Source organism: Kordiimonas lacus, assembly GCF_001550055.1.
In the GTDB taxonomy this organism is placed as follows: domain Bacteria; phylum Pseudomonadota; class Alphaproteobacteria; order Sphingomonadales; family Kordiimonadaceae; genus Kordiimonas; species Kordiimonas lacus.
In genome coordinates, this window is the sequence record NZ_LRUA01000002.1 from 1 (window position 1) to 54,343 (window position 54,343).

The following is a 54,343-nucleotide window of genomic DNA, read 5'->3' on the forward strand; positions in this document are numbered from 1 at the left end:
CTGAGCTGGTCCCCAAAGCTTGGACAGTTTCAGGGCTAAATTAAGCTACAGTTTCGGTCTCTGATCATTGTTTTCCATTGTTGGTTCAGGCTGCCTTGTCTGCCGCTTGGAGGACCGGGCCGAGGCCCGGGCCGGAGAGCGGCAGACAGCCGTGATAGATTTCCTTCGGCGTACAGCCCGAATGGGCGCTATGAGGCCTGAGGCGGTTATAGAAGTCAACCCAGGCCCGGATGCCTGCCCGGACCTCCCGGCCACCCTCGAAGGCGTGCAGATAGACGCACTCATACTTGAGGCTGCGCCACAGCCGCTCGATGAAGATATTGTCCATGCACCGGCCCTTGCCATCCATCGAGATGCGAACCCCGGCCCCGCGAAGCCGCTGTGTCCAGGCCCATGAGGTGAACTGGCTGCCCTGGTCGGTGTTGAAGATCTCGGGGCTGCCATACCGATCGAGCGCTTCATCGAGGGCATCGAGGCAGAACTGGACATCCATGGTATTCGACAGCCGCCAGGCCAGCACCTTGCGGCTATGCCAATCCATGACCGCCACCAGATACAGGAAGCCCCGCGCCACAGGAATGTACGTGATATCGGCACACCAGACCTGATTGGGTCGGTCGATCCGCAAGCCCTTCAATAGATAAGGATAGCGCTTGTGCCGGGGATGCGGTGCGCTGGTGTTGGGCTTCTGATAGATCGGCATCAGGCCCATGAGCCGCATCAGCCGACGCACCCGCTTGACATTGATCTGATGGCCCTTGCGTCTCAGATGCCAGGTCATCTGGCGGACACCGTAAAAGGGCGTATCCAGGAACTGCTGGTCGATCTCGCGCATCAGGTCCAGGTTCTCGGGGCTCTCGCCCTTTGGCTGATGATAGAAGCTCGATCGGCTCAGCGACAGCAGTTGACACTGGCGGGTGACGGACAGCTTGGGTCGGCGCTCAATCATGGTCCGCCTCACTTCTCGGTCCATGGCTTGAGCGCGTTCACTAAAAAATCATTCTCGATCGTCAACTGCCCGATCTTGGCGTGAAGGTCTTTGATCTTGCCCGGATCGACCTCCGCTTCCTTCTTGGCGGCCCCACGCTCGAAGATGCCGGCGGCATTCTCCAACAAGGCCTTCTTCCACTGGTGGATCATCGTCGGGTGAACCCCGAACCGGCTCGACAGTTCCGCAACCGTCTGTTCGCCTTTCAGCGCCTCAAGCGCCACCCTGGCCTTGAAGTCGGGCTTATACTGTTTCCTCTTGGACATATTTGGTCTCCGTAACTGAGACCAGAAAACACGTTTCCATAGCTTACGTCACTGTCCGATTTCCGGGGACCAGCTCAATCTGCTCGCCCAATCCCAGTACTAACTTCCTTATGGCGAGTTTTGATTGGCAGGTTCTTTGGAAAGTCCGTCTATGTCGGTATTATGTACCAGATCAAAAAACAGCGTATGAGCGATCGCTAACTTTGCTTCGTCACTGATGTCAGAATTATTTACCAAATCAATGCCGATTTTTATTACAGCATAAACACCCAGCATCCCATGGTTTGGGTCCTTCGAAATAAACTCATAGACCTGTTCGCACACCTTATTCCTAAGCTCGACAGCCTCTGCGGATCGTTCAACCAAGCTTGTCATTATCTCACGAACCTCACCTCTGCATTGCCCGTCATCACCTCCTGGCAGAGCTGCCGAGCAGATTTCTGTATAGATTTTAATTCGTTGACCACAATCCGCTCATTCAGTTTTTGCAGGCCAAATGCAATCAGGAAAAATGGCAATGTAAAAATGAGGCCATATAGCGATAGCCCCATGAGGATGATGCCTAAACCTAGCAAGAGCAGGAAGCCAAACGCCCCGAACCCGATGAAACTGCCAAAAATAAAACGGAAAACACCTAGGATACTTCTGAACACCCAAATGATAGAATGTGAGACGACATTCAAAATCCGAAGTATCCCTGAGGGACGGTAGCACGACAGAAGCAGGCTATAGATGGCTTCAAGGTCACCATCCAAAATCTCTTCAGCTTGCAGGTAGTGTAGTATTCTTGGATAAGAAGTTCCATCCTCAAGAATGATGCTTAGGTTGATACCATCCTGTGTTGGAACAGCACGCATCACGGCACCAGTTTCAAAGATTTTTATCTGCTGATCTTTCATCGAACCTTGCTGTCGTCATTGGGAGCGCCGGTGACTTTACGTCTACATCAATAAATTGAACAAAAATCGCATTATGCTATGACTAACAGCCAATAGTCGTAGTCTAGTTTCTGTCAAATGTCCACAGCCCATAGGATTCTACGGGTATGGACATGTTCAAGAAAAATATCGGTTTGCGTATCAAGGCGTTAAGAATGTCACTTGGCTTCAGTCAGGAAGACTTGGCCGCTCAAATTGAACGATCAGTCCATTCCATTTCCCAGATTGAGCGTGGGGTGAATGCGCCGAGCTTAGAAACTGCGGTGAAAATTGCCGAAGCGCTAAATTGTAGCCTTGACGACTTGGTACATGCAGACATTAGCCGCAGCGCTAAGTCGGGTGTAAGAAGCAACGCTGAAGTGCAAATTTGGGCTACACTTCAAGGCTTGACTGACAGGGAGCTTGAGGCTGCCGGTGCTGCTATCAAAGCTTTCGCGTCCGTCAGGGACGGCTAGTCTATTGGCCTAGGAAACTCAAATCAGGTCGGTCTCAAGAGATTGCCCTTGATACAAAGATGCGATGGGAGATTCGTATGGCATACCAGGGCATTGTCATCCTCACCGGCGCTGGTATTTCCGCGGAAAGTGGCTTGCGGACTTTCCGTGATAACGGGGGCCTGTGGGAGGATCATAGCATCGAAGAGGTTGCTACTCCCCAGGGCTTCGATGCAAACCCAAGCCTAGTACATAAGTTCTATAATCAGCGTCGAGCACAACTCCAGCATGCTTTGCCAAATGCCGCTCACAACGCTTTGGCACGCTTGGAGGCGGAGCACCAAGGAGACGTCACCACGATTACGCAGAACGTTGATAATCTCCATGAGCAAGCGGGATCCAAGCGAATACTGCATATGCACGGCGAACTGCAGCAAGTCCGTTGTACCTTCTGCGATACGACCCATACATGGACCCAGGACTGTGACGACACTTCGTTATGTCCTTCATGTGGTGCGGCTTCCAGCCTCCGCCCTAACATTGTTTGGTTCGGTGAAATGCCTTTTCATCTGGATCAAATTGATCGTGCATTGGCATCCTGTGATCTGTTTATCAGCATTGGAACAAGCGGAAATGTTTACCCCGCGGCGGGCTTCGTTAGCGCTGTGCGCCGCATGAATCGCGCTTATACAGTAGAAATCAATCTTGAGCCGAGTGTGGGCGTGAGTTTGTTTCATGAAGCTAGACATGGCCCCGCTGGAACTCTTGTACCGGAATTTGTGGATGCCCTTCTCAATAAGGGGGATTGAAAGTCGTCTGACTACGGATGGCTCTGCCGTGTCATCGCAAATCCTCCTTGATTTGTTCCTGACCCAGCTTCAATCGCTTATAGAAATCTTTCTGTATTTATGGGACGTTTTGAATGCCCCGCGAGGGTGACCCAAGAATTGTCGTAAAGTGAGCCTTCGGCTTGCACTTTCCGCCAGTTCTTGGGTTCCAAAAATGTGTTCATGAACACATTAATTGAATTTCTGCACTTTTATTTTTAATATCATGCGGTTAGATCGGGTGAACAAAAATCCAATCCATATAAACGTCAATAACCTGCATGAGCGCGGCGGGGCAGAGGGTGTTATCCATATGCACGGCGAGCTGGGCCGGGTGCGCTGTGTGCACTGTGGCATGCGCCACGACTGGACGACCGACTGCACGCAGGCAACGGCTTGCCCAAGCTGCAATGCTGCGCCAGGGCTGCGGCCCGACATCGTATGGTTTGGCGAAATGCCCTATCATATGGACCTGATATACACGCGGCTTCGCGCGTGTGACCTGTTCATATCCGTCGGCACCAGCGGTAACGTCTATCCGGCCGCCGGGTTCGTGGCCGAGGTGCGGCGCGTTGGGCATGCCCACACCATTGAAGTCAATCTGGAGCCCAGCGCGGGCGTGAGCTATTTTGAAGAATGCCGCCACGGCAAGGCTGGCGACCTGATGCCGGCCCTGGTGGACGAACTATTAGGAAAAGGGACAGTGACATGAGTGACAGACCATCGAGAATGACAGACACTGAGCGGGATGCCGCCCTGGGCACCGTCTCCGGCTGGGCCTATGACGCAGAAGAGAAGGCCATCAGGAAAACCTTCCAGTTCGCCGATTTTTCCGAAGCCTGGGGCTTCATGAACCGGGCTGCACTTCTGGCGGAAAAGCTGGATCACCACCCTGAATGGTTCAACGTCTATAACCGGGTTGAGGTGAAAATGACCACCCATGACGCGGACGGGGTGACGACCCTCGATTTCCAAATGGCGACGGCGATGGACAGTTTCGCCGCATAAGGAGACAACCATGAAAACCACGATCGTGGCCTTCGCGGCCAGCATGCTATGTGCCACTGCTGCCCTCGCGGGCGCTGAAGTGAAGCTGAAGGGTGCAGAGGATGTTCTGGGGAACGCTATCAGCTACCCTGAAGGACAGGCTGAGATCACGGGTCTTGATGTCGTGCAGAAGCCGGGCGAATGCAACGGGTGGCACAGTCACCCTGTGCCCACGTTCGGGCTGGTGAAATCAGGCGAACTGACCGTGACCTACGCCACGGGTGAAGTGAAGAAGTTCAGCGCGGGCGATATGCTGATCGAAGCGCAACATGTGGCGCACGAGGGCTGCAACACGGGCAATGCCGATCTTGAGGTTCTGGTGTTTTACGCTGGTTCAAAGGACGTGCCCAACACGCACAAGCGCGAAGACGAACGTCCGCAATAAGCCCCGAGCCGGGGTCTAGTGAAGGGGTTGCAGCCCCACGTGGATGACCGCTGTTCGGCTGGCATAGTGCGGCACGATCATGATCTTGTCGGTATGGTTATGGTCGCTGGCGAGCGGCAGGTAAAGCGTGTAAACGATTTCTGGCCCTTCCTTCGGTCCGACATACGGCACCTCAAAATAGTGCGGTTGGCCGTCCTCATAGGTTTGTCGCATGAATGACCACAGCCTGCTTTCAGGCCCCTTGCCGGGGATCATGGAAAGGCGCACACCGGTATAGTCCTTGTGCAGATGGTCCACCACCGTCGTGCCGATCAGCCGGTATTCAAAATCCAGCGGATTGGGCTTTACATCCAGGATGGCTATGTGTGTTACATGCCTCCCTAACGCGCGGAGGGAAAACTCTTTTCGTGAAGGCAGGCCACCTTGTTGAAGGTGAAACTCAGACCAATGCTTTAGTAACGCCTGCTGCGATTCTGACATTTGCATCGACGCCTCCTCTGCCGTTCTGGCAACGTCTGTCTCTATCGACCCCTGAGGCACCCTTAACAGAATGTTTACCCTATCACGTTCACCCAGAGGCGGCGAGTCAATTAGGACAGTTTCGAGACTAAATATTGCACCCAGGCTTCCAATAGCCCGGTGTCATCTGTTTTGGGGCAGGTCAGGAAACCTTGGAGATGAAATTGCTCACTAGCAGGATCTTGTTTGGGGTTTGATGGTCGTCGGCAAGCGGTAGAAACAACAAGGTCGAGCGCAGGAAGGCCTGTTGTGGGCCCACGTAAGGGACTTCCTGAAACAGCGGTTGTTTGCTGGCGCTCACCTGATCCAGAAAGCTCCAGATTTTACTGCCAGGGCCTTTGCCTTTCATTTGGCTTAGCTTCTTGCCTGTATAGTCGCCGTGCGTATGGGCGCGCACTTCGGTGCCCACCAGGCGGTAGCAAAAGTCGTGCGGGTCGTTAAGGATGTCGAAGATCACCACATGGGGCAGATATTTTCCCAGCTCTCTGACATTCAGATCCTTGCGCGCGGGCATGCCGCCAGCTTTCTCAAGCCAACCGTTCCAGTAATCCAGGAAGATTTTTTGTGTGTGCGAGAGGTCCATTCGCGAGGTCCTGGTGGTTTGTATTGGGCTGGTAATTGACTGCGACAAAGTTACTCGTCCATCCAGTTTTTCACAAGATTATGTGCAATGGCGAACGGCGGCGGCACCAAGCGGTAGGGGCTTTCGCCTTTCATGCTGGCGCGCACATCATCTTTGGTGATCCACAGGGCCTCGGCGATTTCGGCCTCCTGCAGCGTGATCTCGCCGTCTTCCACCCAGGCTTCAACACCGATCATCAGCGTTGATGGCCACGGCCATGGCTGGCTGGCGACATAGCGGACATGGGTGGTCTTCAGGCCGACTTCCTCGAACACCTCCCGCGCCACGGCTTCTTCCATGCTTTCGCCCGGCTCCATGTAACCGGCCAGGGCGGAGAAATTACCTTCGGGCCAGCCTTTGCCGCGGCCCACAAGGGCCTTGTCACCACACCGCACCAGCATGATCACCACCGGGTCTGTGCGCGGAAAATGATGGGCTTTGCAGGCAGGGCATTCGCGCTCATAGCCCGCCTTGATCATCTCGCTTTCCTCGCCGCATTTGGCGCAGAAGCGGTGGCTGTCGTGCCACATCAGCATGCTTTTGGCCTGGGCGATGATGCCGAGCGATGGGTGGGGCGACGACGGTGGATTGGTGAGCTTGTGTGCGATGTTGCGGCCATCGCGGAACTTCTGGCCCTGTGGTTCGAAAAACTCGGCGAAGTCTGTCGTGGTGCCGCCAAGCTTGACAGCAAAGCGTGGTGCCCCGTTTTCATCAAGGCCCAGGAAAATCGTATTGTCCTTGGGTAGCAGACGGATAGCGGACGGCTTCTGCCAGGCAATATCGCCCGGCTCGTCTGTCAGGACCCAATAGTCATTTGGTGGCAGGAAGCTGCTGTTGCCCTCATCCCGTTCGCCTTCAATGGCAAAAAGGACGACTCGGGCGTCCTCGCGCTCCATATAGGCGCCGAATATCTCGGGATCTTCCCGCAGATGGTCTGCACGGTTGAGCGGATTGCCGGAAAAAGCGGTCGGTACGGACGAAAGTGCCATGAAAAACTCCCCAAATGGACACTCCATTACCTAGGGCGGACACATTACTCTTGCAAGTCACTTCAAGAATCGCCATATACACTCCCGGGAGAGCCGGCGGACATTCCGCTCGCCAACCCGGTCAGGTCCGAAAGGAAGCAGCCGTAACGAGTTTGGCATGGGTCGCATTGGCCCTCCCACCCACCTTCCAGTTTAAATTCCTGATCTTCCTTTAGCTTTGGCAGGTCATTATGAAGTCGGTTGTCGTCAGGAATTCCGTCACGCTTGAATATGAAATGTTCGGACAGTCCGGTAACAACGGCACTGTTCTGCTTGTATCTGGTGCTGGTGCGCCCGCAACATTCTGGCCACTCCCCTTTTGCAAGCGACTGGCTGACGCCGGGCTGCGTGTAATCCGGTATAATCACAGAGACACAGGTGGTTCGACGCATTTTGATCAGCCCTATTCCCTCGAGGAGCTGGTGCAAGATATGATGGCGCTTCTGGACGCGCTGTCTGTCGCGGAAGTCCATTTGATTGGGCACTCCATGGGGGGATATATGGCGCAATTGGCGATGGTCCTCTATCCCGAAAAGATACGATCCATCGTATCCATGTCAGCTGGGTCGGTTATCGATGAAGATATGAAGCTGGCACTGGGGCTTTCGTCTCCGAATACGGAGACATGGGCACAGCTGATGAAAAATGTCCCTGTAGGCGACCTTGATCAGGATTTGCCGGGGTGGCTTGAAAGCATGTGCTTCCTGAATGGCGGGCTGGCCTTTGACCGCTTGATGGCCCGGGACTATGTCGCCAACCTCTATAGCGGGGACCCACGAAACGCGATGGTTGCCGACAATCATATTCATGCGATGACAACCGTGCCAAGTACCCTGGCCAAGGGGGTAGGCGAGGCAAGCCAGCCAATGCTGGTTCTTCATGGCCAGCAAGATCTTCTGGTGCCAATTGATAACGGCAAACATACCTGTGATTTGGCCGGAAGAGCACGAGGCAACTTCATAAAGCTGGAGGAGGCTGGCCACATGTTTTTCAATCAGGAAATCTGGCAGGAGATTGGCGACTCCATTGTCGATTTCATCACTGGACAAGAGTAACCTTTTACCTTTCCTGAAACAGTTTGTCCTGCTAGTCATAGTCCCTCAGTGACAGAGGGACGAGGCGATATGAACGAAAGCGCGAAAAAGACAGAATATCAGGTTCTGGCCCGTAAATACCGGCCGTCGGATTTCGACAGCCTGATCGGCCAGGAAGCCATGGTGCGCACGCTTTCGAATGCCATCGATACCGGCCGTCTGGCGCACGCCTTCGTGCTGACGGGTGTTCGCGGGGTGGGTAAAACCACCACGGCGCGGATCATTGCCAAGGCGCTCAATTGTACGGCCCACGACGGCCCTTCCATCAGCCCCTGCGGTGAATGCGAAAACTGCAAATCCATTGCCGAATCGCGCCATGTTGACGTGCTTGAAATGGACGCCGCGTCCCGCACCGGCGTGGACGACATTCGCGAAATTATTGAAAGCGTGCGCTATGCGCCTGTGTCAGCGCGCTACAAGATTTATATCATCGACGAAGTGCACATGCTGTCGAAGAATGCCTTCAACGCGCTTCTGAAAACGCTTGAAGAGCCGCCGGAGCATGTGAAGTTCATCTTCGCTACCACGGAAATCCGCAAGCTGCCGGTCACGGTGCTTTCCCGCTGTCAGCGCTTTGACCTGAAGCGCGTGGAAGCCGAAACGCTGATCGGGCATCTGGCGACGCTGGTTGAGAAGGAAGGCGCCAAGGCGGACGAGGGCTCGCTGAAGCTGATTGCCCGCGCAGCTGAAGGCTCGGTCAGGGACAGCCTGTCGCTGCTGGACCAGGCCATCGCCCACGGCGGTGGTGAGGTTTCGGAACAACAAGTGCGCGATATGCTCGGCCTTGCCGACCGCGCCCAGGTGCTGGACCTGTTCGAGCAGGTGATGAAAGGCGAGATCAAGAAAGCCCTGACCACCCTGCGCGCCCAGTATGATTCTGGCGCTGATCCGGCCGTGGTTTTGAATGACCTTCTGGAGGTCACCCACTGGCTGACGCGCCTGAAGGTTACGCCAGATAGCGGCACAGACACACTTGTTTCGGAAGCGGAACGAACACAGGGCGGGGCCATGGCCGAAACCCTTGGCATGCCGCACCTGACCCGCGCGTGGCAGATGCTGCTGAAGGGTGTCGGTGAAGTGAAAGTGGCGCCAAGCCCGATCGCGGCGGCTGAGATGGTGTTGATCCGCCTCGCCTATGCCGCCAACCTGCCGGCGCCGGCCGATCTGGTGAAACAGTTGCAGTCCGGCGGCGGTGCGCCAGCAGCCGGTGGTGCGGCCCCTGCGGGTGGCGGCGGGAATGTGACTGCCATTGGTGCCCAGCAGACGCAGGCGACTGCCCAAGGCGGCACGACCGCTTCCATGCCAAGCGCGCAGGTTGTGGCGCTGAGGCAGGATGATCACGGCGATCACCCGATGCACCCGATGCCGGTCGATTTCGAGAAACTTGTGGCCCTTTTCGAAGCCGAGCGTGAGCCGACGCTGGCGGTGGTCCTGAAGGATCATGTGCGGCTGGTGGACTATAAGCCCGGTCGGGTCAGCTTCAACACCACGCGCCAGACGCCGCCTGATTTCATCATGCGCACCAAACAGTGCCTGAAGGCCTGGACCGGCGTGGACTGGCAGATCACCATCACCAAGGAAGCCGAAGGCGACGACACGATCCGCACCAAGGAAATCCGGCGTGACAAGAAGCGCCGCGATGAAGCCATGGCGGAGCCGATCGTGAAGGCGCTGTTGTCCACTTTTCCGGACGCTGAGCTGCTGGCCGTGCGCGACAGCCGCACCGAAGAGGAGCTTGAAGCCGACTTGGTGGACGAGGCGCTTGAAGGCATCAGCTTCGATGACGACGCCAGCGAATTCGATTTCTAGTTTTGGAGTGATCCCATGAAGAATTTATCTGACATGCTGAAAAAGGCCCAGGAAATGCAGGCCAAGATGGGCGACATGCAGGCCGAGCTTGACCATGTTGAGGTTGAGGGCACGGCGGGCGCCGGCATGGTGAAAGTGGTCTTGTCAGGCAAGGGCGACATGAAATCCGTGTCGCTCGACCCGTCGATCTTCTCAAGCGAAGACAAGGAAGTGGTCGAGGACCTGATCGTCGCCGCGCACAATCAGGCGAAAGCCAAAGTGGCCGACGCGGCCGCAGAGAAGATGAAAGACCTCACCGGTGGCCTTGACCTGCCGCCCGGCTTCAAAATGCCGTTCTAGGGCGTGGCACGACCCAAAATTTATTGCCTTGAAAATGCCGGCTTTTTCCTCCTACCGTTAGCGACAGGGTGATTGTCTATGATGGGGGAATGACATGGCAACCAATCAAAGTCTTCTGCAGTTTGTCGAAAAGGCACTTGGGAAGGGCCAAAGCCGCGAGGATATAGCGACTGCTCTTGAAGCTGCAGGCTGGGATAAAAGCGAGATCAAGAAGGCCTTGGCCGCTTTCGCCCCGATGGATTTCCCCGTTCCCGTACCAAGTAAGCATTATTCACTGGCTGCACGCGACACGGTTTTCTACCTGTTCCATTTCTGCGCCTTGTATCTGTCTAGCTGGGGCGTCATCTTCCTGGGTTTCAATATCCTTGATTTCACCATCCCTGATGCGTCCAGTTCAATGAATGCCGATTATATCGAAGGCAATATTCGCTACTGGGTCGCATGGTCGATTGTTTTCGTGCTAGCCTATCTCGTCGCCGCATGGAAAGCAGAGCAGCGCACAAAATTGGATCCCAATTGCCCCATGTCCAGCGGCCGACAGTGGCTGACCTATCTGACCTTGTTTCTAGCCGGGATGACGGCGCTTGGTGATCTGGTAGCCCTGATTTACCACTTTCTGGACGGCGCAGCGACGATGCGGTTCCTGTTGAAGGTGGCTGTGGTGGCCGGTGTGTCCGGCGGTGTCCTTCTGTATTATTTCCGGTCAATCAAGACGGTTGAAGATGCGGAGGCCGGTGATGCAGCCTAGTTATTCCGCGAAACTGTTCCTGGGCATTGCAGCAGCATTGACCCTTGCGTTGGTCATTGTTGGCACCATGCTGGTGCGCTCCCCTGCAGAAATGAAACTTGTGAAAATGGATCAGAGGCGCGCGCAGCATTTGCAACAGCTTGCCCAGTCGGTGCGCGTTTTTTATCGGGCGGAAAAGGCACTCCCACAAGACTTACTTGCCCTCAAGGAACGAGATGATCGCTTGAAGTTGTCTGTCGATCCGGTTACGGGGAGAAGCTATCAATATAATTTGATAGGCGAGACTTCGTTTGAGCTTTGCGCCACATTTTCGCTGTCCACCCTTGAGGGTGATCGGCCGATGTATGGCTTGATATATGACGTGGATTGGCGTCATCCAGCCGGCGACTATTGCTATAAAATTGATATCGATAGCCAGAATGACCTGCGCGGATTTTGAGTATCCCTGTTTCACCTACATCCTTGGCAGCGTGAAGGACGGCAAGGCCCGCACCTATGTGGGCTGGACAACGGACGTGGAAGCCCGGCTTCAGGCCCACAACGCGGGCACCGGCGCCAAATCCACCCGCGGGCGCACCTGGGTGATCCTGCACACAGAAGAATTTAAAACGCGCGGCGAGGCCATGAGCCGGGAATGGCACTTGAAACGCGACCGGAAATTCCGCAAAAAGCTGATGGAAGAGTTTTTGAAAGGCTAATAGATGCCCCGTTCTCACGGCAGTGAAATCGATACGCTGATCCAGCTTTTGGCAAAACTGCCAGGCCTTGGGCCGCGGTCTGCGCGCCGGTCCACGCTGCAGCTTCTGAAGAAGAAAGACAGCGTAATGAAGCCGCTGGCGGACGCGCTCAATATGGTGGCGGACAAGATCGTCATCTGTGACACCTGCGGCAACATTGATACCCACAACCCCTGCCATGTGTGCGAGGACACGCGGCGTGACCGCAGCCTTGTGTGTGTGGTTGAGGATGTGGCCGACCTGTGGGCGCTCGACCGGTCAGAGACCTTCAAGGGGCTCTATCATGTGCTGGGCGGTACGCTTTCGGCGCTGGACGGTGTCGGCCCGGATGAACTGAACATCAGCCCGCTGATCGACCGTGTCGAGACGGGCGATGTGCAGGAAGTGATCCTGGCGCTGAATGCCACAGTGGACGGCCAAACCACCAGCCACTATCTGGCTGAACGCCTGGCAAGCAGCGGCGTCAAGGTAACGGCGCTCGCGCACGGCGTGCCCGTGGGCGGCGAACTGGATTATCTGGATGACGGCACCCTGGCAGCGGCGCTTAGGGCCCGTGGGAGTGTAAGTTGATGACAGGTCATGTAACCCACAAAGGCGGCTGCCACTGCGGCGCCGTGACGTTCGAGCTGGATGCCCCGGCAACGCTCAAGGGCAAGCGGTGCAACTGCAGCATCTGCAACATGACCGGCTTCATTCATGTGTTCGCCACAAAGGACGAATTCCGCATCACATCGGGCGCAGACAATCTGACGGACTACCGCTTCAACACGGGCACGGCCCAGCATCTTTTCTGCAAGACGTGCGGAATCAAAAGCTTCTATGTACCGCGCAGCCACCCGGATGGCTGGTCGGTCAACCTGAACTGTATCGATAAGGCAACTGTGGAAGCCACGGACGTGGCCGATTTCGACGGCGCTAATTGGGAAGCTAACATCGCGGGCCTGCGCGCTGACGACGCCTGACTATCCTGATCCAGAAAAGGGGTCGGGGTCTGCCGGTATGAACAGACCCCGAGGGGAGCCCAGGGGTTTGGCCTGAGGCTCGGGAGGTGTACTTAGGGCGGTCGGCGCGCGCCCCTGCTATCTCGCATACTGAACGGCCAAAGCCTGAATGCCGTCCATCGTCACTCGGGAACAGTTCGGGAATATCCTCACCCGCTTGCCCAAGAGAATAGGCTTCTCCAGCGTGTGCGAAAACTAGAAAGAATTTAGGTAAAATATCAGCCAAGAAGGCGGCTGATCACGTCCTCATAGATGTCCGTGAGGGCCTCGATGTCGGCCACAGCCACATGCTCGTCAATCTTGTGCATGGTAGCGCCCACAAGGCCGAATTCCACCACGGGGCACATGTCCTTGATGAAGCGTGCGTCAGACGTGCCGCCAGTGGTTGACAGCTCAGGCGTTACACCCAGGCGTGCGTGCGCGGCTTGTTGCACGGCATCGGAAAGCGGTCCTGCAGGCGTCAGGAAACTGTCGCCACTGAGCCACCAGTCAATCTCATAGTCCACCCCGGCGCTGTCCATCCGGCGGGTCAGTTCCGCACGCAGGGCTTCGGGTGTGAACTCGTTGTTGAAGCGCACATTGAAGCGTGACTTGGCCTCTGCCGGGATCACATTGTGGCTTTCGTTGCCCACATGGACGTTGACGATTTCCAGGTTCGACGGCTGGAAACGGTCATTGCCGTCATCAAGCGGACCATCGAGTGTTGCCAGCACCTTGACCAGATCGGGGATTGGGTTCTTGGCTACATGCGGGTAGGCCACGTGGCCCTGCATGCCCTTGACGGTGACGATGCCGTGCAGGCTGCCGCGGCGGCCGATCTTGATCATCTGGCCCATCTCTGTGGGGTTGGTGGGTTCGCCCACCAGGCACATGTCGATTGTCTCACCACGCTCGCGCATCCAGTCCAGCACCTTTTTGGTGCCGTTGACCGCATCGCCTTCCTCGTCCCCCGTGATCAGGAGCGAGATGGAGCCCTTCGGCGCGCCCTTGGCGAGCGCGCGTTCGACGGCCACCACAAAGGCAGCGATGGCGGATTTCATGTCAGAGGCGCCGCGACCATACAGCTGGCCGTCACGTACTTCGGCGGTGAAGGGGTCAACCGTCCAATGGTCTTTGGCACCCACGGGCACAACGTCTGTGTGGCCGGCGAAACAGAAATTTGGGGCTTCTGTCCCCAGTCGGGCATAGAGGTTCGGGACAGGGGCATAGCCCTCTTCCTCGAACACCAGTTTTTCGCACTTGAAGCCCATGTCCCCAAGGTAACCCGCCAGCAGGTCCAGCGCATCGCCCGTGTCCGGCGTTACGCTTTCAAGGCGGATCAGCTCCTGGCTCAGGGTAATGGGGTCAAGGCCTGCCATGGATTAGTCCCTCAACAGTTCGTTGACGGAGGTTTTGGAGCGCGTGCGCTCATCCACCCGCTTCACGATCACAGCGCAGGCCAGGTTCGGGCCTGGTGTGCCGTCCGGCAGTGGCTTGCCCGGCAGCGTGCCCGGTACCACAACGCTATAGGCAGGCACGCGGCCCATGAATATTTCGCCGGTGTTGCGGTCAATAATCTTGGTGGAGGCGCCAATGAACACGCCCATGGAAATCACGGCGCCTTCTTCAACGATCACGCCTTCAGCCACTTCTGACCGGGCGCCCAGGAAACAGTTGTCTTCAATGATCACCGGGCCAGCCTGCAATGGCTCCAGCACGCCACCAATGCCGGTGCCGCCGGAGATATGCACATTCTTGCCGATCTGGGCGCAGCTGCCCACGGTGGCCCAGGTGTCCACCATGGTGCCCTCATCCACATAGGCGCCGAGGTTGACGAAAGACGGCATCAGGACTGCGCCTTTGCCAATGAAGGCGGAGCGGCGCACGATGGCGCCCGGTACGGCGCGAAAGCCTGCGTCGCGGAAACGGTTTTCGCCCCAGCCTTCAAACTTGGATGGCACCTTGTCCCACCAGTTGGAGTTTTGGCCCGGGCCGCCTGCAATGGCTTCCATGTCATTGAGGCGGAAGGACAGCAGCACGGCCTTTTTCAGCCACTGGTTCACCACCCATTCGCCGCTTTCCTTGCTGGCCACGCGGGCTTCGCCGCAATCCAGGAGGTTCAGCGCGGTTTCAACAGCATCGCGGACTTCCCCGGTTGTTGCGGCGGAGATTTCGTCGCGGTTGTCGAACGCGTCGTTGATGATGGTTTCCAGTTGGCTCATGGGCGCGGTTCCTCAGGCGTTAGGTCTTCACAAAAATCGCAAGAACAATAGCGCCCGCGCCCCCCAAGTCAATCGCAGGAACAGCGTGTACGCCCTAGAATTCCTTACCTACCGGTTTAAAAAAGCGTGCAGCCAGGTGGCCAGATTGTCGGTTTCCGCATGAACGGTTTCCGGATCGTGGTCGGCCTGGCCCCAGATGCTGCCTGTATTGATCCACACAGTTGCCATGCCCATGGCGTGGGCTGGTACCAGGTTCCGGGCCATGTCTTCGAACATCACGGCACGCTTCGGGTCGATGCCGTATTTGCCAACGAACTTGTCATAAACCTCAGGTTTCGGCTTGGGTTCAAGCGCGGCTTCATGGATGTCGAAGATGTCTTCGAACTGGTCATCGATGCCAAGGCGCTTCAATACCTGGGCGGCGTATTTCTCATCGGCGTTGGTGAACACGACCTTGCGGCCCTCAAGCCGTTCGATCGCGTTGCGCAGGTGATCATCACGCTCAATTGGCGCAAAGTCGATATCATGCACGCTGTCCAGATAATGGTAGGGGTCCACAGAATGGTGCGCCATCAGGCCCTTGAGCGTGGTGCCATGTTCCAGCAGATAATGCTTCTGCACTTTCCGGGCTTCTTCAGGGCTTAGGCCAAGCAACGTCTGCACATATTCACCGATCTTCTGGTCAATCTGGCTGAACAGGTTGCATTCGGCGGCATAGAGCGTGTTATCAAGATCGAAAACCCAGACATCGCGTGGGTCATCAAAGGTGGGGTGAAAGCTTTGCTTTTTAAAATCCAACATGGTTTCTATGATACTGCCATAAATGTCATTAAAGCTAGATTAACCGTGAGCGGGATAGTTTTTATGACAGGGGACCGGATTTCAGGCAATCTGGGTTGAAAGTGAGAGGGAAACAGTGGCCACACTGAAGAAAATGGCAGGTATTTCAGGCAGTTTGCACCGGTCGAAGTCTAGTGCCTTCCGCATCAATGCAGCGGGTGAAGTGTTGGACAAAAGCCCGTCGGCAGGGCCGCTGGTGGCCCTGTGGAACGATGACCAGGGCCCGTTGCACCATACGGTGCATGAGGCGCTGACGTCAGGCCTGCCAACCGATGCCCGTATCGAGGACGGCAAAGGTTCCACCTATTGGCTGGTCGCTGTGCCGCAGGGTGATGAGGTGGTCGTTGTCACGCGGGATACCACGCTGCCCGACAAGGTTACCGAAGCGCTCTTGAAAAGCCGGACCATGCTGAAGGAACTGCTTGACGGTTCTGTCGACCTGTCGTTCGAGCTTGATGAAAATCATACCTTCCGGTTTATCTCCCCCCACAAAGCTTTTGGTCAGGAGACCGAACAGTGGCTGGGCCGCAATGCCACCCGCATTTTCTGGCCGAATGGCGACGCACCAGTGCGCAACCCGTTCACGGCCCGGCGCGAGGCCCAGTTCGACAATGTGCCTGCCATGTTCGAAGGTGAGGGCCGGTGCTGGCTGCATTTCAATGTGCATCCGCTTTTGAATGAAAAGGGCGAGAAAACGGGCCTCAGGGGCACCTGCCGCGACATGACAGAACGCTATATGGCAGCCAGAAAAACCAAGCAGGACGGCCTCCGCTTCATGCTGCTGCAGCGCATCACCCGCATTCTGAACACGGCGGAAAGTGCGGACGATCTGTTCGATAGTGCCTCAGCGGCACTCCAGGAAGTCTTGCGCGCCGACATGGTGTGGGCGGCCATGCATTATGAAGAGGGGCTCGTGCCCAGTTCCATCATGGGCACCTACCAGGAAATTCTGGATATGGACTCGATCTGGGAGCAACTGAATGCAGCCGAAGATGCAGTCCTGCCATTTGAAAGCACCGGCGACCGCCAGCATCTGGCGCTTCGGATGCAGCGGGGCGACAAAGGCCTGGGGATGATGATTGTCAGCCGGGACACCAAGGTCAGCCCCTGGTCTGACCTGGAGGTCGAACTTTTGGGCGGTGTTGTTGAGGTGCTGACTGCAGCTTTCGGCAAGGCAGAGCTGATTGACACGCTTTACCGCCTGTCGAGCAAGGACGAATTGACGGGCCTGATGAACCGGCGCGCGCTTCGGGAAGCGGTGGAGCGGCGGCTGAAGCACCAGTGCCGCACGGGCCTTTCCGGGTGCCTGGTGTTCATTGATCTCGACCATTTCAAGGAAGTGAACGACACACTGGGGCACAGGGCCGGAGATCTGGCGCTCAAAAGCGTTGCCAGCCAAATGCAATCCATGATCCGCCCGTGTGATTTTGCTGGCCGCTATGGCGGCGACGAATTCATCCTGTGGCTGGAGGATATGGATAGTGACGTTGCGGCGCGGAAGGCCGAGGACCTGATCGCGGCCATGCCGGCTATCCGCGAGGATATTGGTGGCGCGGAGCTGCGGTTGAATGCTTCCATTGGGGTTTGCCCCTCTGTGGCAGGCAAGGACATGACGTTCGAGGAACTGGCCGACCGGGCGGACGCCGTGCTTTATGAGGTGAAGGAATCAGGGCGCGGGCATGTGGCCATCGCGCCAGTGAGCGAAGGCCCATCAGAGGCCGAAGCGGGGGAAGAGGAAGACTTAGATGCTGGGTAAACTGAAGGCACTCCTGGGGGGCAAGTCGGATAAAGACAAGGCGCTTCCCGAAACGCTGACCAAGGAAGACGAGCAGCGCATCCTGGAAACCGGGTCCGATCATCAGCGCCAGGCGCTGGCAACCCGTACGGACGCGCGACCGGAAGTGCTCTATTATCTGGCGGAGGATGCGTCCCCCGAAATCCGCCGGGCCATTGCCCAGAACCCCTCCACGCCGATCCATGCGGCCGAAAAGCTGACAAGCGATGAAGATGACGAGGTCCGGTCCGAGCTTGCGCGCAAGATCGGCCGTCTGGTCCCGGGCCTGCAGCCGGGCGAACAGACGGCACTTCGGGAAAAAGCCATCAAGGTGCTGGAAGCGTTGGCCGCGGACCAACTGCCCAAGGTGCGGGCCTATGTGGCCGAAGAGATCAAAAGCGCAGACAGCGTGCCGAAAGCGATTGTCGACAAGCTGGCGCGCGACGTTGAAGAGATTGTCTGCGGGCCGATCCTGCAATATTCCCCGCTCCTGAACGATGACGATCTGCGCGAGATTATCGCGGCTGGTGTTTCGGGTGGGGCACTCAAGTCCATTGCAAGCAGGGCCTTGGTCAGCGAAGCGGTCTCGCAGGATATCGCCGCCACCCTGGATGTACCGGCGATCGCGGCACTGCTCACCAACCCGAATGCCCAGATCCGCGAGGATACACTGGACCAGATTATCGATCATGCCAAAACGGTCGAAGACCTGCATGCGCCGGTGGCGCTCAGGCCGCAACTGTCAATCCGGGCGATGAAACGGATCGCGGGCTTTGTAGCCTCGGCATTGGTCCATGCCATGATGGAGCATGCGGAACTGCCCGAAGAACAGGCCGAAGAGCTGCTGGAGCGGGTGCGCGACCGGCTGCACAGCGAACGCCTGGGCGATGACGAAGAAGACAAGCTGGCCAAACAGGCCATGGAATATTTTGAGAAGGGCGTGCTTGATGACAAGTTCGTTCACGACCAGATTGAGGCAAACCGGCGCGAATTGTTGATGCAGTGCCTCGCCGTGATGGCGGATATTCCGGCCAAGACAGTGCGCCAGATCATCAATTCGAAAAGCGGGCGCGCGGTGACGGCACTGGCCTGGAAGGCGGGCCTTGTCATGCGCACAGCCTATGACCTGCAAACAAAATTCGCATTGGTGCCCAAGGCGCAGCTTCTGAATGCCAAGGAAGGCCGTGATTATCCAATCGACGACAATGAGCTTGAGTGGCACCTGAGCTATTTCGTGGAACAGGCAGAATAGGACAGGCAATGACAGACACCCGACAGGAAAGCGACAGTCTTGGCACAATTGAGGTGCCGACGGACCGCCTGTGGGGTGCGCAAACCCAGCGCTGCCTGATGAATTTCCCGATCGGGACCGACATGATGCCAGTGCCTTTCGTGCGGGCCCTTGGCTTGCAGAAAAAGGCGGCTGCCCTGGCGAACAAGGACCTTGGCCTGCTGGACGCCAAACTGGCCGACGCCATCGCGGTCGCAGCAGGGGAGGTGGCCGAGGGCAAGCATGATGCGGAATTTCCCTTGCCGGTGTGGCAGACCGGCAGTGGCACCCAAAGCAACATGAACGCCAATGAGGTGATCGCCAATCGGGCCAGCGAAATGCTGGGTGGCACGCGCGGCAGCAAAGAGCCCGTGCATCCCAACGATCATGTAAATATGGGCCAGTCATCGAACGACACCATCCCCACGGTGATGCTGGTCTCTGCGGTGCAGGAGCTTGAGGGCAAGTTGCTGCCTGCGCTTGACGGCATGATAAAATCGATCGCCCGGTTCCGGGAAAAATTCGGGGGTGTGATCAAGCTGGGGCGCACCCACTTCCAGGATGCGACGCCGATCACCCTTGGTCAGGCCTTCTCGGCCTATCAGGCGCAGGTGGATGCCGCCACGGGCGCCCTCAAACAGCAATTGCCGCGTCTGAGCCAGTTGCCGCAGGGCGGCACGGCGGTGGGCACGGGCCTGAATTGCCATCCTGATTTCGCATCTGGCTTCTGTGATCACCTGTCGTCCCTGACCGGGCTACCGTTCAGCCCTGCCGCCAACAAGTTTGTGGGCATCAGCGCCCATGATGAACTGGTGGCGCTGTCAGGCGTTCTGAACGGCGCGGCGGCTGCGCTGATGAAAATCGCGGGTGATATACGGCTGATGGGCTCTGGCCCACGGGGCGGGCTGGCAGAACTGATCCTGCCGAAGAATGAGCCCGGATCATCGATTATGGCAGGCAAGGTAAACCCCACCCAGGTGGAAGCGCTGACCATGGTGTGCGCGCAGATCATGGGTAACCACACGACTGTCACCATCGCCGGCAGCCAGGGGCAGCTGGAACTGAATGCCTACAAGCCCGTGATTATCTTTAACGTGCTGCAGTCTATTCGGTTGCTTGCCGACGCCACTGACAGTTTCACTGCGCGGTGCCTGGACGGCTTGAAGCCCGACCCCGACCGCATCGACACATTGTTGAAAAGTTCCCTCATGCTGGCCACCTCACTTGTGCCGCATATCGGGTATGACAAGACGGCGGAGATCGCTCGTCTGGCAAATGACGAAAAACTGCTGTTGAAGGAAGCCGCGCTCAAGCTCGGATATGTGACGGAAGAAGATTTCGACCGCTGGACTGATCCGTCCCAAATGACCCATCCGGCTGATAGCTAGCTGGCAGCTAAGCGAAAAGCACGGCGTACCGTGCTTTTCCTGTTTGCCATAGTACCGTATCGGAGCTTAAGGGGTAGCTCAGAAGTCGATCTGGGCTGCCGACAGATCAGCTGACGAGATACCGTCCAGAAAGACGCCCGTGCCTTCACCGGTTTCGATGTACACACCGATGACGAACGATGCGTCTACGGTGTCCATTTGGTCGGTTGCGTGTGCGAGCAAGCTTTCAAGGTCGGTAAAGTCGATTTCAGTGTCAGTGAAATCAAGCCGGTCTTCTGCAAGGTCGAAACCGATGATGGTATCGTCCCCATGTCCTTCAAGGAACACGAAGGTGTCGGCTTTGTCACTGGCGATGAAAACATCGTCAGCCTTTGTGCCTTCGCCGCCGCCATCGATGGTAACGCCCTCACCGGGCTCCAGTTCTGGCGGTGGTCCAGCACCGTCACCGATGCCGCCGTCGGGCTCGACCGGCAGGATGGTAACTTCACCGTCCGTGCTTTCGGCGTCGCCTTCCGCTTCCGGTGGCGGTCCGGCACCGTCACCGATGCCACCGTCCGGCTCAACCGGCATGATGGTGCCATCACCATCAGGGCCCTCTGTGCCGTCAGTGTCCTCGGTGTCACCTTCAGGTGGTGGTCCGGCGCCGTCGCCGATGCCGCCATCAGGCTCAACCGGCAATGGGTCACCTGTCGGGATGGGGCCAGCCCCATCGCCAATGCCGCCGTCCGGCTCCATTGGCAGGCTCGGGTTGCCGTCATCGGCGGACAGCCCAAACAGCCCCCTGTAGTAATCGCGCGCCCCGTCCGAGAACAGGTCGAGCTTTACCGTGGTTTCGGGCGCGGCAATGCCACTTGATACCCCAAAATTCCACGCCCCTGTCATTTCGATCAACATACCTCTCCTTAAATTGATCTTCATGTCCAAAAAACTGGCCAGGGTTGCGGCCAGCGGTTGTATTTTTGGTTTTTGGGGCTGAACCCAATATGAACGGAAAATTCAGAAAAGGGTTTTCCTGTTAAGGAATCGCGATATTCATCGTTTTGTCATGGAGGCCAGCTGTGGAATATGGTTCCTGGCCAGTGTAGGGGGTGGGGTGAGGTGCCAGCAGGGGTTGTGGCATTAAAAAGGGAGGCGGAAGCGCCTCCCCGGATGCTGGCTCAATCAGTGAGCGGATCAGTTTGAAGGCCGGATCAGCGTACCTGCACCGCGCTCGGTGAAGATCTCCAGCAGCATGGCGTGGGTCACGCGGCCGTCCAGAATGACGGCGCCCTTTACACCAGCTTCTACGGCCTTGATACAGGTTTCGACCTTAGGGATCATACCGCCTGTGATGGTGCCGTCCGCCCTGAGGCGCGCGATGTCATCCGGGTCCAGCTCTGTCAGCATTTCCTTATCCTTGCTGAGCACGCCCGGCACGTCGGTCAACAGGAAAAAGCGCCGGGCACCCAGGGCGCCAGCGATTGCGCCGGCCATTGTGTCGGCATTGATATTATAGGTATTGCCGTCGTCCCCCGCCGCGATCGGCGAAATCACGGGGATGATGCCATTGGCGATGGTCTGTTTCAGGATCGTCGGGTCCACATGGGTGGGCTCACCCACGAAGCCAAGGTCGATGACCTTCTCGATATTGCTGTCAGGGTCTGGCTGGGTCTTTTCCATCTTGGTGGCGGTGACCAGCTTTCCGTCCTTGCCGGACAGGCTGACCGCCCGGCCGCCCGCAGCATTGATGTCTGCAACGATGGATTTGCTGATCGACCCACACAGCACCATTTCGGCAATATCAACCGTGGCTTTGCAGGTAACGCGCAGGCCGTCGATAAATTCGGTCTGAATCGACAGCTTCTTGAGCATCTCACCAATTTGCGGGCCGCCGCCATGCACCACAACAGGGTTGATGCCGACTTGCTTGAGGAGCGTGATGTCCTGGGCGAACTGGCGGGCGAGCGTATCATCGCCCATGGCGTGACCGCCGTATTTGATAACAAACGTCTCGCCAGCGTATTTGCGCATATAGGGAAGCGCTTCCACGAGCGTCGCCGCCTTCTTCTGCAGTTTTTTCATATCACGGTCCACTGTAATCATGGCCTTATCCGTCCAAGGGGGTGAGTGTTGGGTTTAAGGCCAAGGCTGGCCCTAGTCAAATCGATAACCGCCAAAGTTTGTTGGTCGGTCGTCGGTCAACATGACACCCAGGGTCATCATCAGCTGTGCAGCATAATAGGACGCCCAGACGAAATAGCCGACATATTCGGGCACGGACATGAACTGGCGGGCGCCGAGCGCGGCGTCGGATGCCACAAACAGCACCGCCCCGATGCCGGTCAGGCGGAAGGGGAACTTGCTGAGGAGCGCTGAGGTTGCCATGGCAGTCAGGACTGCCGTGTAGGCATATACATACATGCGCATGTCGCCCAGGCTGTCATAGAGCATATAGCCGGAGATAAAGGCGAACAGCCACAGAAGAGATGACAGCCGCACTGGCAGCGTGCGCACGTCACCCATGGGTTGGCGGTTGGTCATATAGAGCACAATGAAGAAGACATGGGCAGCCATGAAACCCATCAGGCCCCGCAGGAAAGCCTGACCCGCCGGTTCGGTCGGGATCGCCAGCAGTACATCGCCGGCCACAGACGCCAGAAGCGCAAAAAACAGCAGCGCGTGTCCGAAGGTGCGGATATTGACGGCGACAAACAGTGCGAGGAATGTCACGGCACTGGCCTTTGTGAGCACCACCCAGAGGATACCGTCCGGGTACCAGCCACCGCCATAAAGGACAGCCCCAAGGAGTGACAAAACAATGAAGGTCTGTCCCAGCGCCTCAAGGACCGGGCGTTTGCGGCGGCTAAAGATGCGTGTCACGTGTTTGTCCTCCTCGCGCCACTATATGCAGGCTCCGGGGGTTGCCACAAGTCTTTGATTCAAATGTATCAATTTTGATTGCCGGAGGCCATAGCCGTGCAAGGGGCAGTTTTCAATTTGCCGCCTCAACGCGCGCTTTCAGGCGAGTCGCCTGATGCAACAACAGAAGGTTTGCCACGGCATAGAGGATCAGGATCTGGATCACCGTCAGTCCTGCGGCTATCAGCGCGGCGGCTATCAGCGTGCCGCCAGCCATGAAGGCGCTGTTGAACACATTGTTGGCGGCAATAGCGCGGGACCGGGCCTCGCGCGGGGTATATTCCTGCAGGATGGTATAAAGCGGCACGATCACCATGCCAGCCATCATGGCCACGCCAATCAGGGCCACCAGCATGGGCCAGTTTCCGACGGTCTTGACGAAGGCGCCGATACCCACAACCGTCTCGGCGGTATAGGCAACTTCCGGCGCATCAGGCAGGGCCAGCACGAACAACAGGCTGACAGCGCCAAGCCCCATCAGTGCTTTTGGCGCGAGCCGGGCGGAAATCTCGCCCTTGAGTATCCGGCTGCACAGCAGTGCACCAACGCCGATGCCGACGGAAAAACAGGCGATCACCAGCGTAATCACCGTCTTGTCGCCGCCCATGCGGGCAAAGACAATCTCGGGGATTTGCGCGATATAGATGGAGCCATAAAGCCAGATCCAGCTGATGCCGATGATGGCAGGCCGGGCGATATCATTTTGCCAGGCGCTTTTCAGAAGCGTGCCGGTTGAAGCGAAAATATTGGTCCTGATCGCAAGGTCAGGGGCGGCCTGGCCGGTTTTGGGAACCATGCGCCCGGTCAGCGTGCCAATGACGGCGAAGGCGATCATGAGGCCGGAGATGACAAAGTTCTCCCCGTCCTGGTTGATTACAAGGCCACCCACCAGAATGCCCAGAAGAATGGCGACAAAGGTGCCGGCTTCAATCAGGGCGTTGGCGCCCAGCAGCTCCTCCGTTTTCACCAGGTCGGGCAGGACACCATATTTGATCGGGCCGAAAAAGGTGCTCTGGAGCCCCAGGCCGGACAGCACGGCAACCATCATGTAGAAATTCTGGAAATAGACCGCGAAGGCGCCGGCCACCATCAGGCCGACTTCCCAGATCTTGATCCAGACAATCTGGTTGGTTTTCTCATACTTGTCGGCGAGCTGGCCAGCCAACGCAGAAAACAGGAAATAGGGCAGGATGAAAAGGCCGATCGCCAGGTTGGTCAGGATCGAGGGTTGGATGCCCATGTCCGCCGCCAGCTTGACGGTGATCAGGATCACCAGCGCCTGCCGGAACAGGTTATCGTTCAGGGCGCCCAGAAACTGAGTGATGAACAGGGGCAGGAAACGCCTTGTGCCGAACAGCTGCCACTGGGTGCGTGCCACGGGGTCGGCCTATTCTGCGGCTGCGGTGCGGTGGTGCGCCAGCTCATGGCTGGCCTGGCGGATAATCTGGAACGAGCCCGACAGGAAGATGGACGCCATGATGCCGGCCACGATCAGGTCAGGCCAGCCGGTGCCGGATACCCACACGCCGGACGCGGCCACCATCACCATCACATTGCCGATGGCGTCGTTGCGGCTGCACAGCCATACGGACCGCACGTTGGCGTCACCGTCCTTGAAGCGCATCAGCAGGAACACGCTGGCCAGATTGGCGGCAAGGGCTGCTGCCCCCACGCTACCCATGATGCCGGCGGCGGGCTGTTGCAGGTAGAAGACCGTATAGATGGTGGAGCCAAGCACCCACAGGCCCATGGCCGACAGGCTGAGGCCCTTGAACAGGGCGGCCTTGGCGCGCAGTGTACCCGCCTTGCCGATCACATAAAGCGACAGCGCGTAGGTGAAGGTGTCGCCCAGGAAATCAAGCGCATCAGCCTTCAGGGCCTGGCTTTGACCCACGAAGCCCATGGGCATCTCGATGAGGAACATGGCGGCGTTGATGATGATGACCAGAATGAGCGCGCGTTTGTAGCGCGGGTCCATCCCTTCGAACTTCACTTCATGACAACAACTTGCACCCATAACGGCCCCTCTGGTTTCACCTTATTTGGCCCGATAATATGTTGGTGTGCAAGGCAAAATTCTGGATGATATTCCATTACATATTTGCATTTGGGGCCTGTCTGTTGCGATGATAGGGCGCAAATGCAGGCAGACGGAGCAGCAACCCTATGACCCCATTTCTGAGATTGATTGCCAGCTTGATGATCGCCCTTGGGGCGGCGCAGGCAGCGCACGCCTGCATGACGGCGCCTGTTGAGGAAACAGGCGACCGGGTGGCGGGTGTGCCGGTGATCACGGGGCTGGATGCGGCACGTTTGCCGCAAGGCCGGCATGATTTCTATTTCCGCGCCGGGTGGCGCAATACCGGTGAGCCGATCCATGTGCCTGTGGTGGTGGTGCGCGGCGCGCAGCCGGGCAAGACGCTCTTGCTGACCGCCGCCGTGCACGGGGACGAATTGAACGGCATCGCGGTGTTGCACCGGCTGCTGGAGGGCCTGAACGCAGAGACCCTGTCCGGCACTGTCGTGGCTGTGCCGGGGCTCAATCAGCCGGGCATCAACGCCAACAACAGGCGCTTCCCCGTGTCGTCAGGCGGCGGGGCGCTGGTGGACCTGAACCGTAATTTTCCGGGCACGGATGAGGTGGGCGGCAGCACATCCGGCCGCTATATCGGCGCGCTTTGGGGTGGCCTGTTACGGCCCAATGCCGATTTCGCGGTGGACATCCACACCCAGACGAGGGGTGCGGCCTATCCGCTGTTTGTGTTTGCCGATTTCGGTAATGCGAAGGCGCGGGCGGCGGCGCACATGCTGGGCCCCGACATGATCAAGAACGACGCTGGCCAGCAGGGTACGCTGGAAACCAGCCTGATGAAGGAGGGCATCCCCGCCGTGACGCTGGAAGTGGGTGCACCCAAACAGTTCCAGCCCGAGCTGATCGACCGCGCGGTGTGGGGTATTATGAACCTGATGCGGCATGAGGGGCTGCTGGCGGGCGACGCAGAGGCGCCGCCTGTGAAAGCCATCGTGGGCTCCAATTACACCAATATCTATGCCGACAGGGGTGGCATTGCCGTGCTGCATGTGGGGCTCAAAGACGTAGTCACAAAGGGTCAGAAGGTGGCGACACTGTATGACGCCTTCGGGCATGTCATCCGCACCTACAAGGCGCCGCATAACGGCTGGGTACTGGCCATTTCCACAGACCCGGTCCGGGAGGCGGGCAGCATGCTGCTGCGTATTCTGCAATAGGCCATCACAGATATCTGATTTTTTCATGAGCCAAAGGCGCCCAAGTATCGTAGAGATGGCGCAACCGATTTGATGAAGCGGCAGTAGGATTTATGACGAGCAGGAAACCGACAGATCACCCAACCGTGGCCCATGGCAAGCTGGGCATCCTGATGCTCTCGCTTGGTACGCCCGACGCGCCAACCTACGGCGCCGTCAGGAAATATCTGGCGGAATTTCTGTCTGACCCACGCGTGATTGAAACGCCGCGTCTGATCTGGCTGCCCATCCTCCATGGCCCGATCCTGACGTTCCGGTCCGGCAAGTCAGCCAAGGCCTACGCCAAAATCTGGGATAATGAGCGGAATGAGAGCCCGCTCCGGACCTACGCCCGCAGCCAGGCAGAGAAACTGCAGGCCGCGTTCGGGGATGAGGCAGAGGTTGAATGGGCGTTCCGTTACGGCACACCCTCCACCAAGGACGGCCTCACGGCCCTCCGCGACAAGGGCTGTGACCGTATCCTCCTGTTCGCGCTCTACCCGCAATATAGCGCCACCACCACCGCGACAGCGTATGAGAAAGCCTTTGACGTGATGCGCGACATGCGCTGGATGCCTTCCGTGCGCACGGTGCCAGCTTACTGCGACACGCTTGAGTATCCGTCAGCACTTGCGGCGAGCGTGAAAGACAGCCTCGCCGGCCTGGATTGGGAGCCGGAAAAAATCCTGGCCTCTTACCATTCGATCCCACGGTCCTACTGGGACAAGGGCGACCCTTACCCCTGCCACTGTTTCAAGACCAGCCGGCTTCTGGGCGACGCGCTTGATTTGCCGGAAGGCAAGCTGGTGACCAGCTTCCAGTCGCGCGTGGGCCCCACCGAATGGGTGCAGCCCTACACGGACAAGACGGTCGAACAGATGGCCAAGGACGGCGTCAAAAAACTCGCCGTGCTCGCGCCTGCCTTTTCACAGGACTGCCTTGAGACTTTGGAAGAAATCAATATGGAGCTCAGGGAAACCTTCCTTGAGCATGGCGGTACCCACTTCCACTATATCCCGTGCCTCAATGACACAGAGCAGGGCATGTGGGTGCTCGAAAGCGTGGCCAGGAACGAGCTCAAGGGCTGGTTGAGTTGAAAGTTTGTTAAAGTTGTTTTCTGGTGATAGTGTTTGCTATTGGGGGCAGGAGCAAACAGATTGGCCACGGAACACTTTTCGAAGGTTACTTTTAGGAATTATAAGGCGTTAAAGAATTTCCGTCTGCACTTGAACGAGTTCAACGTTCTTGTGGGTCCCAATAACGCTGGTAAGTCGACCATAATTGGTGCGTTTCGTATTTTAGCTGAAGGTATTCGTAAAGCTAAAGCCCGTAGGGCGATTCCCATTAATAGTGAAGTCTACAAAGGGTTGGGCTACGAGGTCCCGCTGGAAAATCTTCCGGTAGCGACAGAGAACATATTTACCGATTATGACGATAGCGAGCCTGCAGTAATTGAGTTCGAGCTATCATCCGGGATGGCTCTTAGGCTCATTTTTCCTGCAAATGATGTTTGCTATATGATTTGCGATGCTTTTGGACGTGTTATTCGCTCGCCAGCAGAGTTTAGAAAGAGCTTTAAGGTTTCTGTGGGATTTGTGCCAATTTTGGGGCCAGTGGAACACAATGAAGTCTTGTACCAAAAGGAAGCTGCAAGACTTGCTCTGTTAACCCATCGGGCATCCAGAAATTTCAGGAATATCTGGTATCATTATCCGGATGAATTTGACGAGTTTCGCGAAATGGTCAGGGCAACATGGCCAGGCATGGATATTGAGAAACCCGAAGTAGATACTTCATATGACAAGCCGGTCCTTCACATGTTTTGTCCCGAAGGGCGGTATCCTAGAGAAATCTTCTGGGCGGGTTTTGGATTTCAGGTATGGTGCCAAATGCTGACCTATATCGTTAGGTCTAGAGAAGATGCTCTGCTGATCATTGATGAGCCAGATATCTATTTACATTCTGATCTGCAAAGGCAGCTCTTGGAGATTTTGCAGCAAGCTCAGCCAGACATTCTGATCGCGACGCATTCGACAGAAATCATTTCAGAAGTGAACTCAAGTGATATTCTCGTCATTAACAAGAGTGGTCATGTCGCTAGTCGAATTAAGAATCCTAACCAACTCCAATCCGTATTTGGCGTTCTGGGGTCGAATCTTAATCCTACTCTTACGCAACTGGCAAAGACACGGCGTTCTCTTTTTATTGAAGGAAAGGATTTTCAAATTCTCTCCGCTTTTGCCAGAAAACTGGGCTTTGATCTACTTGCAAATCGTGCGGATTTTGCTGTGGTGCCTGTGGGAGGCTTCAACCCATCGCGAGTTCATGACTTTGCAAAGGGCATGGAGCTAACATTGGGCACTGAAATTTTGAAGGGTGTAGTATTTGACCGAGATTATCGATCCCCGGAGGAGGTGTCATATATCAAGATTGAACTCGATAAGTTTTCTGATTTTTCCTACATCCATGGCTGTAAAGAAATAGAGAATTATCTGCTTGTTCCACAAGCAATTGAACGGGCAATAAAGACTAGGTTGAAAGAAAGAGCCCGCAGAACTGGTAAGCCGGTGTCATTCTCCCTCGATGTTATTGGTTTTTTGTCCCAGATTTGGGATGGCCTAAAAAGCAAGGTTCAAGCACAATTTATTGCAAGACGTACAGAATTTCTGCGTAAAGAAAACCCCAGTCTTGATGACGCAACTATCACACAGAAATTGCTTGAGGATTTTGAGGCACTTTGGTCTGATCAATCTGTCAGACTCAACATGGTCCCAGGTAAGGAATTTTTGTCTACTTTGAATAATCAACTGCAGGACCAATACAAGATTTCACTAACTAATAAGCAGATTGTTGCCGCTACAAAGAAAGAAGAAATCCCACAAGAGTTGATAGAATTGCTAGGGAATCTTGAAAATTTCAGAAAACTAAAAGCTTAGCCCTTCACTCCATCCCCATCATGCCGGTGATCTCTACAATCACCTCGCGCTCATATTCGCCTTCGAACTCAAGCGTCAGCGGGAAGACTTCGCCTTTCTTCAGCGGCCCGGTGAGGCCCATCAGCATCACATGATAGCCGCCTGGTGCGAATTCAAACGTCTCACCGGGCTTTAAGGGCACGCTCATCACATGGTCCATCTTCATGATGCCGTCTTCCTCATAGGACCGGTGGATCATGGTGGTGTTCGCAATATCCGTGCTGGCGCCCGTCAGCTCAATCACATCGTGGGTGTTGTTTGTGATGGTTAGATAGACGGCGGCAGAGACCGTGCGGCTGGTTTTGCGCGCCCATACTTTTTCAACCTCAATGCCTTCGCCTTCATGCTCGCCGTGTGCAAGCGCGGGAAGGGCAAGGCCAAGGGTAACAAGAAGGGTGAGCAGCAGTTTTTTCATCGGTCAGGTCTCCTTGGAACAAGCAGATACCCTGAACTGCGGGGCGCGCGCAAGGGACATCAGGTCGCAGGGACCGCTATGGATGCTGAAACAAGTTCAGCATGACAGATAGTGTTTACGGTGGCGAAGCCTCCAGGGTCGTCACCCTGAACTTGTTTCAGGGTCCATACTGCCCTGTACCAATATTTGGTAGTCAGGTCGCGCCTAGGCTGCATCCGTGGCGCAGATCAGCTCATGCTGGATTGCGGGTTCGAACGCCGAATGGCCAGCCACCGGTACGATCCTCAGGTTGGCCCATGGCATAGCCTGTGCCAGTTCCCACGCGCTGGTCGGCGGGCAGATGGCGTCATAGCGGCCCTGCACAATGGTGACGGGCACGCCCCTGAGCTTATGGGCGTCGTCCAGAATCTGGTTGTCGGTTTCAAGGAAGCTGCGGTGCTTGAAATAATGGGCCTCGATGCGCGCGAAGGCGAGCGCGAACACAGGGTCCACCGAATGGGCGCGTTGTTCTTCGTCCGGCACCAGGGTCACGGTGCTGCCTTCCCACAGGCTCCATTCCTTTGCGTAGGTCAGGCGGTCTTCTTCCCAGGCCGGGTCCACCAGGCGCTTATAGTAGGCACTGATCAGGTCATCGCGCTCTTCCTCAGGGATCGGGCTGATGAAACGGGCCCAGGATTCAGGGAAAATGCTGCTGGTGCCGCCCTTGTAGAACCAGTCCAGCTCGCGCTGGCGCGACAGGAAAATGCCGCGCAGGATCAGGCCGCGTGTGTGTTCCGGATAGGCTTCACCGTAGAGGAGCGACAGTGTGCTGCCCCACGAGCCCCCGAACAGGAACCAGCTGTCGATGTTCAGATGCTGGCGGATGGCTTCCATGTCAGCCACGAGGTCCTGGCTGGTGTTATGGTCAAGCGATGCGTGCGGGCGGCTTTTGCCGCAGCCGCGCTGGTCAAACAGGATGATGCGGTATTTCGCCGGGTTGAAGAACCGGCGCTGGATCGGGCTGGTGCCGCCACCGGGGCCGCCGTGCACAAACACAATGGGAATGCCCACCGGGTTGCCCGATTGCTCCACATATATCTCATGCCCGCCCGGTACCTTCAGGCGTTCGCTCACATAAGGCTCGATGGATGGATAAAGAGAGCGGAGGGTCGTTGTACTGTCTGCGCGCACCGTGCTGTCCCGTAGTTTTTTGCCGTCTGAGGTTTTATTCAGGATAAGCGGCAGAGGTTAATAAAACAAGAAACACAATTGCGCGTCTGGCGGGCAATGAAAAAGGCGCCATGTGGCGCCTTCTCACTGTCATACTTGGGCGGTTATTCCGCTGCCTGGCGCCGTGACTTCAGGATACGTTCGGTCAATGCGAAATCACCCGGGTTGTCCACATCGATCGGCGCGTCCGCAAACGGCATGCGAACCACGCGTACGTCCAATTTCCAGCGCCGCGACATCATCCGTGCAAGCTGGTCAATGGTCGCCAATTTATAGCGGTACAGCAGCATGAACATCAGGCCGAAGGCCTTCATGATGCGCTGCGGCTTCTTGCCGAACTGGCCGCCGCCTTCAAATATCTTGGCCGCCTTGAGCGCCTTGTCGTTCGAAAGCGCATAGAGGTTGCAGCTTGACCAGCCGCCATCCTTCAGGTTGTGGAACGCGCGCTTGCCCTCGGGGTATGCTTCCAGAATCACGGATGCCGGGGTCATGGCAATGGCTGCGTCGGGCTTGCTTTCAGCAATGTCCGCGCAGAAATGCTCGACCATTTCCGTGGTATGAAGCGCATTGTCACCGGTGGTGATCACCATCGGATACGGGTCTTCGATCTTGGCGGTCGCTTCTGCGACAGACAGATACAAGTTGTCCGCGCTTGGCACAAAGTGTATTTCACCCTTGTCCAACATGGCCGCCAGCGTCGGCACAGACCGAAGCAGTTCTTCGCTTTCGATGGAAACAAACACCCGGTCGATGCCGCGGGCGTTCTTGATTTCGTTGACCACGCGCTCGAGCATCACAACATCGTCCAGCGTTACCAGGCATTTGTGGCTGACACCCTGGATTTGGGCAACGGCGTCGGCTGGTCCGCGGCGACTTGCTGCCAGCACGAGGGCGGTGGCTTTCTTTGTCTCAGTCATAGGGATGTCCCTCCTACCCAACAGGGCATAGTGTAAATCAGGCTAGTCCGATAAGGAAGACATGAGTTTTCGCGCGGGTGCGTCACTTTGAAGCGCCATCAATGTCTCTCTTGCAGTCCTATATCGTTCGGTATCCAGAAGGGTACCCACACAGCCGTCGAATTTGTCCCAAAGCTGGTCCAGCGTCAGGGGCGCAGCACTTGAGCCCACAGGCATTTCCACGCTGATGCTCATGGTGGTGCCGGATTTCAGCGTGACATGAACTTCGGTCGGGAAATCGCTTTCCAGCTTTTCCACATATTCCTTGCGAACAAGCGGTAGAAGAGCGGTAACTTCCGGGCGATCAATCGCAGACTCTTCATAGTCCGCAAGTGTCGCGTTGCCAGTCAATAAGCCAACAGCGAGGCCATATTCAAGGCTGAATTTGGCTTCCATCGAATTTGTTGGCCGCTCATACATCAGGTTGCGGAGGTGCGCGGCTGGCGCGCGGACGAATATTTCCGCCACATCTGGGGCCTCAAAACCATGCTTTTCCTTTAGCGCCAGCAGGCCATCGAGCGACCGGTGCACGCTGCCGCAATTGGGGAAACGCTTCAGCTTCAGGCCATATTCCTCAATGTGCAGCGGCGTACCGATGTCTGTGGTGGCGAACTGGACCTTCTGGCCGTATTCGTCCTTGTCGGCCATGATCGCCCGCAGTTCTTCCACGTCCTGCCCCACCATCAGCGTGCCCATGCCATTCGGTGCATGCAGCGTGTTTGCCCCTGCCGTGATGCCGGCTTCGGCAAACTGGGCGGCCTGAACGGCGCCTGCGGCGGCGAGGCCAGCGTGCAGCGGTTTGGTCATGGTGCCAAACTGGCTCATGAAGCCGCCCGCAAGGCTGGTGGACAGGGAAATGGCGTGGGCTGTTTGTTCCTCGGTCAGCCCCATCAGGCGTGCGCACCCAGCCGCCGTGCCCACGGCACCCACGGTTGCGGTGGCGTGCCAGCCGCGGCTGCGGTGGAAGGGATTTACGCCCTGGCCCACACGGCCAATCATCTGCAGGCCAACGATATAGGCGTCAAGAAGCGCATGGCCCTTCAGGTCGCGCTCATCCGCGATGGCCAGCAGCGCAGGCACCAGAACGGCGCTGGCGTGGGCTTTCGCGGGGTCGAAATTGTCGTCAAAATCCAGGGCATGGGCAGCCGTGCCATTCACCAGCGCCGCCATCGGCGCCGACAGGCCTTCCGTGAAGCCTACACCGCGGCAGTCACCCCGGCCCCATTTGGCCGCCAGCGAGAAGACCTTGCCTGTGACGTCCTCGACGGCGCCAGGGATCATCACAGCAACGGTGTCAATGAAGGCATCGCGGGCCCGGTCAAGCGCGAGGCCCGACCAGGAGGCGTCCACGCCAGCCGTCCATGCTGCAAATGCGTGCAGCGGGTTATCCGAATTGACCTTCATATGTCCCTTGGTGTTTTATATGGCTTGTGTGTTGGTCTGAATTCAGCAAGATTTATTTATAGTTAAATAAAACCGGCAGATAAAGTCCGTGTTTGTTTTTCAGGCGGCTTCTATGTGCCGCTTTAATAGGATTTATCAAGAGGGAAGTGGCAAAAAAGTGGCGGGAGCGCTGACAGATAACGGCTTTGTAACGGTGGAAAACGGTAGCCCGAGCGCCATGGTGCGCCTGCACGGTGACTGGACCATCGACAATGCCGTGGATATCGACAGCGCCATGCCCGGCGTCGTTGCCGCCTGCAAAGCGGGCGCGGTGGTTGATTGTTCCGCCATTGGCAGCCTGGATACCACGGGCGCCGTTTTGATCCGGCGCTACTGTGCGGCCATCGAGGAAGCGGGCGCTGCTGTGCTCACTGGCGTGCTGGCGGCCCACAAGACCCTGCTTGATGTCATCACCTGCTGTCCGCCACCCGCGGCCACGGAGCCAGACCATGCGCCGTGGTACCTGTTGCCGCTTCTGCAGGCGGGCGAGGCCACCATGAGGGCCCTTCGGTCTTCGGCCCGGCTTCTTGGTTTCCTTGGACTGGTGCTGATGCGCCTGTTCGGCTCCCTGTTTGACATGGGTCGTGTTCGCCTCGTGCCAGTGATCCATCAGATGGAAGTGGTGGGGCTTCAGTCCATGGGGATTGTGGGGCTGATCTCTTTCCTGATCGGTGCCGTGATGGTGAACCAGGGCGCGATCCAGCTGGCGCGGTTCGGCGCTGATATCTTCGTCATCGACATGTTGGGGATCGGCCACCTCAGGGAACTGGGTATTCTTTTGACCGCCATCATCATCGCAGGCCGGTCCGGCAGCGCTTTCACCGCCCAGATCGGGTCGATGGTGCTGCATGAAGAAGTGGACGCCATGAAAACGCTGGGAATGAATCCTATCGACGTGCTAGTGCTGCCGCGCCTTGTGGCACTTGTGGTGTGTCTGCCGCTACTGGCTTTCTATGCCGATATTGTCGGTATCGCGGGCGGGGCCCTGATGGCCTGGATCCAACTTGATATCACCCCGGCCAATTTCCTGACCTACTTCCGCGAGGTAATCTCGATCGACCATTATTGGGTCGGCATCATCAAGGCGCCTTTCTTTGCCGCCGTCATTGCCACCACCGGCTGCTACCACGGCCTTCGGGTGCACGGCAGCGCCGATGCGCTCGGCATGCGCACGACAAGGAGCGTCGTGCAGTCCATTTTCCTGGTGATTGTGCTGGATGCGCTGTTCGCCATCTTCTTTACCAGTGTGGGGCTATAGGCGTGGCGGATAATCGGGACGACATTGTGGTGAAAGTGCGCGGCCTCAAGACCGCCTTCGGCCCCCATGTGGTGCATGACGGGCTGGACCTGGACGTAAAGCGCGGCGAAATTTTGGGCGTGGTTGGCGGCTCGGGTACGGGCAAATCAGTGCTCCTGAAGGCCATCATCGGGCTTTTGAAGCCTGAGGCCGGCACCATTGAGATCAATGGCCAGGACCGTGCCGCTATGACAGACGAAGAAGACCGCCTCTCCCGCCGTGACTGGGGGGTACTGTTTCAGGACGGCGCGCTTTTCTCGTCGCTTACGGTCGGGCAAAATATCCAGGTGCCGCTGAGGGAACATTTCCATATGTCCCATAGCCTGATGAAAGACCTGGCGCTTTCAAAGCTGCAGATGGCGGGGCTTTCGCTGGATACAGCAGCCAAGTTCCCGAGCGATCTGTCTGGCGGCATGCGCAAGCGGGCGGCGCTGGCGCGCTCGCTCGCGCTGGACCCGGACCTCCTGTTCCTGGATGAACCCACAGCGGGACTGGACCCAATCGGTGCCGCCGCGTTCGATGAACTGGTGCAGGAGCTCAGCCGATCGCTGGGGCTTACGGTATTTCTGGTAACCCATGATCTCGACACGCTTGTCAGAGTATGCGACCGTATCGCTGTGCTGGGGGATAAGAAAATCCTGATCAATGCGCCGCTTAAAGAGGTGATGGCCTATGACCATCCCTGGGTGCAGGAATATTTTCATGGTCCCCGTGCGCGGGCCGCCGGCGCACAAGACTGAGGCCAAAGACTAGGTAGGACATAGGCAACGACATATGGAAACTCGGGCATCACATATATTGGTTGGCAGTTTCGTGCTGGCGTTCCTTGCTGGCCTCATCGCCTTTGCTATCTGGATCGCCAAGGTGGATCTGGACGCCGAATACCGCGAATATGACATCCTGTTCGATGGCTCTGTTTCGGGCCTCTATAAGCGCAGTATTGTTTATTATCTGGGTATTCCGGTGGGTGATGTGCGCGATATCACGCTGGCGCCAAACGATACACGCAAGGTGCGGGTTCATGTGCGCCTCAGGGACGAGGTGCCGGTCAATGCCAGCACCACGGCGCGGCTTGAATTCCAGGGCCTGACCGGCGTGGCTTACATTGAGCTGAAAGGCGGTGCACAGGGCGGCGAGCGCCTGAAGGCCGAGCCGGGGCATGAGTATCCAGTGATTGCGGCCGAAGCGTCTCCTTTGATGGAGTTTTATGAAAGCGCCCCAAACCTGGTGAATGAGGCGATCCTGGCGATTGTTCAAGTACGGAAGCTGCTGAGCGACGAAAATATCGGCAAGGTTGCCAGTGTCCTTGATAATGCCAACCGGGCGGCGACGAACCTGGCGGATGGCACAGAGGATTTCGACACCCTTGTGGCGGACGCACACGAGGTGATGCTTCAGGTGAATGAAACCGCCGCCAAACTGGGCGCATTGGCGGATAGCGGCAACAAACTGTTGGCCGAAGACGGGGAACAGCTGATGGCCGAAGCCATCGAGACCATGAACGCCGCCCAGGCCATGTTGGAGCGTGTTGATGCGCTGGTGGCAGCCAATGAGGATAGCGTGACCCAGTTTGTGTCGGGCAGCTTACCGGAAGTGTCGCGGATGATCATGGATCTGCGCAGCACGGCGCGCAGCCTGTCCCGCCTGGTCAGCAAAATCGAACAGAACCCGGCAGAAACCCTGTTCGGGCCAAACCAAAGCAAATACGACCTTGATGCGCGCAAGGTGAAGGAGACGAAAGAGTGAGGCAGGTTTTCAAAAGCAGTGCGCTGGGCTTGTTGGCCGCCTCCTTTGCCCTGGCGTCATGTGGCCCCATAGTTTCCTTTGGCGATGAAGGTCCGGCAGATACCATCTATACACTGCGCTATCAGGGCGGCTTTGCTGACGGCAATGGGCCTGTGGTCTATGTGGATGAGCCAACGGTGGCGGACGGCCTGAAGGGGGAAGCTGTGGCTGTGGCTCTGCCTGACAATCAGCGCAGCACCATTGGCGGCGTGCGCTGGTCTGCGCCGGTGTCCGACCTGACGCGGGACTATTTCACCCGGTCGTTCGGTAGCGAGACCGATGCGTTGTTGGTCGGCGATGGCGGCCTGGACATCCGGGCGGCTTGCCGTCTGGGCCTGAAGGTCTGGGAACTTGAATATGTTCCTGGCGAAAGGGCAGGGGATGACCGCGTCTCGATTGCCATTGAAATGTCGCTTGTGCGGCTGAAAGACAATCACCTGATCAGCAAAGCCACGTTCAGCCAGACCCCCACTGTTGCTGGCGAGGGCACAGATGCCGTCATGGCAGCCTTCAATGGTGCCATGGCTGATCTGTCAGGTGACGCTGTGGCTTGGTTCGGTGCCCGTTTTTCCCAGTGCGAGGCTGGTTAGGCCTCACCTTTCCTGAGTTCCCAGAAACTCCACGCCAGCAGCGTGCCGCTGGTCAGCGCAATGGCGTAAAACAGCGGTGCCGGTGCAGCTTTCGTATACAGAAACCCTGCGGCCAGCGGGCCAGCTACCCGGCCAAGCGCTGATATGCCGCTTGATAACCCCAGCGCGGCCCCTTGATGGCGCCGGTCCGTGCGCTGCGAAAGCAGGCTGTTGAGCGCGGGAAACGAAAGGGTCATGCCGCTCATCAAAAGCGGGAAGGCAATCAGCGCCACCAGGAATGAAGGTGTGGCAAAAATAATCACCATGCAGCCGATCAAATGAATGGTGCCCCCCAGTACCAGCGCCTTGAGTTCGCCAATGCTTTTGAACAGCGGCCCTGTGGCCAGGGACTGGATCGCGGCGATACACAGGCCGATGGCGCCCATCAGGTTGCCTACTTCCTCCTGGCTCCAGAACAGCAGGTCCTTTGTCCAGAAAGGCATGATGGTGAAAGCCATGATCTGTCCGGCAGAGGTGACGATGAACATGGAAAACAGGGCCAGCTGCGCCGGCGTTTTCAGGAAGGTGGACCAGGGTGCTCTCTTTGGCGCTGTGTCAGCTTCTGTTTCCAGGGGGCTGGATATCGTTTCGGATATGAAATAATAAGCCATAATCGCCGCTATGAGCGACAGGCACGCTGCCGCAAGCCCAGGCAACAGGATGGCGGACCCGCCGCCTGCGGTGCTCAGCCCACTAAGTTGGCCGCCCACCAGCGGGCCGAAGGCGAACCCCAGCCCGAAAACCGCACCGATCAGCCCCATGGCGCGGCCGCGGTTGCTTTCGTCCGTCAGGTCGGCCATGGCAGCCATGGCGATGCCCACATTGCCTGCCATTGCACCCGAAAAGGCGCGGGCGACAAAAAGCATCAACAGGCTGTCTGAAAAGGCCAGCAGGATATAGGACGCCATGGCGCCAAGGAAGGTTGCGGCCAGTGCCGTGCGCCTGCCGATGCGGTCGGACAGTCGTCCCCACAGGGGCCCTGCCGCAAAGGCCGTCAGCGAATAGATTGAAAACAGGCCCGCACCCAGCGTGGCTTCATCCAGCACGACACCGCCCACCGTGACCGTGCCCACATAAGGTCCAACCAGAAACGGCAGGATAGGCACGATGATACCGAAGCCCAGAAGGTCGATAAAAATGGCAAACAGGATGGCTGGCATGGCCTGATAAACTCTTGCTTAGTGGCTTTGTTTGATTGGTGGCACACTTGAACACACTTTGGCGCTGTCGTGTATCACGAATTTGCGAGAACGGGATAAAGTGTGCGGCCCGCGCGTTAGCTTGAAAGCGCGTCCACTTTTTCCTTGAGCGCCGCGAGCTGTGCCTGAAGATCGGCGATTTCCTTGTCCTTCTCGCCCGCCTTGGGCGCCTCCGCCGCGGGTTGGGCTGCGGGTTTTCTTGCAGCCTGGGGGCCGGACGTGAAGGTGCGCATGCTTTGTTCGAACAGTGCCAGGTTCTGGCGTGTCAGTTCTTCAAAAATCGGCATGAAATTGCCGGTGTCCACACCTTCGCCGCATGTCGAACGGATCTGCTCCTGATGCCGTGTCAGCACTTCCATCGCGCTCTGCAGGTAGCTTGGCACCATGGCCTGAAGGCTGTCACCATAAAGGCTGATCAGCTGCCTGAGGAAGGAGATTGGCAGCATGTTTTTTTCGCGGGTTTCTTTTTCAAAGATAATCTGGGTCAGCACCGCGCGGGTGATGTCTTCGCCCGTTTTGGCGTCGCGCACCACGAATTCCTCACCGGATTTGATCATGTCAGCCAGGTGGTCAAGCGTCACATAACTCGAGGTCTCGGTGTTATAGAGCCGCCGGTTCGCATATTTTTTGATGATGATCGGTTCGCCGTGGTCGCGTTTTTTCCGTGCCATCTTCTGTCCCATCCTGCCGCCCGGGTCCCCTTTCCTCGCATGTGCGAAAAAATCCGAAAGTGCGGCAAATCCTTGATTAATTCGCGGAATTAAATGGTATTTGGTGCGCTGCCGCAAGGAAAATTGTGCAAATGCACAAAGAAAATGACTTTGCGCTAAATCATGGCTTCCTATAGTGATTTTGTCATGCGCGACGAAGATATTGAACAAGCGGCCGACCTGTTCCTGACCTTGTGGCAGGAGAATATCCGTCTGTGGGCAACCGAGAAGGACCTGCTGCCGCACGCCGAACTTGCAGCCCTGCTGGAAGTGCCGCTGGATACTAAACCCGATGCCGGGGAAGACGCATGACCGCCGAACCACAAGACACGGCCCGCCCCTGGGGCGAGATTGAGGCGCAAATTCGTGGGCCACGGCCCATGTCGCTTCACCTTGCCAACAGCCTGATGATCTGGCGCGAAGCGGGCGCAGGTGTCCGCCGCCTGCGGGCCGGCACTGGCATGTGGCATTTGGGCGTGCGCGACAGCCTGGAGGCGCTCAAGGGTCTGATGCGCACTGAAGAGGACTGGCAGCGGCTTTATGCGGCGGTGGAAAAGAAAGCGTCAGGCCGGGCCGACACCATGTTGCGCGGCATCGCCAAATATATCGCACACCCCTACAAACGGCCGGAAAGCGCCGCGGCGCTCGCGCTGAAGATTGGCAGCTGTCGACTCTATGATTTTGGTGGGTCGGGTAAACCGATCCTGATGGTGCCCAGCCTGATCAATCCGCATTATGTGCTGGACCTGAAGCCCGGGCGCAGCCTGGCCGCTTTCCTGAAGGAACGGGGCTACCGCCCCTATCTGGTGCATTGGTATGACCCGGGCGAGGAAGAACTCAGGTTCGGTATTGGTGACTTTGTCATGAAGCGGTTGAAGCCGTTCCTCGAGCATGTCGCGGGTGTCGCCGGTGAGGCGGTGCCTGTGCTGGGCTACTGCATGGGTGGCACCCTGACAACCGCGCTTGCGGCGCGGGCAGGGGACATGGTCTCGAAGCTGGCGCTGGTGGCCGCCCCGTGGGATTTCGATACCAAAAAGCCGCACGCCGGCAAGAAATATGCGCCCGTGATGGCCGAAGCGCTGGCCAAACTGCCCACTGGCATGCCCCTGCCGGTGGATGCAGTACAGACCTTTTTCACCAGTGTTGACCCAACGCTCAACGACCGCAAGTTTCGCAAGTTCGAAGCCATGGACCCTTCAAGCGAAGCGGCCGAGTTTTTCGTGGCCCTGGAGACCTGGGCCAATACAGGCGCGCCACTGCCGCGCAAGGTGGCAGAAGAAACCATGTTGGGCTGGTACCGCGATAATACGCCGGGTCGGGGTGCGTGGTATGTGGGGGACGCACCGGTGCGGCTGGAGGACATCACCTGCCCTGTATGGATTGCCGCGCCTGAGGAAGACCGCCTTGTGCCGCAGGAAAGCGCCTACGCGATGCTGGATGGTTTGCCGAACGCCGTGGCGCACGATCCGGGCGCCGGGCATGTGGGTATGATGGTGGGCAGCAAGGCCCGCACGGGGCTTTGGGAGCCGCTCCTGAAGTGGCTGGAGGACGATCATGCGGCCTGACGTCCTTGCCTTGTACCGTTTCTATGAGAGCGCGCTGGGGCGCGCCACCTGCCCGATCATTTCGGCCAAGCTGGCGCGGCTGACAGCGCCAAAGGCTGACAGCATCACAATCGGATTTGGGTTTACCTTGCCCTATCTGGATTATCTTGCGCAGGCCGAACAGGACGCGGGGAGCCGGTATCTTGGCTTTATGCCCGCACAACAGGGTGTATGCCATTGGCCGGCCCATGTGGGTAGCCGGACAGCGTTGGTTGAGGAATATAACCTGCCGCTGGCCGATAGCTCGGTTGACCGGATGATCCTGGTGCATGCATTGGAGCATGCCAACAGGCCGGTGAATCTTTTGAGGGAAATTTGGCGTGTGCTGGCGCCAGGAGGCCAGTTGATTGCGGTTGTACCCAACCGGATGCGCAGCTGGGCGGCATATGAAGGTACACCCTTTGGCCATGGCAGGCCCTATTCAAAAGGGCAGCTGGCGACTTTTCTTGAAGAGCAGATGCTACCGGTGGACGGCTGGGATACGGCCCTGATGATGCCGCCCTTCATGCGGCCGATAGCTTCCAGAATGCTGAAGTATGGCGAACGCCCCATCGGCGTTCTGGGCAGGAACCTGGGTGGGGCGCTGATTGTCTCGGCGCGCAAACAGGTTTATGGCACCATCCCGAAAAGCGCCAAAAAGGTCGGTGTGATGCCGGTGCTGACAGGCCCTTGAGTTAGGCGCCGAAGTTCTTTTGCCAGACGTCTTCAAGCGCGGGCAAGGCATCGACCCGTTCAGCTACGGCATAAAGCTTGGGGCAGTTTTCCTTGAACCAGGTGCGGCGCGGTCGCCAGCGGGTCATGGCCGCGATGTAGATATCTATCAGCGTCATCTGGCCTCCCATCGCCCAGGGCGCGAACGGCAGGGAGGCTTCCATGTGATGCCAAAGGGCCTGGCGTCGGTCGTCTGTTGCCTGCCTCAGGGCCTTGGCGCCCGCTGTTTCCGCGATATAGCGTTCGGGGTGATCGCCATAAGTGAAGGTGGGGTAGATGCTGGCCACCAGCCACACCAGCCAGCGCAGGAAACTGGCACGCTCCGGCGCGTCGGGAAGGGGTGAGAGGCCGCTTTCCGGGTGCCGGTCCGCGGCCCACAGGCCAATGGCCGCGCTTTCAGTGAGCACAGTCCCGTCCGCAAGTTTCAGGGCCGGGATTTCGCGCATCGGATTGATCTTTGAGAAAGCATCGTCTGTCTGATCAAACTCACCCCATTCCATGGTGACCATATCATAGGGCTCACCAGCAAGCGTCAGCACGGCTTCGACAATGGCTGACCCGCCGCCCAAGGCACCGTACAGAATGGGTTTTACTGCCTTTGTCACCCGTCTCTCCTGATGTGATAGGGTTGCCTGGTGCTGGATATGCTTCAGAAGAACCTCGTGAGCATAGCGCGCAGTGTGGTTTTTTCCAGCGCCGGCTGTGAAAATTCTTCGGATTTCTGGCCTTGTATTATTATTGCGCAGATAATATGGTTTTGGTCATAAAATTATTCGAAACGTCAAGCTAGTGGAGAGCAATATGACGAACGAGACCCCTAACGATTCGACGATGGAAGAAAGCAAGGAAATGGCGATCCGTCAGGTGGCAAATGCCCTGCACCGCCTGAACGATGCTGTTATCTCCGCCGTGGGCAAAGGGGTAACGGTCGAACTGATGCGTGCTTCCCGCTACCACAACGAAGAAGGCGCCTGGGGCGACATGCTGGTGCCGATCATTCACAAGCAGGACTAGGCCATGCCGAACGGGGAGATCGTGACGCCAAAACTGGCGACGGCAGACGTGTGCGATGCCATGGGCCGCGCCGTTTCCATTCTCCCTGTGGATTTCAAGGATTTCGGCGGGTCGGTGGATTTTGCCGGCCCTGCCGTCACGCTTAGAACACTTGATGACAACACCAAGGTGCGCATGCTTCTTGAAGGCAAGGGCGAAGGCCGGGTGCTGGTGGTGGACGGCGATGCCTCCACCCGCGTGGCGCTTTTGGGCGGCAACCTTGCGGCACTGGCGGCCAAAAACGGCTGGGCCGGTGTGGTGATCTATGGCTGTGTGCGGGACCGGCACGAACTGTTGGCCGAAGACGTGGGCATCAAGGCGCTCAGGAGCTGCCCCAAGAAATCCGAAAAGCTGGATCGGGGCGACGTGAATGTGGAAATCGCCATCGCGGGCGTGCCCATCCACCCAGGTGACTGGGTCATCGCCGACGCCGATGGCGTGGTGATCGCCAAGGAACTGCCGAGCCTTTAAAAAACGACCACTGCCTGGCTTAGGGACAGTGGTCGAGTGCTCTCAGAAATTATTCTTCTAAAATCTATTCGTTTACCTGAACAGCGACAGCACCGCCTGTGGTGCCTGGTTGGCAATCCCGAGTGCCTGGAGACCCAGCTGCTGCTTGGTTTGGAACGCCTGCAGGTTGGCGCTTTCCTTGGCCAAATCGGCATCCACCAGATTGCCCACGCCCGTTTCGACGGTATCGCTCAGTTTGCTATTGAACTCGATCAGGCTATCAAGCCTTTTGGATGTCGCGCCAAATTGGGACAGGCCCTGATTTACGTCGTCAAGGGCATTTTCAATGACCGTCACAGTAGCCTGCGCGTTGGTGGCGTTATAAAGGTCAATGTTCGGCAGCCCGAACTGAAGATGTATGGCGCTCATATCGTCCGCAGGGAGGGTCAGAGTCGCGCCGTCTTTGCCGGCCAGGACACTCGAATCGGTGGCGCCTACGGTCACCAGGTTGACGCCGTCAAACTCTGCATTGTTGACGATGCTGTCGATCTGCGCGCGAAGCGCAAAGAAATCGTCGTTGAGCGAATTATAGGTGTCTGTATCCAGACCCTCCTGTGACGCCGCAACGGCCTTTTCCTTCATCTCGATCAGTGTGTCGGAAACAGCTTCGCCGGCGGCGATCGCGATGTCCATGATCTGCTTGCCGCGATCCAGGCTGGCTTTGACAGCCGACAGCTCAGCAAGATCGCCTTTCATGGATTGGGCAATAGAATATATCGCCGCATTGTCCTTGGCGGACGCGACTTTAAGGCCGGTATTAATTCGGGATTGGGTCTGGTTTAACGCGCCTTGGGTGGCATTCAAATTTTGCAATGCCGCAAACGCACCAGCGTTGGTGTTAACCGAGAATGACATGTTCTATGCCTTACAATACGTTTCTGTATCTCAAGGTCCCTTTTGGACCCTCGGCCTATTATGGGCCAATTGATAGGCTACCTCAACGTGTGTTCAAGAGTCTAGAAAAATGATTCAAATTTTATCTATTGAGGCGCCTTATCGAGTAATGACGGCCTTATGGGATAGCCTTTAGCGTCTCTTCGTATACCTCCAGAACTTTAACAGTTCCCACAACCCTGCTTGCTTCTTGAAGGTTAAAGATGCGACCCGGCCACATGGTGTGTGGATAGACTTCTGGCATAATAAACCAGATGTTTGCGCAGGCTGTTTCACCGGGATAGACCCATTCCTTGTCGAGATACTGATGAGTTCCACTTGTTAAATAGTCGTCTTTGACAAGATGATTGGGCCGGTAGCCGGACCTAACGGGGCAGTTTTTGCCACCGTCGTCCGTCCTTAAGAAATTTACTTCAGCTTTGATATGCGGAAGGCCGTATGCGCTGAAGTCATCCATGATTTACTTCTCTAATAGGAAAAGCGCCTGGTCGGCCGACCAATTGGCACGGGTGCGGCCATAATTGAGGGGCTTGCCGTCCGCCTTGTGGGGCACAAAAGTGCGCACCGTCAGGCCCTCTTCCTCGATCAGGTCAAAGAGGTCCAGAATGGTGCAGAAGTGGATATTGTCCGTATTGTACCAGGTCTTGTCGAGCGCCTTGGTCACCGGCATCCTGCCGCGCCCCACCAGGCTCATGCGCACCTTCCACTGGCCGAAATTCGGGATGGTGACAACGGCGCGTTTGCCGATCCTGAGCAGTTCCCGAAGTACCAGCTGGGGCCGGTGTACGGCCTGAAGCGCTTTTGACAGTACGACATAATCAAAGCTCTGGTCCGGGTATTCCTCCAGGTCCTTGTCCGCGTCGCCCTGGATCACGAAAAGGCCCTTGGCTACGCAGTCGTTCACGCCTGCCTGGCTGATTTCGATGCCGCGGCCGTCCACGCCCTGCTTGTGCACCAGATAGTCCAGAAGCTCGCCGTCGCCACAGGCCACGTCCAGTACGCGGCTGCCCGGCTCAATCAGTTCTGCGATCAGCTTGAGGTCGGGTCTGAGGTTATGCATCACCCGTCTCCTGGTCATCGAAGAACAGGCCGTTGGTTCTTGCCGCGGCCTTCACGAAGCCAGTCAGCATATGGTCCATCTCCGGCACATCCAAGAGGAAGGCGTCATGGCCGAAGGGGCTTTCGATCTCGGCAAAGCTCACAGGTACGCCTGCGGCGTTGAGCGCGTGTACGATGGATTTGTTTTCAACGGTCGGATACAGCCAGTCAGACGTGAAGCTGATCACGCAGCAGCGCACATGGGCCGCTGGCTTGAAAGCATCCGCCAGCCGCCCGCCGTGGCGCGCGGCGATATCCAGATAGTCCATCGCGCGGGTGATATAGAGATAGCTGTTGGCATCGAATCGGTCGACGAAACTAGACCCCTGGTGCCTGAGGTAGCTTTCCACCTGGAAGTCGGCTTCAAAGCCGAAGGTTACTTCCTCGCGGTTCTGCAGGTTGCGACCGAACTTAGCCGTCAACGCGTCCTCTGACAGATAGGTGATATGCGCCGTCATGCGCGCCACCGACAGACCCTTGGCGGGCTTGACGTCATGATCATAATAGCGCCCGTCACACCAGTCCGGATCGGCCATGATGGCCTGCCGCCCCACTTCGTGGAAGGCAATATTCTGGGCTGTGTGGCGCGGGGCCGTTGCCAGCATCACGGCGCTGTGCAGTCGCTCGGGGTAGGTGGTCAGCCATTCCTGGACCTGCATGCCGCCCATGGACCCGCCGATGACCATCATCAGCTTGTCGATGCCCAGGTGAGCCACAAGGCCTGCCTGCACACGTACCATGTCGCGTATGGTGATCACCGGGAAACTGGTACCCCAGGGCTTGCCGGTTTCCGGGTTGTCCTGCCACGGGCCAGTGGTGCCCAGGCAGCTCCCCAGCACATTCGAGCAGACCACGAAATATTTATCGGTATCGATCAGCTTGCCGGGGCCGACCAGCCGTTCCCACCAGCCCGGCTTGCCGGTGATGGGGTGGGTGGATGCCACATATTGGTCGCCCGTCAGCGCGTGGCAGATCAGAACCGCGTTATTGCCGGCGTCATTGAGCGTGCCATAGGTCTCATACCCCACCGTCACGGGCGACAGCACGGCTCCGCCGTCGAGCGCGAGCGGCGTGTCGGTGAAAAGCGTTGCTGTCTTGCCTGCGGTTGGTGTCACGAAACCTGTCCAAATCCTTGGGCCCCATGCGTCTTTTGCCCGGGCCTTGTGGCTGCACAGAAAAGCGGGCGCGGGCCCTTATGTCAATCGCCCTAAAACTTACGCGGTAGATTAGGAAAGTTTCCTTTGCCTTTAAGGGGGCGGCGCTTTATCCCTTTTCCTTGTATTTTTTGCGTATTTCCGGGTGTTTCCCGGTGTGTTGGAGGTTTTCATGGGTGCGCCCAAAGCACATGACTGGATAATGGACCTTGAGGCTTATGTGCCCGGCAAGGCGACGGCAGATGGCGTCAAGAATCCGGTAAAGATGTCGGCAAACGAATCTGCGCTTGGGCCAAGCCCCAAGGCGGTAGAAGCGATCAAGGCGTCCGCCGCTGGCGTGATGCGCTATCCGGACCCGGCTTCCCATGACCTGATCACCGCCATTGCCAAGGTGCATGGCCTGAAGCCTGAGCGCATCCTGTGCGGCACCGGCTCGGACGAGCTTCTGACGCTGTTGATCCATTCCTACGCGGGTGTGGGTGATGAAGTGATCTTCTCTGAGCTGGGCTTTTCCGTTTATCCCATTCAGGCGCAGGCAGCGGGCGCGACACTGGTGCCGGTGCCGAACAAGGACTGGGCCGCAGATGTGGACGGTATGCTGAAGGCGGTGACGGACAAAACAAAGCTTGTGATTGTCGACAACCCCAACAACCCCACGGGTGCCTACCTGCCGTGGTCTGAGGTTGAGCGCCTGCATAAAGGCCTGCCTGACCATGTGCTTCTGGTGCTGGATGCCGCTTATGCGGAATGTGTGACCGCGGGCGACTATGAAGCGGGCGAGGAGCTGGTCGACAAGTTCGAGAATGTGGTGATGACCCGCACGTTCTCAAAGCTTTACGCGCTGGCAGGACTGCGCGTGGGCTGGATGTATGCGCCCGACCATGTGGTTGATGTGATCAACCGCTGGCGCATGCCCTTCAATGTGGCAAACCCGGCGCACGATGCGGCGCTTGCAGCCGTCAAGGACCAGGCGTATCTGGATGAGGTGGTGTCCTTCACTGCCGAGTGGCGCGACTGGCTGACCGCAGAGCTGACGGCCATCGGCCTCGATGTGGTGAAAAGCCAGACCAACTTCGTGCTGGTGGGCTTCCCCGAGGAAAGCCCCTTCACGGCTGAGGAGTGCAACGCCTACCTGATGAAGCATGGCTATATCGTGCGCAAGTTTGGTGTGCTGCCGAACCACCTGCGGATTTCCGTGGGAACGGAAACCCAGAACAGGGGGCTGATTTCGCTTGTTCGCGGCTTCATGAACGGCTCCCCAGATGAACCAGACGGCGAGGCAGGCCAATGACGGATAAAATCCACTTCGACCGTATCGCCATCATTGGTGCGGGCCTGATCGGGTCGTCCGTTGCGCGGGCCATTGGCCGCGCCGGCGCTGCCGGCACGTTGGTGGTCTCAGACCGCGACCCCGCTGTGCTTCAGGAAGCGCGGGAGATTGGTTTCGCTGATGACTTCACGCCTGACGCCGGCGAAGCGGCGAGGGATGCTGATCTGGTGATCATCGCGGTGCCTGTGGGCGCCATGGCGGCGGTTGGTGAAGCGATCGCACCCAGCCTCAAGGAAGGGGCGATTGTCTCGGACGTTGGGTCGGTCAAGGAAGCGGTGTTCAAGGCGCTGGACCCAGTGCTGCCAAAGCATACCCATCTGATCCCCGGCCACCCGGTCGCGGGGACGGAACAGTCGGGCCCCAAGGCGGGGTTCGCGAGCTTGTTTGACGGCCGCTGGTGCATCATCACGCCGCCTGACGGTGTGGACAAGGGGGCGCTCGGGAAGCTCACCAAGCTCTGGGAAGCCATGGGCAGCACGGTCGAGATCATGACCGCCCCGCACCATGATCTGGTGCTGGCGATCACCAGCCACGTGCCGCACCTGATCGCCTACAATATTGTCGGTACGGCATCGGACCTTGAAGAAGTGACGCGGTCGGAGGTGATCAAATATTCCGCCGGTGGCTTCCGGGACTTCACCCGGATCGCGGCATCGGACCCCACCATGTGGCGCGATGTGTTCCTGAACAATAAGGATGCCGTGCTGGAGATGCTGGGCCGCTTCTCAGAGGACCTGACGGCGCTGCAGCGTGCCATTCGCTGGGGCGACGGCGACGCGCTTCATGACCTCTTCAGCCGCACCCGCGACATCCGCCGCCGCATCATTGATGCCGGTCAGGATGAAGAAGCCGCCGACTTCGGGCGTCATCACGAGGAATAGAGAAAAGGCCGGGATATCCCGGCCTTTTGCGTCTTACCAAACCTTCATCACCTCGGTGGGTAGGCGATCGACCACTTCGTCAGGCACGAAGAAGTCGGGCACCAGCGGCCCTTTGGCGTGTGGCGCATATTTGGTGAAGTCGGTCACGCCTTCTTCGCGCAGAACTTCCTCATCAATGAAGAAATTGCCCGAACATTCCTTGGCGCTGCGCATCAGGATGGCGTGTGCCGCGTCTGCCATAATCTCCGGCGTGCGGCTGTTCTTGGCCATCTCGCCGTCGCCGATCACATTCCGGATCGCCGCCGTGTCGATCGCGGTGAAGGGCCACAGGCTGTTCACGGCCACGCCCGCCGCCTTGAATTCAGCCGCCATGCCCAGCGTGCACAGGCTCATGCCGTATTTGGCGATGGAGTAGGCCACGTGAGGGGCGAACCAGCGCGGGTTCATATCCAGTGGCGGGGACAGCGTCAGGATATGCGGATTGTCTGACTTCAAGAGATGCGGGATGCATTTCTTGGATACCAGGAAGGTGCCGCGCGTGTTGATGGTGTTCATCAGGTCATAGCGCTTCATGTCGGTCATTTGCGTGTTGGTCAGAGAAATGGCCGACGCGTTATTGACGCAGATATCGATGCCGCCGAAGGTCTCAACCGTTTTGGCAACGGCTTCGTCCACTTGCTCTTCAAACCGGATGTCACACAGGAGCGGCAGCGCCTTGCCGCCGGCTTTCTCGATCTCTTCCGCAGCCGTATAGATGGTGCCTTCAAGCTTCGGGTGCGGCTCCGCCGTCTTTGCCCCGATGGCCACATTGGCACCGTCCTGTGCCGCCCTGAGTGCGATGGCCAGGCCAATGCCGCGGCTGCCGCCGCTCATGAAAATGGTTTTACCCTTCAGGCTCATGATTTTTCTCCTCTTCCCCACGAAATCAGATGCGTCGCATCCGTCCTTGATCTGATAATAGCGCGTTTGGCGCTCAGGGTAGGCAAAGAGTAGCGAAAAGGGCAGAAAAAATTGGGCGTGCCTAGTCGTCCAGGAGCGGCTTGAGCGCCGTCACCTGCTGGCCTTCGAGCGTCAGGACGCCCATCTGCAACATGGCGGACAGTTCCTCGTCGCCTGCACGCGCCAGGGCTTTGGCAACATCTGGCAGCCCAATTGCCTTGATCTCTGCCGCGATAACCTCGGGGCTGACAAGCTTGAGGGTGGCGCTACCCAGCGGCCGGAATTTGTCGTCAAGTGTCAGGCTGGCGTTGCCGCCCAGACCACCCCCGCCCGTCACCAGCTTGACGGCGTCCAACTCCAGCAAACCGCCCGCGTCCCGCCAGGCACCCAAAGAAGTCTGGGTCCAATCCCTGATTACGGGGCCCATGATGCCGCCGCTGGCTTCAAGCTCGGTCGCGCCGGTGTCGACCACCAGTTTGAAATCCAGGAAGCGGTTTTCATAGAGGCCGCTTTCAGGCTCGTGGTGGGTCGGGTCAGACCGCAGGAACAGCTGCCAGTTCTTCAGGAGTTTCGGTCCGGTCACGCCCGGTGCCTTGAGTAGGCTGAAATCCGACATGTCGCCGGAATCCAGCACAATAACGGCCTTGCCGTCTTCGTGGATGCGGTAGCTGCCGCGCAAGGAACCATCTGTGACGGAAACCGCGTCATCGGCGGCCCTCACGCTTACGTTGGTGGCGTCCGCCACCCAGTGGCCGGGGGTCCACAAGTGGCTGACCAGCATGATATTTTCCGCGCCCACGTTCAGGCCGGGGCCGCGGGTGCGAACCTGCAGCCCATCCACCGTGATGACGATACGGTAAGGAAAACCGGATAGTTTCACCTTGCCGTGCTCTACCTTCAGGCCCTTGTCGCGCCAGCCGGAGAACATGGCTTCTGTGTCTTTCCGTGCCTGGAAGCTGCTGGTGTACCAAAGCCCGGAATAGACCAGGATGCCAACGATAAGAAAACCCGCGAATGTGCGTATCTTGTTCATGGCTATGCGGCCCCTGTGGCTTTCATTGTTTGCGCTGCCGGGGCGTCCGGCGCGCGTTTGAAGGCTTCACCAATCATGGTGAAGACATATTTGTTATATTCGTTCGCCAGATAGAGCACCGGCCACTCACCCTTGACCGGATGGGCGAAAATCGTGGCCCCCGGCATGGCGCGTCGGAACAGGATCAGGCTTCTGGGCATATGATAGTCGGCGGTCACCAGTACAAGGGTGCGGTACCCACGTGCCTGGGCCCAGAGGTTGCTTTCAGTCGCATTGCCTGCGGTGTTGGGGGCGGCCCGGTCCAGGTCCACGCAGCAGTCGAACAAGGCTTCTTCGGTGCCCGTCAGTGCGCTGAGTTCCCGTGGTTCGACCACCGGGTTGACCCCCGAAATCAGCATGCGGTCAGCCACTTTGGCTTCAAGAAGCGCGAGCCCGGCTTCAAGACGCCCGGCACCACCCGTCAGCACGATGATGCCGTCGCTTTTGGGGGTGGCCCCTTCGGGCACAGCCGGCGGCAGGGTCAGGGAAAAATAGCCGAACCCCAACAGCCACGCGGCGATCAGGTAGAAGGGCGCTTTAATCAGCATTCGGACAGGGGATTTTCTCTTCTTCGCCATGGGCTGCCCGCTACATCATCTGCGCAAGCGCGCGGCGTACGGTAATTCTGGCGGTGATCATGGTGATCAGGGCAGAGAAAAGCGGCAGCAGCGCCAGCCAGCTCAGGTTGGCATTGTCGGGTATGGTCGCTGTGATCAGCCCCTGGCCCATTTCTCCTGCCAGATAGTTGATCAGGTACAGCGTGCCCGCAGCCAAGAGCACTCCCACAAGGCCGCCCTTCAGGCCGTGGGCCATATAGCGCTCGTCAAAGGCTTTCGAGATCATTGCATCCTCCGCGCCCATCAGGTGCATGATCTCAATGCTTTCCCGGTGGGTAGCAAGGCCTGCGCGGCAACCAAAAATCACGATCGCGACGGTGGAAAGCACCACCATCACCACAATACCGGCCAGCACCAGCTGTACGGCTGAGGCCAGATGCAACACCTGGCTCATCCATTCCTGATGATCATCAAGCTGCGCGCCGGGGGCAGCCGCCGCCAGGCGTTCCTTCAGGCCGTCGATATGCACGGCATCCGGCGAAGACAGCGACACGTCAATAAGGGTCGGCAGTGGCAGACCGGCGTCGAACGGCACGTCGCCAAGCCAGGGCGACAGCAGTTCCAGAACATCCGCTTCCGCCTGCACATAGGCGGATGTGATGCCCGGTGTGGCGCGCAGGAGCGTCAGTGCATCTTCGGTTTGTTTGGCGCGCCTGGCCTCATCCTCCACCACGATCTGGACGGTCAGGTTGGTGCTCAGGCCCGCACTCCAGCGTTCGATGCCTTTGCCAAGCGCCAGGCCACTCGCAAGTGCCAGCGTACACAGGAACAGCATAACGCCAATGACCCACGGTAGCAGCCCTTCGCGCTGGTGCTGTTTGGGTAGAAACTGCAATGTCCGGCCCCACATGCTCATGCGCCGGGATCGATCGGCGTGCCGCCCGGCACATGTTCCAGATCGCCCTTGCTGAGTTTCAGGATGGGTGCCCCGATGGATTGCACCAGGCCTTCGTCGTGGGTGGCGACTACCGTGGTTGTGCCTTCCTTGTTGAGGGCGACAAACAGATGCATCAACCGACGTGACATTTCAGGATCCACGTTGCCTGTGGGTTCATCGGCCACCAGAAGGTCGGGTTTATTGATAATGGCGCGGGCGATGGCCACGCGCTGCTTCTCCCCGCCCGACAGGGTTGCGGGGCGTGCGTGCATGCGGTCTTCAAGTCCAACCCAGCACAAGAGTTCCTCCACATGGTCTGCGACCTGGGCCTTTTTTGCGCCCTGGATACGAAGCGGCAGCGCCACATTTTCGAACGCGCTCATATGTTCGAACAGGCGGAAATCCTGGAACACCACGCCGATCCGGCGGCGCATCCGGGGCAGGGCTTCGCGTTCCATGGTCATCAGGTCGCGGCCAAAGAAGTTGATCAAACCGCGTGAGGGGCGGTGCGCCAGATAAAGAAGCTTGAGGAGTGTGGTTTTGCCAGCGCCCGATGGGCCAACCAGAAAATGAAACGACCCACGGTCGAGTGAAAAGCTGACATCCCGGAGGACTTCAGCGCCCATTCCGTACCGCATGCCGACATTTTCAAAAGTTATCATCTGGTACTCCCGCCAAGTTGCGCGCAGAATTGCATATAGGGGCTTTTGCGTCCAGTGGCATGCTGCAATGAAGGGTGATAAAGTTGCGCCGCGTTAACCATGACAAGCGCCCTTCGTGCTGCGGGGAAGGCAGGCTGGCCCAAGCCATGCAAGTGCTTGTGTTATGGGGCAGTTTTCCTATAGTGTTAACACTTATTTTATCGACTGGGGCTCATACTTGCGGCTCATTGGGAAGAAAGTTCAGGCGTTGATATGATCCTTGTTTGTCCTGCATGCGACGCGAAATTCAAGATTCCGGACGGCGCCATACCGCCGGCTGGCCGTAAGGTGCGCTGTGCCAGTTGCAAGCATAGCTGGCATGCGGTTCCGCAACAGATCGTCAAAGCGCCGCCGGCAGCACCACGGCCAGCACCACGGCCAGCACCAGCTGCTGCGCCACGACCGCAGGCTGCCCCAACGGCACCGCAGGCGGCTTTCCCGCCACCCGAGGATATGGATGCAGGTGCGGCTGCCCGTGCTGCGGCGATCCGACAATCTGTGCAGTCGTTCGGCGGCGACGAAGCGGCTTCGACTGAAGCAGACACAGATGACCGGGACATGTTCGACGAAGACGGCGCGCCCGACGTGCATGCGACGCCGCCGGGCGACGAGTTTGATGAAGATCACGGGTCATCGGATTTTGGCGATGATTTCGGTATCGGCGCTGTTGCGAAGGAACATCTGGGCGACGATTTCAGCCTTGATGAAGATGACGACCATGAAGGCGGGGACGAAGAAGATTTTGATGCGGGTGATTTTGTTGCCCGCCGCCGCGCCGAACAGCGCCGCGACGCCGAACGCCGTGCCCAGGCTCGCAAGCGGCAGTTTATGGTGTTCGGATGGGGGCTTCTTGTTGTGTTGTGGCTGGCGGTGATGGGCGGCATTGTGTTTATGCAGGATACTGTGGTCAAGACCTTCCCGGGCATGACCAGTTTCTATGAAATGTTTGAAGGGGCCAGCGATGTTGAGCGCTTCCGCCCCGAAGAAGGCGAGCCTTCTACTACGCCGCTGACCGAGCGCGAGATATACCTGACGGCCAAGCTTTACAACGACCGAACCAGGGTTGAGACCAGGGACGGCAACCCGGTGTTGATGGTGCGGGGTTTTGTTGAAAACCCAAGTACAGCCGAATTCGGGCGCACGGCCTCGGTTCCGCGGGTGCAGGTGGACGTGCTGGACCGCAGCGGCAATGTGCTGGAAACGGTCATCACCGACCCGGAAGGCTTCGCCATCCGGCGGGGCGCCAGAGTGGATTTTGAAACCAGCATTTATCCGGTGCCCGCGGGTGCGACAAATGTATCGGTGAAGGTGCTGGAGGGGACGCGGTCTCGGGTCGTGCGCAGCAGTAGCTGACAGCTTTGGGGCAGAGGACATAAGGGGCAGCAGGGGGCAGCAATGGATTATTTTTTCGACTGGGACAAAGCCGGCGACGCCCATGTCGGTATTGAGCCCGTCTTCACGGCAGATGAAATCGTCAACAAGGTGGATGAACTGGCTGGTCGCCTGACCCGCTGGTTTGACACCGAACCTGTGGCCCAGGTGGCGATGAATGGCGCCATGATGTTTGGGGCAGACCTTAGCCGTGCCATGTCAATGCGGGGCTGTGTCATGGAGATGGATTTCATCCATGTCACCAAAAATAGGCAAAAATCGACCATTGAACTAAAAGCCACCACAGAATTGCCCGTAAAAGGCCGCGATGTGTTGATAATAGATGATATATTCGAGCAGGGTAGAACTTTAACCGCAATGCGCGAATATTTTCTATCATTGGGTGCAGAGTCAGTAACGAGCGTTGTGCTTCTTGATAAAAGTGGTAATAATATAACTAATATTAGGCCAGACTTTGTAGGTTTTGAGTGCC

The 54,343-nt window shown here is 57.8% G+C and carries 61 protein-coding genes, 1 other RNA gene and 1 pseudogene (1 of these 63 cut by a window edge); 33 read left to right on the plus strand and 30 right to left on the minus strand.

Annotation, left to right across the window (positions count from 1 at the left end; genetic code table 11):
• Nucleotides 1-85 precede the first annotated feature (85 nt).
• The 3 genes from KORLAC_RS01030 to KORLAC_RS01045 all read right to left on the minus strand — a co-directional run bounded on the left by KORLAC_RS01030 (nt 86) and on the right by KORLAC_RS01045 (nt 2,153).
• Nucleotides 86-1,254, minus strand: a protein-coding gene (locus KORLAC_RS01030; protein WP_420913266.1) for an IS3 family transposase whose coding sequence is annotated in 2 segments (ribosomal slippage) — nt 86-984 and nt 984-1,254 — 1,170 coding nt in all. Because the reading frame shifts where the segments join, the coding sequence is not laid out codon by codon here.
• Nucleotides 1,255-1,362: 108 nt separating this feature from the next.
• Entirely contained in the window at nt 1,363-1,629 is a 267-nt protein-coding gene (locus KORLAC_RS01040; protein ID WP_068301522.1) for a hypothetical protein, read from the minus strand.
• Entirely contained in the window at nt 1,629-2,153 is a 525-nt protein-coding gene (locus KORLAC_RS01045; protein WP_068301525.1) for a hypothetical protein, read from the minus strand. The genes KORLAC_RS01040 and KORLAC_RS01045 overlap by 1 nt, the downstream gene beginning before the upstream one ends.
• A gap of 146 nt (nt 2,154-2,299) precedes the next feature.
• Here KORLAC_RS01045 and KORLAC_RS01050 point away from each other — a divergent pair, with 146 nt between their 5' ends.
• From KORLAC_RS01050 to KORLAC_RS01070, 5 genes are all read left to right on the plus strand, one after another.
• A complete protein-coding gene (locus KORLAC_RS01050) occupies nt 2,300-2,647 on the plus strand; it encodes a helix-turn-helix domain-containing protein (protein ID WP_068301529.1) in 348 nt (115 codons plus the stop codon).
• 77 nt (nt 2,648-2,724) lie between these two features.
• The gene (locus KORLAC_RS01055) at nt 2,725-3,435 is read left to right on the plus strand and encodes an NAD-dependent deacylase (RefSeq protein ID WP_068301532.1); all 711 of its coding nucleotides are present in this window, start codon (nt 2,725-2,727) and stop codon (nt 3,433-3,435) included.
• A 259-nt stretch (nt 3,436-3,694) separates the two neighbouring features.
• On the plus strand, nt 3,695-4,165 hold the full coding sequence (locus KORLAC_RS01060; protein ID WP_074519348.1) for a Sir2 family NAD-dependent protein deacetylase: 471 nt from the start codon (nt 3,695-3,697) through the stop codon (nt 4,163-4,165).
• Entirely contained in the window at nt 4,162-4,461 is a 300-nt protein-coding gene (locus tag KORLAC_RS01065) for a 4a-hydroxytetrahydrobiopterin dehydratase (RefSeq protein ID WP_082714428.1), read from the plus strand. Before KORLAC_RS01060 ends, KORLAC_RS01065 begins: the two co-directional genes overlap by 4 nt.
• A 10-nt stretch (nt 4,462-4,471) precedes the next feature.
• Nucleotides 4,472-4,885: a cupin domain-containing protein gene (locus KORLAC_RS01070; protein WP_068301539.1), complete on the plus strand. Its 414-nt coding sequence runs from the start codon at nt 4,472-4,474 to the stop codon at nt 4,883-4,885.
• Nucleotides 4,886-4,900: 15 nt separating this feature from the next.
• Here KORLAC_RS01070 and KORLAC_RS01075 read toward each other — a convergent pair whose 3' ends face one another.
• The 3 genes from KORLAC_RS01075 to nudC form a co-directional block, all read right to left on the minus strand.
• Nucleotides 4,901-5,371: a PAS domain-containing protein gene (locus KORLAC_RS01075; RefSeq protein ID WP_068301542.1), complete on the minus strand. Its 471-nt coding sequence runs from the start codon at nt 5,369-5,371 to the stop codon at nt 4,901-4,903.
• A 175-nt stretch (nt 5,372-5,546) separates the two neighbouring features.
• On the minus strand, nt 5,547-5,987 hold the full coding sequence (locus KORLAC_RS01080; RefSeq protein ID WP_068301545.1) for a PAS domain-containing protein: 441 nt from the start codon (nt 5,985-5,987) through the stop codon (nt 5,547-5,549).
• Nucleotides 5,988-6,037: 50 nt separating this feature from the next.
• Entirely contained in the window at nt 6,038-7,015 is a 978-nt protein-coding gene (gene nudC / locus KORLAC_RS01085; protein ID WP_068301548.1) for an NAD(+) diphosphatase, read from the minus strand.
• Nucleotides 7,016-7,100: 85 nt separating this feature from the next.
• Between nudC and ffs the strand changes: the two genes are divergently transcribed.
• The 9 genes and pseudogenes from ffs to KORLAC_RS01130 all read left to right on the plus strand — a co-directional run bounded on the left by ffs (nt 7,101) and on the right by KORLAC_RS01130 (nt 12,743).
• Nucleotides 7,101-7,197, plus strand: an RNA gene (ffs, locus tag KORLAC_RS01090) — signal recognition particle sRNA small type.
• Between the two features lie 48 nt (nt 7,198-7,245).
• Nucleotides 7,246-8,109: an alpha/beta fold hydrolase gene (locus tag KORLAC_RS01095; RefSeq protein ID WP_068301551.1), complete on the plus strand. Its 864-nt coding sequence runs from the start codon at nt 7,246-7,248 to the stop codon at nt 8,107-8,109.
• A 69-nt stretch (nt 8,110-8,178) separates the two neighbouring features.
• The gene (locus KORLAC_RS01100; protein WP_068301554.1) at nt 8,179-9,957 is read left to right on the plus strand and encodes a DNA polymerase III subunit gamma/tau; all 1,779 of its coding nucleotides are present in this window, start codon (nt 8,179-8,181) and stop codon (nt 9,955-9,957) included.
• Nucleotides 9,958-9,969: 12 nt separating this feature from the next.
• Nucleotides 9,970-10,296, plus strand: a pseudogene (locus KORLAC_RS01105) (YbaB/EbfC family nucleoid-associated protein); the annotation flags it as partial.
• Between the two features lie 94 nt (nt 10,297-10,390).
• Nucleotides 10,391-11,044 carry a DUF5671 domain-containing protein gene (locus tag KORLAC_RS01110; RefSeq protein ID WP_068301560.1) on the plus strand — a complete coding sequence of 218 codons (654 nt, stop codon included), beginning with the start codon at nt 10,391-10,393 and terminating at the stop codon, nt 11,042-11,044.
• A complete protein-coding gene (locus KORLAC_RS01115) occupies nt 11,034-11,483 on the plus strand; it encodes a hypothetical protein (protein WP_068301564.1) in 450 nt (149 codons plus the stop codon). Before KORLAC_RS01110 ends, KORLAC_RS01115 begins: the two co-directional genes overlap by 11 nt.
• The gene (locus KORLAC_RS01120; protein WP_068301567.1) at nt 11,464-11,742 is read left to right on the plus strand and encodes a GIY-YIG nuclease family protein; all 279 of its coding nucleotides are present in this window, start codon (nt 11,464-11,466) and stop codon (nt 11,740-11,742) included. The genes KORLAC_RS01115 and KORLAC_RS01120 overlap by 20 nt, the downstream gene beginning before the upstream one ends.
• Before the next feature lie 3 nt (nt 11,743-11,745).
• Nucleotides 11,746-12,351, plus strand: coding sequence for a recombination mediator RecR (gene recR, locus KORLAC_RS01125; protein ID WP_068301570.1), 606 nt, complete (start codon nt 11,746-11,748; stop codon nt 12,349-12,351).
• Complete coding sequence (locus KORLAC_RS01130; protein WP_068301573.1) at nt 12,351-12,743, plus strand: GFA family protein; 393 nt, start codon at nt 12,351-12,353, stop codon at nt 12,741-12,743. Before recR ends, KORLAC_RS01130 begins: the two co-directional genes overlap by 1 nt.
• Before the next feature lie 257 nt (nt 12,744-13,000).
• Here KORLAC_RS01130 and dapE read toward each other — a convergent pair whose 3' ends face one another.
• From dapE to KORLAC_RS01145, 3 genes are all read right to left on the minus strand, one after another.
• Nucleotides 13,001-14,140 carry a succinyl-diaminopimelate desuccinylase gene (dapE, locus tag KORLAC_RS01135; protein WP_068301576.1) on the minus strand — a complete coding sequence of 380 codons (1,140 nt, stop codon included), beginning with the start codon at nt 14,138-14,140 and terminating at the stop codon, nt 13,001-13,003.
• 3 nt (nt 14,141-14,143) lie between these two features.
• A complete protein-coding gene (gene dapD / locus KORLAC_RS01140; RefSeq protein WP_068301578.1) occupies nt 14,144-14,983 on the minus strand; it encodes a 2,3,4,5-tetrahydropyridine-2,6-dicarboxylate N-succinyltransferase in 840 nt (279 codons plus the stop codon).
• 108 nt (nt 14,984-15,091) lie between these two features.
• Nucleotides 15,092-15,784, minus strand: coding sequence for a pyrimidine 5'-nucleotidase (locus KORLAC_RS01145; protein ID WP_068301581.1), 693 nt, complete (start codon nt 15,782-15,784; stop codon nt 15,092-15,094).
• Between the two features lie 115 nt (nt 15,785-15,899).
• Between KORLAC_RS01145 and KORLAC_RS01150 the strand changes: the two genes are divergently transcribed.
• From KORLAC_RS01150 to KORLAC_RS01160, 3 genes are read left to right on the plus strand one after another with little or no spacing between them, the layout of a single operon-like run.
• Nucleotides 15,900-17,579 carry a sensor domain-containing diguanylate cyclase gene (locus KORLAC_RS01150; protein ID WP_068301583.1) on the plus strand — a complete coding sequence of 560 codons (1,680 nt, stop codon included), beginning with the start codon at nt 15,900-15,902 and terminating at the stop codon, nt 17,577-17,579.
• Entirely contained in the window at nt 17,569-18,849 is a 1,281-nt protein-coding gene (locus KORLAC_RS01155; protein WP_068301586.1) for a DUF2336 domain-containing protein, read from the plus strand. Before KORLAC_RS01150 ends, KORLAC_RS01155 begins: the two co-directional genes overlap by 11 nt.
• Before the next feature lie 8 nt (nt 18,850-18,857).
• Nucleotides 18,858-20,255 carry a class II fumarate hydratase gene (locus KORLAC_RS01160; protein ID WP_068301588.1) on the plus strand — a complete coding sequence of 466 codons (1,398 nt, stop codon included), beginning with the start codon at nt 18,858-18,860 and terminating at the stop codon, nt 20,253-20,255.
• Nucleotides 20,256-20,333: 78 nt separating this feature from the next.
• Here KORLAC_RS01160 and KORLAC_RS01165 read toward each other — a convergent pair whose 3' ends face one another.
• From KORLAC_RS01165 to KORLAC_RS01185, 5 genes are all read right to left on the minus strand, one after another.
• A complete protein-coding gene (locus tag KORLAC_RS01165; protein WP_068301591.1) occupies nt 20,334-21,149 on the minus strand; it encodes an ICP22 family protein in 816 nt (271 codons plus the stop codon).
• Between the two features lie 279 nt (nt 21,150-21,428).
• Nucleotides 21,429-22,337: an acetylglutamate kinase gene (gene argB / locus KORLAC_RS01170; protein WP_082714429.1), complete on the minus strand. Its 909-nt coding sequence runs from the start codon at nt 22,335-22,337 to the stop codon at nt 21,429-21,431.
• Nucleotides 22,338-22,388: 51 nt separating this feature from the next.
• The gene (locus KORLAC_RS01175; protein ID WP_068301594.1) at nt 22,389-23,114 is read right to left on the minus strand and encodes a lysoplasmalogenase; all 726 of its coding nucleotides are present in this window, start codon (nt 23,112-23,114) and stop codon (nt 22,389-22,391) included.
• 112 nt (nt 23,115-23,226) lie between these two features.
• The gene (locus KORLAC_RS01180; RefSeq protein ID WP_068301598.1) at nt 23,227-24,531 is read right to left on the minus strand and encodes an MFS transporter; all 1,305 of its coding nucleotides are present in this window, start codon (nt 24,529-24,531) and stop codon (nt 23,227-23,229) included.
• Between the two features lie 9 nt (nt 24,532-24,540).
• Nucleotides 24,541-25,170, minus strand: a complete 630-nt coding sequence (locus KORLAC_RS01185; RefSeq protein WP_068301601.1) for a cation efflux transmembrane domain-containing protein — start codon at nt 25,168-25,170, stop codon at nt 24,541-24,543.
• Between the two features lie 149 nt (nt 25,171-25,319).
• Here KORLAC_RS01185 and KORLAC_RS01190 point away from each other — a divergent pair, with 149 nt between their 5' ends.
• The 3 genes from KORLAC_RS01190 to KORLAC_RS01200 all read left to right on the plus strand — a co-directional run bounded on the left by KORLAC_RS01190 (nt 25,320) and on the right by KORLAC_RS01200 (nt 29,356).
• Nucleotides 25,320-26,402, plus strand: coding sequence for a succinylglutamate desuccinylase/aspartoacylase family protein (locus KORLAC_RS01190; protein ID WP_082714430.1), 1,083 nt, complete (start codon nt 25,320-25,322; stop codon nt 26,400-26,402).
• Nucleotides 26,403-26,494: 92 nt separating this feature from the next.
• A complete protein-coding gene (gene hemH / locus KORLAC_RS01195) occupies nt 26,495-27,517 on the plus strand; it encodes a ferrochelatase (RefSeq protein WP_068301604.1) in 1,023 nt (340 codons plus the stop codon).
• A gap of 60 nt (nt 27,518-27,577) precedes the next feature.
• Nucleotides 27,578-29,356 carry an ATP-dependent nuclease gene (locus tag KORLAC_RS01200; RefSeq protein ID WP_068301607.1) on the plus strand — a complete coding sequence of 593 codons (1,779 nt, stop codon included), beginning with the start codon at nt 27,578-27,580 and terminating at the stop codon, nt 29,354-29,356.
• Between the two features lie 4 nt (nt 29,357-29,360).
• Here the strand turns inward: KORLAC_RS01200 and KORLAC_RS01205 are convergent, their stop codons facing one another.
• The 4 genes from KORLAC_RS01205 to KORLAC_RS01220 all read right to left on the minus strand — a co-directional run bounded on the left by KORLAC_RS01205 (nt 29,361) and on the right by KORLAC_RS01220 (nt 33,379).
• Complete coding sequence (locus KORLAC_RS01205) at nt 29,361-29,810, minus strand: copper chaperone PCu(A)C (RefSeq protein WP_068301610.1); 450 nt, start codon at nt 29,808-29,810, stop codon at nt 29,361-29,363.
• 204 nt (nt 29,811-30,014) lie between these two features.
• The gene (gene pip / locus KORLAC_RS01210; protein ID WP_068301613.1) at nt 30,015-30,980 is read right to left on the minus strand and encodes a prolyl aminopeptidase; all 966 of its coding nucleotides are present in this window, start codon (nt 30,978-30,980) and stop codon (nt 30,015-30,017) included.
• 143 nt (nt 30,981-31,123) lie between these two features.
• A complete protein-coding gene (locus KORLAC_RS01215) occupies nt 31,124-31,936 on the minus strand; it encodes an NTP transferase domain-containing protein (RefSeq protein WP_068301616.1) in 813 nt (270 codons plus the stop codon).
• Between the two features lie 42 nt (nt 31,937-31,978).
• Nucleotides 31,979-33,379 (minus strand): MmgE/PrpD family protein, encoded by a 1,401-nt coding sequence (locus KORLAC_RS01220; protein WP_068301617.1) that lies wholly within the window; start codon nt 33,377-33,379, stop codon nt 31,979-31,981.
• 157 nt (nt 33,380-33,536) lie between these two features.
• On the opposite strand from KORLAC_RS01220, the gene KORLAC_RS01225 reads away from it, so the two are divergent.
• Genes KORLAC_RS01225 through KORLAC_RS01240 form a run of 4 tightly spaced genes read left to right on the plus strand, consistent with a single transcriptional unit; the run spans nt 33,537 to nt 37,090 of the window.
• Complete coding sequence (locus KORLAC_RS01225; RefSeq protein WP_160328568.1) at nt 33,537-34,676, plus strand: ABC transporter permease; 1,140 nt, start codon at nt 33,537-33,539, stop codon at nt 34,674-34,676.
• Nucleotides 34,677-34,678: 2 nt separating this feature from the next.
• The gene (locus KORLAC_RS01230) at nt 34,679-35,455 is read left to right on the plus strand and encodes an ABC transporter ATP-binding protein (protein ID WP_068301624.1); all 777 of its coding nucleotides are present in this window, start codon (nt 34,679-34,681) and stop codon (nt 35,453-35,455) included.
• Nucleotides 35,456-35,489: 34 nt separating this feature from the next.
• Nucleotides 35,490-36,461, plus strand: a complete 972-nt coding sequence (locus tag KORLAC_RS01235) for an MlaD family protein (RefSeq protein WP_082714431.1) — start codon at nt 35,490-35,492, stop codon at nt 36,459-36,461.
• Nucleotides 36,458-37,090 carry an ABC-type transport auxiliary lipoprotein family protein gene (locus KORLAC_RS01240; RefSeq protein WP_068301630.1) on the plus strand — a complete coding sequence of 211 codons (633 nt, stop codon included), beginning with the start codon at nt 36,458-36,460 and terminating at the stop codon, nt 37,088-37,090. Before KORLAC_RS01235 ends, KORLAC_RS01240 begins: the two co-directional genes overlap by 4 nt.
• Here KORLAC_RS01240 and KORLAC_RS01245 read toward each other — a convergent pair.
• Together KORLAC_RS01245 and phaR are read right to left on the minus strand one after the other, a co-directional pair.
• Nucleotides 37,087-38,289, minus strand: coding sequence for an MFS transporter (locus KORLAC_RS01245; RefSeq protein WP_068301633.1), 1,203 nt, complete (start codon nt 38,287-38,289; stop codon nt 37,087-37,089). The two genes, KORLAC_RS01240 and KORLAC_RS01245, sit on opposite strands and share 4 nt — an antisense overlap.
• A 116-nt stretch (nt 38,290-38,405) precedes the next feature.
• Entirely contained in the window at nt 38,406-38,999 is a 594-nt protein-coding gene (gene phaR, locus KORLAC_RS01250) for a polyhydroxyalkanoate synthesis repressor PhaR (protein ID WP_068303089.1), read from the minus strand.
• 186 nt (nt 39,000-39,185) lie between these two features.
• Here phaR and KORLAC_RS18850 point away from each other — a divergent pair, with 186 nt between their 5' ends.
• The 3 genes from KORLAC_RS18850 to KORLAC_RS01265 are packed head-to-tail and all read left to right on the plus strand — an operon-like array spanning nt 39,186 to nt 41,315.
• Nucleotides 39,186-39,350 carry a hypothetical protein gene (locus KORLAC_RS18850; RefSeq protein WP_160328569.1) on the plus strand — a complete coding sequence of 55 codons (165 nt, stop codon included), beginning with the start codon at nt 39,186-39,188 and terminating at the stop codon, nt 39,348-39,350.
• Complete coding sequence (locus tag KORLAC_RS01260; RefSeq protein ID WP_068301639.1) at nt 39,347-40,603, plus strand: alpha/beta fold hydrolase; 1,257 nt, start codon at nt 39,347-39,349, stop codon at nt 40,601-40,603. Before KORLAC_RS18850 ends, KORLAC_RS01260 begins: the two co-directional genes overlap by 4 nt.
• A complete protein-coding gene (locus tag KORLAC_RS01265) occupies nt 40,593-41,315 on the plus strand; it encodes a class I SAM-dependent methyltransferase (protein WP_068301642.1) in 723 nt (240 codons plus the stop codon). Before KORLAC_RS01260 ends, KORLAC_RS01265 begins: the two co-directional genes overlap by 11 nt.
• 1 nt (nt 41,316) lies before the next feature.
• On the opposite strand, the gene KORLAC_RS01270 is transcribed toward KORLAC_RS01265, so the two are convergent.
• Nucleotides 41,317-41,958, minus strand: a complete 642-nt coding sequence (locus KORLAC_RS01270; protein WP_206594830.1) for a glutathione S-transferase family protein — start codon at nt 41,956-41,958, stop codon at nt 41,317-41,319.
• A 196-nt stretch (nt 41,959-42,154) separates the two neighbouring features.
• Here KORLAC_RS01270 and KORLAC_RS01275 point away from each other — a divergent pair, with 196 nt between their 5' ends.
• Together KORLAC_RS01275 and rraA are read left to right on the plus strand one after the other, a co-directional pair.
• Nucleotides 42,155-42,367 (plus strand): SMc00767 family acetate metabolism repressor, encoded by a 213-nt coding sequence (locus KORLAC_RS01275; protein WP_068301645.1) that lies wholly within the window; start codon nt 42,155-42,157, stop codon nt 42,365-42,367.
• A 3-nt stretch (nt 42,368-42,370) separates the two neighbouring features.
• A complete protein-coding gene (gene rraA / locus KORLAC_RS01280) occupies nt 42,371-42,877 on the plus strand; it encodes a ribonuclease E activity regulator RraA (RefSeq protein ID WP_068301647.1) in 507 nt (168 codons plus the stop codon).
• A gap of 72 nt (nt 42,878-42,949) precedes the next feature.
• Here rraA and KORLAC_RS01285 read toward each other — a convergent pair whose 3' ends face one another.
• The 4 genes from KORLAC_RS01285 to metX all read right to left on the minus strand — a co-directional run bounded on the left by KORLAC_RS01285 (nt 42,950) and on the right by metX (nt 46,023).
• The gene (locus KORLAC_RS01285) at nt 42,950-43,771 is read right to left on the minus strand and encodes a flagellin (protein WP_068301650.1); all 822 of its coding nucleotides are present in this window, start codon (nt 43,769-43,771) and stop codon (nt 42,950-42,952) included.
• Between the two features lie 157 nt (nt 43,772-43,928).
• Nucleotides 43,929-44,267: a hypothetical protein gene (locus tag KORLAC_RS01290; protein WP_068301653.1), complete on the minus strand. Its 339-nt coding sequence runs from the start codon at nt 44,265-44,267 to the stop codon at nt 43,929-43,931.
• A gap of 3 nt (nt 44,268-44,270) precedes the next feature.
• A complete protein-coding gene (metW, locus tag KORLAC_RS01295) occupies nt 44,271-44,870 on the minus strand; it encodes a methionine biosynthesis protein MetW (protein WP_082714432.1) in 600 nt (199 codons plus the stop codon).
• Entirely contained in the window at nt 44,863-46,023 is a 1,161-nt protein-coding gene (gene metX, locus KORLAC_RS01300; RefSeq protein ID WP_068301660.1) for a homoserine O-acetyltransferase MetX, read from the minus strand. The genes metW and metX overlap by 8 nt, the downstream gene beginning before the upstream one ends.
• A 211-nt stretch (nt 46,024-46,234) precedes the next feature.
• Between metX and hisC the strand changes: the two genes are divergently transcribed.
• Together hisC and KORLAC_RS01310 are read left to right on the plus strand one after the other, a co-directional pair.
• Entirely contained in the window at nt 46,235-47,353 is a 1,119-nt protein-coding gene (hisC, locus tag KORLAC_RS01305; RefSeq protein ID WP_068301663.1) for a histidinol-phosphate transaminase, read from the plus strand.
• Nucleotides 47,350-48,273, plus strand: a complete 924-nt coding sequence (locus tag KORLAC_RS01310; RefSeq protein ID WP_068301668.1) for a prephenate/arogenate dehydrogenase family protein — start codon at nt 47,350-47,352, stop codon at nt 48,271-48,273. Before hisC ends, KORLAC_RS01310 begins: the two co-directional genes overlap by 4 nt.
• 33 nt (nt 48,274-48,306) lie before the next feature.
• Here the strand turns inward: KORLAC_RS01310 and KORLAC_RS01315 are convergent, their stop codons facing one another.
• The 5 genes from KORLAC_RS01315 to ftsE form a co-directional block, all read right to left on the minus strand.
• The gene (locus KORLAC_RS01315) at nt 48,307-49,173 is read right to left on the minus strand and encodes an SDR family oxidoreductase (RefSeq protein WP_068301671.1); all 867 of its coding nucleotides are present in this window, start codon (nt 49,171-49,173) and stop codon (nt 48,307-48,309) included.
• A gap of 121 nt (nt 49,174-49,294) precedes the next feature.
• Nucleotides 49,295-50,245: a DUF2125 domain-containing protein gene (locus KORLAC_RS01320; RefSeq protein WP_068301673.1), complete on the minus strand. Its 951-nt coding sequence runs from the start codon at nt 50,243-50,245 to the stop codon at nt 49,295-49,297.
• Nucleotides 50,246-50,247: 2 nt separating this feature from the next.
• The gene (locus tag KORLAC_RS01325; RefSeq protein ID WP_082714433.1) at nt 50,248-50,862 is read right to left on the minus strand and encodes a YdcF family protein; all 615 of its coding nucleotides are present in this window, start codon (nt 50,860-50,862) and stop codon (nt 50,248-50,250) included.
• A 10-nt stretch (nt 50,863-50,872) separates the two neighbouring features.
• Nucleotides 50,873-51,736 carry a cell division protein FtsX gene (locus tag KORLAC_RS01330; protein ID WP_139167476.1) on the minus strand — a complete coding sequence of 288 codons (864 nt, stop codon included), beginning with the start codon at nt 51,734-51,736 and terminating at the stop codon, nt 50,873-50,875.
• 17 nt (nt 51,737-51,753) lie between these two features.
• Nucleotides 51,754-52,440 carry a cell division ATP-binding protein FtsE gene (gene ftsE, locus KORLAC_RS01335; RefSeq protein WP_068301687.1) on the minus strand — a complete coding sequence of 229 codons (687 nt, stop codon included), beginning with the start codon at nt 52,438-52,440 and terminating at the stop codon, nt 51,754-51,756.
• A 252-nt stretch (nt 52,441-52,692) separates the two neighbouring features.
• Here ftsE and KORLAC_RS18945 point away from each other — a divergent pair, with 252 nt between their 5' ends.
• Both KORLAC_RS18945 and KORLAC_RS01345 read left to right on the plus strand, forming a co-directional pair.
• Complete coding sequence (locus KORLAC_RS18945; protein WP_074519349.1) at nt 52,693-53,832, plus strand: zinc-ribbon domain-containing protein; 1,140 nt, start codon at nt 52,693-52,695, stop codon at nt 53,830-53,832.
• Nucleotides 53,833-53,874: 42 nt separating this feature from the next.
• On the plus strand, nt 53,875-54,343 hold the 5' portion of the coding sequence (locus KORLAC_RS01345) for a phosphoribosyltransferase (protein ID WP_068301693.1). Its footprint extends 86 nt past the window's final position; 469 of the gene's 555 nt are visible here — the first part of the coding sequence; its start codon is at nt 53,875-53,877; the stop codon falls past the right edge of the window.

What these genes read in the sequence shown, in the direction of transcription:
- KORLAC_RS01040 (WP_068301522.1), bottom strand. Translation starts at nt 1,629, where the DNA reads ATGACAAGCTTGGTTGAACGATCCGCAGAGGCTGTCGAGCTTAGGAAT.
- KORLAC_RS01045 (WP_068301525.1), bottom strand. Translation starts at nt 2,153, where the DNA reads ATGAAAGATCAGCAGATAAAAATCTTTGAAACTGGTGCCGTGATGCGT.
- KORLAC_RS01050 (WP_068301529.1), top strand. Translation starts at nt 2,300, where the DNA reads ATGGACATGTTCAAGAAAAATATCGGTTTGCGTATCAAGGCGTTAAGA.
- KORLAC_RS01055 (WP_068301532.1), top strand. Translation starts at nt 2,725, where the DNA reads ATGGCATACCAGGGCATTGTCATCCTCACCGGCGCTGGTATTTCCGCG.
- KORLAC_RS01065 (WP_082714428.1), top strand. Translation starts at nt 4,162, where the DNA reads ATGAGTGACAGACCATCGAGAATGACAGACACTGAGCGGGATGCCGCC.
- KORLAC_RS01070 (WP_068301539.1), top strand. Translation starts at nt 4,472, where the DNA reads ATGAAAACCACGATCGTGGCCTTCGCGGCCAGCATGCTATGTGCCACT.
- KORLAC_RS01075 (WP_068301542.1), bottom strand. Translation starts at nt 5,371, where the DNA reads ATGCAAATGTCAGAATCGCAGCAGGCGTTACTAAAGCATTGGTCTGAG.
- KORLAC_RS01080 (WP_068301545.1), bottom strand. Translation starts at nt 5,987, where the DNA reads ATGGACCTCTCGCACACACAAAAAATCTTCCTGGATTACTGGAACGGT.
- nudC (WP_068301548.1), bottom strand. Translation starts at nt 7,015, where the DNA reads ATGGCACTTTCGTCCGTACCGACCGCTTTTTCCGGCAATCCGCTCAAC.
- KORLAC_RS01095 (WP_068301551.1), top strand. Translation starts at nt 7,246, where the DNA reads ATGAAGTCGGTTGTCGTCAGGAATTCCGTCACGCTTGAATATGAAATG.
- KORLAC_RS01100 (WP_068301554.1), top strand. Translation starts at nt 8,179, where the DNA reads ATGAACGAAAGCGCGAAAAAGACAGAATATCAGGTTCTGGCCCGTAAA.
- KORLAC_RS01110 (WP_068301560.1), top strand. Translation starts at nt 10,391, where the DNA reads ATGGCAACCAATCAAAGTCTTCTGCAGTTTGTCGAAAAGGCACTTGGG.
- KORLAC_RS01115 (WP_068301564.1), top strand. Translation starts at nt 11,034, where the DNA reads ATGCAGCCTAGTTATTCCGCGAAACTGTTCCTGGGCATTGCAGCAGCA.
- KORLAC_RS01120 (WP_068301567.1), top strand. Translation starts at nt 11,464, where the DNA reads ATGACCTGCGCGGATTTTGAGTATCCCTGTTTCACCTACATCCTTGGC.
- recR (WP_068301570.1), top strand. Translation starts at nt 11,746, where the DNA reads ATGCCCCGTTCTCACGGCAGTGAAATCGATACGCTGATCCAGCTTTTG.
- KORLAC_RS01130 (WP_068301573.1), top strand. Translation starts at nt 12,351, where the DNA reads ATGACAGGTCATGTAACCCACAAAGGCGGCTGCCACTGCGGCGCCGTG.
- dapE (WP_068301576.1), bottom strand. Translation starts at nt 14,140, where the DNA reads ATGGCAGGCCTTGACCCCATTACCCTGAGCCAGGAGCTGATCCGCCTT.
- dapD (WP_068301578.1), bottom strand. Translation starts at nt 14,983, where the DNA reads ATGAGCCAACTGGAAACCATCATCAACGACGCGTTCGACAACCGCGAC.
- KORLAC_RS01145 (WP_068301581.1), bottom strand. Translation starts at nt 15,784, where the DNA reads ATGTTGGATTTTAAAAAGCAAAGCTTTCACCCCACCTTTGATGACCCA.
- KORLAC_RS01155 (WP_068301586.1), top strand. Translation starts at nt 17,569, where the DNA reads ATGCTGGGTAAACTGAAGGCACTCCTGGGGGGCAAGTCGGATAAAGAC.
- KORLAC_RS01160 (WP_068301588.1), top strand. Translation starts at nt 18,858, where the DNA reads ATGACAGACACCCGACAGGAAAGCGACAGTCTTGGCACAATTGAGGTG.
- KORLAC_RS01165 (WP_068301591.1), bottom strand. Translation starts at nt 21,149, where the DNA reads ATGTTGATCGAAATGACAGGGGCGTGGAATTTTGGGGTATCAAGTGGC.
- argB (WP_082714429.1), bottom strand. Translation starts at nt 22,337, where the DNA reads ATGATTACAGTGGACCGTGATATGAAAAAACTGCAGAAGAAGGCGGCG.
- KORLAC_RS01185 (WP_068301601.1), bottom strand. Translation starts at nt 25,170, where the DNA reads ATGGGTGCAAGTTGTTGTCATGAAGTGAAGTTCGAAGGGATGGACCCG.
- KORLAC_RS01190 (WP_082714430.1), top strand. Translation starts at nt 25,320, where the DNA reads ATGACCCCATTTCTGAGATTGATTGCCAGCTTGATGATCGCCCTTGGG.
- hemH (WP_068301604.1), top strand. Translation starts at nt 26,495, where the DNA reads ATGACGAGCAGGAAACCGACAGATCACCCAACCGTGGCCCATGGCAAG.
- KORLAC_RS01205 (WP_068301610.1), bottom strand. Translation starts at nt 29,810, where the DNA reads ATGAAAAAACTGCTGCTCACCCTTCTTGTTACCCTTGGCCTTGCCCTT.
- KORLAC_RS01215 (WP_068301616.1), bottom strand. Translation starts at nt 31,936, where the DNA reads ATGACTGAGACAAAGAAAGCCACCGCCCTCGTGCTGGCAGCAAGTCGC.
- KORLAC_RS01220 (WP_068301617.1), bottom strand. Translation starts at nt 33,379, where the DNA reads ATGAAGGTCAATTCGGATAACCCGCTGCACGCATTTGCAGCATGGACG.
- KORLAC_RS01235 (WP_082714431.1), top strand. Translation starts at nt 35,490, where the DNA reads ATGGAAACTCGGGCATCACATATATTGGTTGGCAGTTTCGTGCTGGCG.
- KORLAC_RS01245 (WP_068301633.1), bottom strand. Translation starts at nt 38,289, where the DNA reads ATGCCAGCCATCCTGTTTGCCATTTTTATCGACCTTCTGGGCTTCGGT.
- phaR (WP_068303089.1), bottom strand. Translation starts at nt 38,999, where the DNA reads ATGGCACGGAAAAAACGCGACCACGGCGAACCGATCATCATCAAAAAA.
- KORLAC_RS18850 (WP_160328569.1), top strand. Translation starts at nt 39,186, where the DNA reads ATGCGCGACGAAGATATTGAACAAGCGGCCGACCTGTTCCTGACCTTG.
- KORLAC_RS01260 (WP_068301639.1), top strand. Translation starts at nt 39,347, where the DNA reads ATGACCGCCGAACCACAAGACACGGCCCGCCCCTGGGGCGAGATTGAG.
- KORLAC_RS01265 (WP_068301642.1), top strand. Translation starts at nt 40,593, where the DNA reads ATGCGGCCTGACGTCCTTGCCTTGTACCGTTTCTATGAGAGCGCGCTG.
- KORLAC_RS01275 (WP_068301645.1), top strand. Translation starts at nt 42,155, where the DNA reads ATGACGAACGAGACCCCTAACGATTCGACGATGGAAGAAAGCAAGGAA.
- rraA (WP_068301647.1), top strand. Translation starts at nt 42,371, where the DNA reads ATGCCGAACGGGGAGATCGTGACGCCAAAACTGGCGACGGCAGACGTG.
- KORLAC_RS01285 (WP_068301650.1), bottom strand. Translation starts at nt 43,771, where the DNA reads ATGTCATTCTCGGTTAACACCAACGCTGGTGCGTTTGCGGCATTGCAA.
- KORLAC_RS01290 (WP_068301653.1), bottom strand. Translation starts at nt 44,267, where the DNA reads ATGGATGACTTCAGCGCATACGGCCTTCCGCATATCAAAGCTGAAGTA.
- metW (WP_082714432.1), bottom strand. Translation starts at nt 44,870, where the DNA reads ATGCATAACCTCAGACCCGACCTCAAGCTGATCGCAGAACTGATTGAG.
- hisC (WP_068301663.1), top strand. Translation starts at nt 46,235, where the DNA reads ATGGGTGCGCCCAAAGCACATGACTGGATAATGGACCTTGAGGCTTAT.
- KORLAC_RS01310 (WP_068301668.1), top strand. Translation starts at nt 47,350, where the DNA reads ATGACGGATAAAATCCACTTCGACCGTATCGCCATCATTGGTGCGGGC.
- KORLAC_RS01315 (WP_068301671.1), bottom strand. Translation starts at nt 49,173, where the DNA reads ATGAGCCTGAAGGGTAAAACCATTTTCATGAGCGGCGGCAGCCGCGGC.
- KORLAC_RS01320 (WP_068301673.1), bottom strand. Translation starts at nt 50,245, where the DNA reads ATGAACAAGATACGCACATTCGCGGGTTTTCTTATCGTTGGCATCCTG.
- KORLAC_RS01325 (WP_082714433.1), bottom strand. Translation starts at nt 50,862, where the DNA reads ATGGCGAAGAAGAGAAAATCCCCTGTCCGAATGCTGATTAAAGCGCCC.
- ftsE (WP_068301687.1), bottom strand. Translation starts at nt 52,440, where the DNA reads ATGATAACTTTTGAAAATGTCGGCATGCGGTACGGAATGGGCGCTGAA.
- KORLAC_RS18945 (WP_074519349.1), top strand. Translation starts at nt 52,693, where the DNA reads ATGATCCTTGTTTGTCCTGCATGCGACGCGAAATTCAAGATTCCGGAC.